Origin of the sequence: Micromonospora trifolii (assembly GCF_022229005.1) — a bacterium.
Classification (GTDB): Bacteria; Actinomycetota; Actinomycetes; order Mycobacteriales; family Micromonosporaceae; genus Micromonospora; species Micromonospora trifolii.
The window spans coordinates 115,037-168,635 of the sequence record NZ_JAKKFD010000023.1 but is presented as its reverse complement, the minus strand read 5'-3'; the positions used below and the strand labels follow the sequence as shown (position 1 = coordinate 168,635).

Genomic DNA, 53,599 nt, shown 5'->3' with positions numbered 1-53,599 from the left:
CACGTTCCGGCACGCCAGCGACAACAGCTCCGCCGACGGCACCCGGTTGCAGATCTGGGACTGCTTCGCCGGCGCCAACCAGCGCTGGACGCTCCCGGCCTGACGTAAGGGTTCAGGAAGGGCCTCTTGTTGACGTACGTACGTCAACAAGAGGCCCTTCCTCAACCGGCCCCGCGCCCGGGTTGCTGCCCCAACGCCAGGGACCCGGTTCGCTGATCGGCGCCGTCGTCGTCCTTGCCCGCCGGCGATTCTGGCAAGTCGCGGCGGGTGCGAAGGGGCGAGAGAAACACGGGCAGGAAGGCCACCGTCAGCACGGCACCACCTACCCAGAGCGCGGCGTGCGCGGTGGCCAACTCGCCGATCAGTCCGGCCACGGCGGCGCCGATCGCGAGTGCGCCGGTGAGCAGGAAGCGGAAGGTGGCGTTCATCCGGCCGAGGAGGGAGTCCGGTGTCATCCGCTGTCGCAGGCTGACGCCGAGTACGTTGTCCATGCCCGTCTTGAACAGGGCAAGCAGCCATCCGGTCCCGGCGAGCCATAACCAGGGGCCCCGGTCGATGAGCGGTACGAGCAGTCCGGCGGGAGCCAGGCACAGGCCGACGAGACCGAGCGCGCGGCCGTAGCCGAGCCGTCCGGCGATGGGGCGAGCGCAGCGGGATCCCAGCAGCAGGCCGGCCCCGCCCACCGCCCAGAACAGGCCCAGCGCGCCGGCCGGGAGGCCGAGTTCCCGGATGAACAGCACCGGAAGCATGGTATTGATGATCTGCGAGCCGAGGTTGGACAGGGTTGCGGTGAGCGCGAGGGCCCGTAGTTCCGGGTTGTTGAAGACGTGCTGCAGCCCTTCGGCGATCTGTGTGCTCAACCGGGTCGCTTGCCCCGTCCCGGCCGACGCCGGGGTACGGCGAATGGCGGTGAGCCGAAGGGCCGAGGCGAGGTAGCCCACGGCCGCGCACGCCACCGCCACGGGCGCGCTGAGTAGCTGGACCAGCGCCCCGCCCGCGCCCCGCCCGGCTATGTTGCCGACCGCTATCAGGCTCACCACGGCGGCGTTCGCCTGGACCAGGCCGTCACGGCCGACGATTCGCGGCAACACGCTCTGCGCGCCGACATCGCTGAAGACGGTGGCGCAGCCGTTCAACAAGACGACCAGGTACAACTGCCAGAGCGTGAGGGCGTCCCACCACCAGGCCAGCGGGATGAGGGCGAACAGCGCGGCTCGGGCCAGGTCAGCGGTGATCAGTACGCGCCGATGGCGCATCCGGTCCACCCAGGCCCCGGCGGGAAGACCGATGAGGAGGAAGGCGGCGGTGCTCAGGGTGGCCAGTGCCCCGACCTGGCCGGGACGGGCGTCGAGGGCAGACACCGCGATGAGCGGGACGGCGACGTACCCGACGTTGGTGCCGAGTTGGCTGAGGCTCGTCGCGGTGAACAGGGCGCGGAAGTCGGAGTTTCGCCACGGGGAGTTGGGTTGCATGATCCGTTCATCCGGTGGTCGGGTTCGCGGCACCGCCGTCATCCGGCAGCAACCTTGCTGGTGGGGGCGGTATGGGTGACGGGTGTCGCGGCATCCTTGCTGACCGATCGCGGCGGCTGCTGTCGCCGGGTCATCGCGACACCGAGGATCACGACGACCATCCCCGCGATGACGCGCAGACCGATGTGCTCGTCGAGCACGATCGCCCCCAGCGCCACTGAGACGACCGGCAGCAGGTACCCGACGGTGGCGGCGCTGGTCGCCCCCTCGTCCGCGATCAGCCGGTAACTGAGGTAGAAGGTGAATCCGGTGCTGAGGATGCCGAGAAGGGCGACCGCGATCACGGCCGTCGGATTGAATTCCGGCGGTGTCATCCCGCCGGCTGGCAAGGCCAGCGCGCTCAGCGCGGTGGCGGTGAGGAGCTGGGCCGCGGCGAGGGCGATCGGGGCGGTGCCCCTCCCGGTGAGCTTTCGGGCCATGTAGGCGAAGGCGATGGCGTAGCTCGCCGCCGCGCCGAGTAGGGCAAGAGTGCCCCAGCTCAGCAGCCCGGCCGCATGCCAGGGGGCAAAGATCAGCAAGGTACCGGCGAAGCCGAGCAACAGCCCGCCCAGGCGGACCGGGCCCAGGCCACGTTCTGCCCCGATCCCGATGCCGATCAGCAGAGACCACAGCGGCGTGGTCGCGTTCAGCACGCCGGCCAGCCCGGAGTCGACGGTCTGCTCGCCGAGGCTGAAGAGGAAGAACGGCAGGGCGTTGCAGAAGAAGGCGGCTACGACGAGATGACACCAGGTCGTCCGGTCCCGGGGCACTCGCTGGCGTGCGGACCAGGCCAGGCCCAGCAGGACCGCCGCGCCGAGCGCGGAGCGCGCGAAGGTGATCTGGAGGGGGGTCAGACCGTTGTTCAGAGCCAGCTTGATCCAGAGAAAGCCGGAGCCCCACAGCAGCGCGAGCACGGCCATCCGTCCCAACGCGCCACGTCCGCCAATGCTCACTTCTTGCCTCCCGGTCGAATCGACATGAACGCTGCCGGAGTGGACTCGACAGGACAAGTGAAAGGTTCTTCAGAGACCGTTAAGCTCAGCTACATGATTGACGTACGCCGCATGCAGGTCCTCCGCGCGGTGGTTGCCACGGGCTCGGTGACCGCAGCGGCGGCGGATCTCGGGTACACCCCGTCCGCGGTCAGCCAGCAGGTGGCGGCGCTCGAAAAGGAGGCCGGGATCGCGCTGTTGGAGCGCGTCGGCCGAGGCGTACGGCCGACGGCTGCCGGACGCCTGCTCACCGAACACGCGGCCATCATCGGCAAGCAACTGGCCGAGGCGGAGACGGCGCTGGCCGATCTGCGGGCCGGGCGTACCGGGCGGCTGGCGATCGGCTACTTTGCCACCGCTGGAGCCACCCTGATGGCACCCGCGCTCGCTCGGCTCCGGCAGGCGTACCCGGGCGTCCGGGTCGACCTCAGGATGACCGACCCCGCCGACCCGCTGCCGGCGGTGACGCAGGGCCGGATCGACCTGGCCATCGTGGTCAGATCCGCGGATCGGCCACCGGAGGGCGTCCACCTGGTCCACCTGCTCGACGACCCCTATCGCGCCGCCCTACCCAAGGGGCACCGGCTCGCCTCGAAGCGGGTCGTCGACCTGATCGATCTGGCTGATGAGCCGTGGGTCGGCAGCGAGTGTCCCGGCCCTTGCCTCGATGTCATCCTCGACGGCTGCGCTGCGGCCGGCTTCCAGCCGAACGTGGTGGCGCGGAGCGAGGATTACGCCACCGCGCAGGGCTTTGTCGCCGCAGGCCTGGGCGTCAGTCTGATTCCGGAGTTAGGGCTGACCAACCGGCACCCCGGCGTCGTGATACGCAAGATCCGCAACCCGGAACCGGTACGGGCGATCCAGGCGGCGGTGCGACAGACATCGCTGGGCCAGCCGGCGCTCGACGGATTGCTCGCCGCACTGCGGCACACGGCAACCGACTGAGGGCCAACCTCGGGGGCGCGACGGGACTGCCCGGGACAGCTACCCAGGCGGAGGGCTCACACCTGGTGCGCGCGGACCAGGGTGAGCATCTCGTCCACCGACCCCGCTGGGTCGGAGACCGGGAACTGCACGGCTCGGACCACCGCCTGCGGGTCGACCAGCAGCGTCAGCCGCTTGAACCGGGTCATCCCACCGGCGCGGAAGACGGGCAGCAGCAGCCCGGCGGCCAACCGGCCGTCCTGGTCGGACAGCAGGGGAAACGGCAGTCCGGCGTACGCGGCGAAGTCGGCGAGCTGGTCGGGCCGTTGAGTGCTGATGCCGTACACCCGCACCCCGGCGGCCTGGAAGTCCGGGTGCCGCTTGGCGTAGGTGGTCGACTCGAGGGTGCAGCCCCGGGCACCGGGGATCTCCGACCAGGCCGGCGGATAGTCCTGCGTTCCCGGCGCGTACGCCCCGGGGAAGAGATAGAGGACGCTCCAGGCGCCCGTCGCGGCCACCGACACCGGCTGACCGTCGGGGCCCGGCAACACGGCCTCGGGCAACCGCCGCCCGATCAGGTCGTGCGCCCGGCGCGCCTCGGCAGACCCGGCGTCGGCCGTCGCGGTCAGCTCACCGTCACCCATCAGATGCCTCGTCCCCCAGTCCTGTAGGGCGATCAGCACCGGCAGCAGCCCTTCGCCCTTGCCGGTAAGCAGGTAGTCGTAGCGCGGCGGGTGTCGTGAGTACGGCCGGCGCTCCAGCACACCGTGCTCGACCAGGGCGGCGAGGCGCTCGGTCAGCGCCCGCCGGCTGACGCCCAGCTCGCGTTGCAGCGCGTCGAAGCGGGTCGTCCCGCCGGCGACGTCCCGCACGATGAGGAACGTCCACCAGTCCCCCAGTACGCCGAGCGCCTGCGCGATGCCGCAGTCCGCATCAGCAAGATCCTCTCGCCGCACCGGCTACCTCCGTCGCTCCCGCTCCGACTATAGTCCGTTCCAGGTTGGAACGCGCCGGCTTGGCGAGCAGGGGACGACGACATGCACGTCGACGAAACGGGCCGGGGGCGGGCATGCCCCGTCGCCTCGGCCCTGATGGTGGTTCGGGGGCAGCCCAGGGGGCGCACCGGTCACCGCCGGTACGCCCACCGCGAGGGGTCGGTGTGTCAGCTCGCGGGCGCCACGTTCATCACGTACTGACCCCCCATGTTTCCGGGCGGCGAGAAGTTGGCCACGATGTAGGTCTCCCACCATTTCGTGCCCTGGCCGGCGACCCGCCCCACGCCCAGCTTCGTGGTGTTCTTCCACACCAGCTGGGTGAAGTGCCCGATGGCCTTCGTGGAGTCGATGGCCTCTCCCGTGGCGAAGTCGTAGTTGCTGATCTCGCTGTACCAGGAGTCGACGGCAGCGGTTCCGGAGCCTGCCGTCGGGCCAGTCGAAGCGCCCGCCCACGACCCGTTCTCACCGGTGCCCGACCGCAGACCCTCGTGGGTGAGATTGTCCTTCTCGGCCATGAAGGACGCCCGCGACTTCGAGTACTCCACGAGCTCCAGGTCGAGGGTGAGCAACGACGATCCGTGCCGCGCCCGCAGTTCGTTGACCTTGCTCAGCACCTCTTGCAGGAACTCGTCGTTGGTTCGATCCGCGAATCCATCCCGCATGATGTGACACCTCTTCTGAAGAAGAACGACGGAATATCTGCCCGTGGTGGGCGGCTCGGCCCTCGACGGCTGGCACAGCGGGTCGGACGGCCATCGACAGCCTTCCATCGGCAAAGACAAAAGAGCCGTCACTGAAGGTGATGGATTAATGACAGAAGCGATAACATAGGCCGTCGCGGGTGAACCGCTGGGGAGATGCTGCAGCGGCCTGGCCGCACCGCCCCAGGTGGTGACCGGGGCACCCTGGCTGGGACGCACCGTCAGCGGCACGCTGTCTCGGACCCGAACGACATCAGCGGCGTGACAGAGAATTCCTCTTCTCTGTCACAACGGCGATTTCACACCCCGCCGCCTACCGGTTCCGTTCGCTGACGACATCGACGGTGCGTCGCCACCTTGCCCAGCTCGTCACGACTTCGGCACACCGGCCGGCAGGTGCTCCGCCTACGTCTTCCGGCCCCGCGCGTCCCCGCGGCCCCCTAGCCTGGGATCGGGACGCCCGCGCGGGCGACCTGACCGGGAGGACCGACGTGGCAGGCAACGAGGCGAATCGGGTGGCAACACGCCGTCGCCGCCAACTGTGGGCCGGGGTCCTCGCACTCGTCGGCCTGGTCCTGCTGATCATCGGCGTCACCGTCGCCGACGGCGTCGCGGCCTGGGTCGAGGTGGTGGTCGCCATCCTGCTGCTGGTGACCAGCTACGTCGTGCAGCACCTGGCCCGACGGGACACCGTCTACCGACCCGACGAGCGACGCTGACACCACCGGCGGCCGGGCGTACGCCAGATCGTCGGACGGTTGTGCCAGGCTGTCCGGCGTGGCACACCGACCCCCGATCCTGCTGATCGACGCAGCCAGCCTCTACTTCCGCGCCTACTTCGGCATTCCGGAGTCCGTCGCCAAGGCCGAGGACGGCACACCGGTCAACGCGGTGCGTGGCTTCCTCGACATGCTCGCCACCCTGATCCGGGTGCGGGGCGCCGACCGGATGATCTGCGCGCTCGACTACGACTGGCGCCCGGCGTGGCGGGTCGACCTGCTGCCGTCGTACAAGGCGCACCGGGTCGCCCCGCAGGGTGGCGAGATCGTCCCGGACACCCTCTCCCCACAGGTGCCGATGATCCTGGAGGTCCTCGCGGCGGTGGGCATCACCGCGGTCGGCGCGACCGGCTACGAGGCGGACGACGTGCTCGGCACCCTCTCGGTGACCCAGCCGGGCCCGGTCGAGGTGGTCTCCGGAGACCGGGACCTGTTCCAACTCGTCGACGACGCCCGACCGGTCCGGCTGCTCTACGTCGGGCGCGGCGTCGCCAAGCTCGACGACTGCGACGACGCCGCCGTGCGGGCCCGCTACGGCGTGCCGGCCGACAGGTACGCCGACTTCGCCGCGCTGCGCGGCGATCCGAGTGACGGGTTGCCCGGGGTGGCCGGCGTCGGCGACAAGACCGCCGCCCGGCTCATCGAGCGGTACGGCAGCATCGCCGGCATCCTGGCCGCGCTCGACGACTCCGACTCGTCCTTCGCACCGGGCCTGCGCGCCAAGCTGGTCGCGGCACGCGACTACCTGGGCGTCGCGCCGACGGTCGTCCGGGTCGCCCTGGACGTGCCCCTGCCGGAGCTGCCCACAGCGCTGCCGAGCGCGCCGGTCGACCCGGACCGGCTGCTCGAGCTCGCCCAACTGTGGAACCTGGCCGGGTCGGCCCGCCGCCTCGTCGACGCCCTCGCCGCCCCCCGTGGCGGCGAGGTTCCGTCGACAGCCCCGCAAGCGGGATAGCCACCCGGCACAACCCGGTTGAGGGACGAGCGGGCGAACGCGGGATCTCGCGCTTGCCCGCTCGATACCGTCCGTGCAGGTGGACCGGACAGGTCCGTCGAGTCGAGCGGTCCCGCAGGAGATCCCGTGCACCTCGCCGCGCCGGAGCCCGGATCGCCACGGGCCAGCGGCCCGCCGGTGCGCGACCCGGAGGCCCCACGCCGGGTCACCCTCCTCGAACTCTTCTTCGACCTGGTGTACGTGGTCGCGCTGGCGCTCATCTCACGGGGAATGGTCGAGCAGCTCGACTGGCACCGAGCCGCCGAGGCACTGATCATGTTGGCCGCCGTCTGGTGGACGTGGACGATCACCACGCTGGTCACCGACCTGTACAACCCGGAACGCACCGAGATCAAGCTGCTGATCAGCGCCGTCATGTTCGGCGCGCTGCTGATGACGACGGCGATCCCGGAGGCGTTCAACGACCGGGGGCTCGTCTTCGCCGGCACCTACGTGGCAATCCACCTGGGGCGTGGACTGTTCCTGATGCCGGCGGTACGCCGCGAACCGCAGACCCAACGTCGGGCCGCCCGCATCTTCATCTGGTTCGCGGTGTCGGCGATCCCGTGGCTCATCGGCGCATTCGTCAGCGGGGACGCCCGGATCGCGTGCTGGGCCATCGCGCTCGCCATCGACTACGTCGGCTTCCGCCTCGCGTACCCGGTGCCCGGGCTCGGGGTGGTGCCCGAGAAGCAGCGCAATGTCACAGCGGAGCATCTCTCCGAGCGCTACCAGCAGTTCTTCATCATCGCGCTCGGCGACGCCATCCTGACGATCGGCACCATGTTCAGCCTGGAGCACAACGAGGCCGAGAACATCGGGGCCTTCGCTGTGGCGTTCCTGACCACGCTTCTGCTCTGGCGGATCTACGTGCACAAGTCCGGCGAGCTGCTGCCCACGGCCATCCAGGCGGCCCGGTCGCCCAGCAAGTTCCTGTTCAGCGCCCCGTACACCCATCTGTTGATGATCGCCGGCGTGGTCACCACGGCGGCCGGCTTCCACCTGGTGCTGCACGAGCCGACCGGGCGGACGCCGCCGGCCTGGCTGGCGGTGATCCTCGGCGGCCCGGCGCTGTTCCTGGCCGGCCGGGCCTCGTTCGAGTACGAGGTGTTCAGCAGGGTGTCCTGGTCCCGACCCGGCGGGGTGCTGGCGCTGCTGACCATCGCCCCCGGCCTGCTGTACCTGCCGCCGGTGTTCGCCTCCCTCGGTGGGCTGCTGGTGCTCATCGGCGTGGCCTACGCGGACTTCCGGCGCAGCCACGGCAAGCCGCCGGAGAAGCCCTCACCGCCGCACTGAGCCACCCCACCACTCAGCGCGGAATCGGGCCGGCCAGCAACCGGCCGGCGTCGGGCACGTACGGCTCGACACCCAGACCGGTGAGCAGTTGATGCACCGTCGCCGTCGCCGCGGTGAGCACCGGGCGACCGAGAAGGGCCTCCACCTGCGGCACCGCCGCCAACGACGGCAACTGCACACAGGCGGAGAGGACCACCGCGTCCACGCCGGTCACATCCAGACGACCGGCCAGCTCGACCAGACGCTCCGCGGGGATGCGCCCGACCGCCACGTTGTCCGGCTCGCAGAGGCTCACCGCGTCGGTCACCTGCACGCCGTACGCGGCGAGGTAGGCGACGACGGTCGCGGTCAACGGCGGCAGGTACGGCGCGATCACTGCCACCCGGCGGGCACCCAACGCCCGCAGCCCGGCGACCAGCGCGCCGGCACTGGTCACCACCGGCATGTCATGCCCGGCGCGACCGGCCGCGCGACCCAACCGCCGCTCGGCCCGCTCGTGCGCGCCGGCGCCCTCGCACATCACCGCCACCAGACAGGCGTACGCGAGCACGTCGCAGCGGGCGTCGGCCAGCTCGGCGGCACACCGCAGGGCGGAGCGGTTCATCCGGGCCAACTCGTCGGCGGTCACCTGACGCAGCCGTACCCGACTGGCGTGGGTGGTGAAACGGACCGTCGGATCGACGGTCTCGCGTCGGCGCAGCATCGCCGGTATCTCGGTCTCCATCGTGGTGTTGGAACTGGGCACCACCAGGCCGATGCGGTAGCCGCTCACACCAGTGCCCCGGCGTACCCCCGGACCTGCAGTCGATCCCGGGCCCCTCCGGCCAGGCGCACCTGAAGGCCGAGCGGCGCGGCGGCGCGGCGGACGTCGTCCAGGTGCAGCGATCCGTGCCGGTCCACGGTGAGCACTGGCGGTTCTTCGAGGTCACCCTCCGGCGCGTGGAACGAGAGCAGGGTGACCGAGGTGGTGAGGTAGCCCGGGTACGCGGCGCGGGCCGCGGCCTCGTCCCGGTGGACCAGCACCACCAGATCGTCGAGGTGGGCGAAGTCCGCGGCGAGGGCGCCCGCCTTCCAGTGCGCCGGTTCCTCCGCCGCGCCGGTGAGATGCCGGGACCGGTTCGCCGAGGTGATGTAGAGGTGATCCGTTCCGGTCTCGGCGAGCGCCCGCTCGAAGAACGCGTTGGACGGGCAGGTCAGCCCCGGTGCGATCACCTGGGTGGTCCGCATCCCCTGGTCGATCTGGGTGAGGTGCTCGGGGAGCCGGTCCGCCGCCGGCCCGCGGAAGCCGAACGGCCCGGCCCCGTAGAGGGCGTCCATCAGCGCCCGCACCCGACCGACCGGCAACCGCGGCGAGATCCGCGTCCAGTCGAACATCCCGGGAATCCGGCCGATCGCTGTGGTGATGCTGCCGACCTGGTGGACCGGTCGGCCCTTGGCCAGGTTGACCCGGTGTACGGTGGCCGCGTCGGGACGCGTCACGATGACGTAGAAGTTGGCGAACGCCGCCGCGACGATCGCGCCGCCAGCAAGCGCGCGGGCCGCGACCGCGACGTCCTCGGGGCGGTCGATGTACAGGGGCGGTGTCGGGGCGTCCATGAGTCCTCCTCGGCGGGGCCGTGAGGCAGTTCTACGTCCACTCACCCTGATGACGGCGAGGTCGGTCGTCGATCCGATAGCCGACAGGCGCTACCCGATGCGGGCGGCGGATGCCCGGGCGGTACACAACGGCGGACGGCATCGGCCGGATGGGGGACCCGGCGGGGGTCGTAGCACGCGACAGTTAGCCGCGCGACCCGATTGGGTACAACGGCTGCACCTCAGATCCACCACATACCTCAGGAGGCAGCGATGCGCGGCACCTCGATTCTCGGAGTCATCGTCGTGATCTGGTTGGTGATCGGCGCCATCGCCGGTGGCCAGCGCGGTTATTACAGCGGCGACGACACCAACTGCGCCGAGGCTGGCACCATCCTGGTCACCATCGTGGCCGGGCCGTTGAACTACATCGGCGCCAACCCGAAGGTCGACTGCAAGCTGCCCGAGCCTTCCAAGTAGACGACAGACGTATCCCGGCCCGTGCCCCGCGGTGGGGCACGGGCCGGCGCGGTTTCGACGAGGTCGCCCAGGGGCACTAGCCCGTCTCCTCCCCCAACCGTCGAACTGTCGACCGGTCGCGGCCCCAGGCGGCCAGCGGCTCGAGGGCGTCGTTGAGGCGGGTGCCGTCCTCGGTCAACGAATACTCGACGCGGGGCGGCACCTCGTCGTAGGAGGCGCGGTGCACGACGCCGTCCGCCTCCATCTCCCGTAGGTGGGAGGCCAGCACCTTCTCGGTGATCCCCGGAAGCAGTCGACGCAGCTCGCCGAAGCGACGCAATGGGTGCTCGTGGAGCGCCCAGAGGATCAGCACCTTCCACTTGCCGCCGATGACCTCCATCGCGGTGTCGATACCGCAGGTGTGGCCGTCCGCGGTGCCCGGCCGGTTCAACGTCGCCATGCCCACCCCTTCGACGTGCTCACCCACCCCTGGGTAACCACGCACTCCGAAGTGCGTACTTGATCGCCTGGGGGTCGATGACCAGCCTAATCGGCATGGAACCGAACACTGTGGAGAAGCCCTCCGTCACGGTGCTGGGACTCGGCGCGATGGGTGCCGCGCTGGCCCGCGCCTGGCTTGCCGCCGGCTACCCGCTCACCGTCTGGAACCGCACCCCGGGCCGCGCCGCGGCGCTCGCGCCCGAAGGCGCACGGGTCGCTGGCAGCGCCGCCCAGGCGGTCGCGGCGAGCACCCTGGTCGTGATCTGCCTGTTGGACGACACCTCGGTCGACGAGGTGCTGGCCGGTGTGGACGTGGCAGGCAGGGACCTGGTCAACCTGACCACCAGCACCCCTGCCCAGGCCCGCGCCCGCGCGGCATGGGCCCGCCGACACGGCGCACGCTATCTGGACGGTGGAATCATGGCCGTCCCGCCGATGGTCGGCGCCCCGGAGGCCGGCGGCTACGTCTTCTACAGCGGCTCGCGAGGGCTGTTCGAACGGCACCAGGAGACGCTGGGCGTCCCGGCCGGCACCACCTACGTCGGCGAGGACGCGGGCTTCGCTGCCCTGCACGACGTGGCTCTCCTCAGCGCCATGTACGGGATGTTCGCCGGGACCGCGCACGCCTTCGCCCTTATCCGTCGGGAGGACATCGACCCGGCGGCGCTCGCCCCACTGCTCGCCGACTGGCTCGTCGCGATGATCCCGGCGGTTCACCAGACCGCCGACCAGCTGTGCAGCGGGGACTACACCACGGGGGTCGTCTCCCCTCTCGCCATGCAGGTGGCCGGCACACCGACCTTTCTGCGCACCGCCGAGCAGCAGGGCGTGAGCCCCGAACTGCTCATCCCCTACTTCGACCTGATGCGCCGCCGCCTGGCCGAGGGCGGTGGCGAGGAGGACCTGGCGGGCGTGGTCGATCTGCTTCTGCGGTGACGAGTTCCGCGGCTGCGGGTGGTCCTTCGTGTCTGACGTCGCGCGCCACACACCGCCTGAGGCATCCTAGGAGGCTGGTTTGCGGGTCGAGGGCGTTTGCCAGCGCCAAGGCCGGGAACGGCCCCTGCCTCCAGTCAGCGAACGGCATCGGGAGCGTGGGCATGCAGATCGGCTACAAGTTGGCCGCGGAGGGATACGGCCCGCAGGAGATCATCCGACAGGCCGTCCTGGCCGAGCGGGCGGGCTTCGACTTCGTCGAGATGAGCGACCACTTCCACCCGTGGCTGGACGCACAGGGACACTCGTCGTTCACCTGGAGCGTGCTCGGCGCCATCGCGGCCAAGACCAGCACGCTGCGCCTGGCCACCGGGGTCACCTGTCCGACCGTCCGCTACCACCCGGCGATCATCGCGCAGGCCGCGGCGACCATGGCGCTGATCTCCGACGGCCGGTTCACCCTCGGGGTGGGCGCCGGCGAACGGCTCAACGAGCACGTGGTCGGGCAGGGCTTCCCCAGCGTGCGGGGCCGACACGAGCGACTGCGCGAGGCGCTGGAGATCATCCGACTGCTCTGGCAGGGCGGCTACCAGTCGTACGAGGGCCGGCACCTGCAACTGGAGGACGCCCGGGTCTTCGATCTGCCGGAAACCCTGCCCGTGATCGCGGTGGCGGCCAGCGGTGAGGTGTCGGCGCGGCTCGCCGCCGAGTTGGGCGACGGCCTGTTCGCCACCGAGCCGGACGCGTCGATCGTCGAGCACTACCGCCGCGCCCAGGGTTCGGGCCCGCGCTACGCCGAGGTGCCCCTGGCCTGGGCCACCGACGAGCAACAGGCGGTGCAGGCGGTGTTGCAGACGAGCCGATGGATGGTCACCGGCTGGAAGGTGATGAGCGAACTGCCGAACCCGGTCAACTTCGACGCGGCCAGCGCGTACGTCGAGGAGAAGCACATCCGGCAGCTCTTCGCCATCGGCCCGGACCCGGAACCGCACGTCGCCAAGGTCCGGTCGTACGTCGAGGCCGGCTTCGACCACATCGTCCTGCAGAACGCCGGCCCCGACCCGGACGGCTTCCTCGACTTCTTCGCCGGCGACCTCTCCGGCCGGCTGCGCGCAGTGGGTTGACGCCGGCGTCCGGTGATGAAGAGCAGGTCAATGCCGTTGCCTTAGCCGGAACGGCCGCTCGTCAGCCGGCATTGCCTCGCCGATCACGGAGTCGTGGCGGGCGACAAAGCGCCTGCAAGTCGCCGAACCAGGCACCACAACTCCACGATCGCCGAGCCCGAACCGGCACTGCTCCGCGATCTTGCACTTACTGCCCCGACACAAGGGGCGTATAAGCCCATATCGACAACGGAAGCTGCAAGATCGGCGCAGCCGGGGGGCAGGACGTCAGGTGACGACGGAGCACCGCCCGCCCGGACGGTCGTCCGGGCGGGCGGTGCACTCAGGATGGATGCGCTCGGGATGAGGCGCGGGTCGAGGCTCAGCGGAAGCAGTGCGCGATCGGCACCTGGCTGCCCTCGCAGTTGGTCGGCTCGTTCTCGACCACCACGCTCTCATCGTCGATCTTGACCTGGGCGTGCATGCCGAAGATGCCGCCGGGCTTCACCGTGGACGCGTTGTGGGTGATCTTGCTGGTGTAGATCGCCACCGAGCCCGCGCTGGCGTAGATGCCGCCGCCCTGGGACGCGGCACCGACTGCCTCGTTACGTGTCACGTCGCTGCCGCGCACCAGCAGGTTCGCCTTCTCGGCGTAGATGCCGGCCCCGAGGCCGTGCGTGGTGTTGCCGTCGATCACGCTGTCGTCGATCGGCGTCAGGCCCTTGACTGTCGAGACGCCGCCGCCATTGAGTGTGGACGTGTTGCCGCGGATGGTCATCGTGCGCATCACCAGCACCGCGTCGGAGTTGGCGGCGCCGCCGCCGACCTGCGCGGTGTTGTTCAGCAACTCGGTGTCGGAGACCTTCGTCCGGGCCGAGAAGCTGGCCAGCCCGCCACCCTGGCCGGCGCTGTTCTGCGTGAAGGAGACACTCTCCACGTCGGCGGCACCGCGGTAGTTGCCCAGCCCGCCGCCGTAGGCGTTGGCGCTGTTGCGGTGGAACTCCGAGCGCTTCAGCGTCAGCACGCCACCGTTGAGCAGGCCCCCGCCCTTGCCCGCGGCGCCGGAGGCGCTGTTGCCGACGAACGTGGAGTCGGTGACCACCATGTTGCCGTCGTTGAAGATGCCGCCGCCGCCCCCCTCGGGAGACAGCGAGGTGCTCTGCGTGACGGTGACCCGTTCCACCACGGCGGTGGCGCCGTGCACCACGTGCACGCTGCCGCCCTCGATGGCAGAGCGGCCGTTGTGCAGTTCCACGTCGCGCAGGGTCAGCTCGCCGCCGTCGCGGACTGTGAAGAAGCGGAACGAGGCGGCCTGGGCGGCCCGGGCGATGGTGGCGCCCGCACCGTCGATCGTGATCGGCTGGTAGATCACCGGCAGGCCAGCGGTGTCGTCGGCCGGGTTGTGCGGCGGCGCTTCGGCGTCGCCGGGGGTCTCCGCCGCGTCGGCGGCCTCCCGGGCGTCGCGGATCCCGCCGTCGTACTGGTCGGTCTCGTGGAACGCCTCGGTGAGGGTGTAGCGGCACTTGGGCGCGAGGCGGAGTTCGCCGCCGCCCTCGGCGTTGGCGGTGACCAGCGCGGCCACCAGCTTCGCGGCGTCGCACGGCACCGACACCACGCCCCGCTTGCCGGTGCCCGGGGTGGCCGGGCGGGCCCGCTCCGCGTCGTCCTGGCCGGGTCGTGGGGCCTGTCGGTCGCCGTCGCGCCGGTCGTCGTCGGCCGCCGGGGTCAGCCGGGCCAGACCGGGGAGGGTGAGGGCGCGGTCGGCGGCGGCGGCCGCTCCGGCCGCTCCCACGACCAGGCTCCCCGCCAGCAAGCCGCTGGCGATAAACCATCGGGACCGCCGTCTGGGTCGGGTCGCGCCGTCTCCCTCTCGGTACGTGGACATCAACGGTGCCTACCTTCCTGCGTGCGTGACGTGACCACGCGCCGATTCGGGCGCGGGGGGCTCGACGTGTTCGCCGGCTACCAAACGCCACGATAGGTCCGCAATACGGACAGGAAGGTGTGAACGTGAATAGTGCCCTCTTTCATCTTCAAAGCTGTCAGACGGGCATCGATGTCACCCGCCGACGTGGATGCCGGGCCGACGCAGCGGGTCCCGTTCGGTCCGACGGATGATCTCCCGCACCACCGGCGGGGTGTCCCCCCGACCCAGGATGAGGTAGCGCGCCAGGTGCGCGATCGGGCTGCCCTCCGACCACTCGAAGTGCGCGTGCGGCCGGACGCCGGTGGCATCCCGCAGGGCCAGCAGGATCGCGGCGATCGCGTTCGGCGCGGCCGGGCTGTTGGCCCGCAGCACCCGGAAACCACCCACCTCGATCCCGTGCACGCGCAGCACCTGACTGAACTCCGACGGATCGACCACATCGATCTCCAGGAACAGCACGTCCGCGGCCCCGGGCACCGGATTCATCCCGCGCTGCGCCCGCTCCTTGAGCGTGTACTCCTTCACCGACCCCTTCTGTCGCTTGTTCGCGATCAGGTGCAGCTGCCCGTCGTGCGCCAGCGACTCCGTGATGAACCGACGGGCCGCCTCGTCGAACTCGATCCGCTCGGCGCGCAGCTCGGTGGTCCGGGTGACCCGGGAGACCAACGAGACCACGATGATGCCGAGGATGAACAGAGCGGAGATCGTGATCCCGTCCGGCTGTTCGATGACGTTCTCCAGCAGCGCGTACAGCAGCACCAGTGTCAGCACTGTGAAGCCGATCGCCGAGCCGCGCCGGTGGTGACGAGCCGCGGAGATCGTCACCGCCACCGCCCCGGAGACCATCATCGCCAGGATCCCGGTGGCGTACGCCCCGGCCTGGGCGTTGACGTCGGCGCGGAAGGCGATGGTGATGGCGACGCTGACGACGGTGTAGACGATCACCACGGGGCGTACGGCCCGCGCCCACTCCGGTGCCATGCCGTACGACGGCAGGTAGCGCGGCACGATGTTGATCAGCCCGGCCATCGCCGAGGCGCCGGCGAACCAGAGGATGAGCACGCTGCTCACGTCGTAGACGCTGCCGAACACCTCCCCCAGGTAGGTGTGCGCCAGGAACGCCAGCGCCCGCCCGTTCGCGCCGCCGCCCGGCCGGAACTCCTCCGCCGGGATGAGCGCCGTGGTCACGAAGGTCGTCGAGATCAGGTACACCGACATGATCAGCGCGGCGGTGGTGAGCAGCCGACGCGTGTTGCGGATCCGGGCGGCGAGCCGGGCCTGCTTGTCCGGGCCGTCGGCCGAGACCAGGGGCATCATGCTGACCCCGGTCTCGAAACCGGACAGCCCCAGCACCAGCAGCGGGAACGCCAGGACGGCGGTGAGCAGCACGTGGCCCGGCCCGCCACCGGTCGAGGTCACCGCGGCCGTCCAGCTCGACACGATGCCCGGGTCCTCGACGATCCGGGTCACCGCGACCACGACGATCACCGCGTTGAGCACCAGGAAGACAGCTACCAGCGGGATGGCCACCACCACCGCCTCGCGGAACCCGAGCAGGAACACCCCGCCGAGGATGAGCAGCAGCACCACCGTCACCACGACCGGCACCAGGGACCCGTGCAGGACGTCGGGCAGGTACGGGTTCTCCAACAGGTGCACTGTGGCGTCAGCCGAGGAGAGGGTGATCGTGATGATCCAGGAGGTGGCCACGAAGCCGAGCAGCACGAGGACGAAGATCTTGCCCCGCCAGAACGGCAACAACCGCTCCAACATCGCCACCGAGCCCTGACCGTGTGGGCTCTCCTGGGCCACCCGCCGGTACATCGGCAGCATGCCGAACAGGGTGAGCACGACGATCAACAGGGTCGCCAGCGGGGAGAGCGCTCCGGCCGCCACCGCAGCGATGCCCGGCAGGTACGACAGCGTGGAGAAGTAGTCAACGCCGGTCAGGCACATCACCTGCCACCAGGCGTGCCGACGGCTCTGCCCCTCGGTCGCCTCGGGGCCGGGCGGTTGCACCTGGTGCTGGAAGAGCCACCGGCGCAGCGGGCTGGCCGGCGGCGCCGAGCGGGCCGGCGTGGCCACGCGTTCTGGCACCACGACGCCCTGCCGGCCGCCCCGGTGTGGGCGGGCCGGATCGCGGGCCGCCCGCAGCGCCGGGTCCGGCCCGCTCGGCGCGTGGCGGCGCCCGCTCCAGCGTCGTGGTTTCGCCCGGTCCTCGTCACCCATCGTCAGTCCCACCCTCACAGGTCCTGATCCGACGGTAGGCGGTGCCCGGGCGCCCGATCGGCGGAACCGGGCACCTGTTCGGCCTGCTCAGGACCGGTCCGGGACGGCGAGCAGCCGGGCCAGCGCGGGTGGGTCGGCGACGGTCACCGTGGCCGCCGGGTGCCGGGGCCGCCCCCCGGGCACCAGCGCCGGCACGGGTACGCCGAAGCGCAGACAGATCCCGCCGGCCGCACTGCTGCCGAAGGTCGCACCGCCGTCGGCCAGCGACAGGTGCGGGCCGATCGCCCGCCACCAGCGATACGGACCGCTCACCTCGACGGCTGTGACATTGTCCCGGTCGGTCCGCAGCTGCCACGGCCCGTACCGGATGGTCAGGTCCCGTTCGCCGACGGCGACCCAGGCCGTCGCCGGGCGGACCCCCAGCAAAGCCAGCACCGGGCGGAACACCGGATCGAATCGGAACGGAAAGCGTGCCGCGACGCCGGTCATCGGGCGCCGGGCCGAGCGGTGGGTCGCGACACGGGGCCACCCGGCCGAAGGGGGCCGGGCCGCGCGGGTCGGGGGCGGGCGGCGGGCCGACGCCGGGCCAGGACGGTCATGGCGCGGGCGTACCCGATCCGAGCCCGCCGACACCCCCGGATCCGCACGCCGTTCGACGTGACCCCCGTTCGGCGCTCCCCCACCGTCGGCCGACACCCCCCCGGGCCGGCCGACGGTGGCAGACGGTCGACACCCCCCGGGCCGACCGGCTGTCCCCTGCGTGACCGGCCCGACCTCGGGCTGCCACGCGGGGTGGAACTGGTGGGACGCGCCCCCGCGCTCCGCCGCCCCCCACGGGGCGGAGCGCGGGGGCCCCCCGTCCCGGCTACTGCAGGAACGCCCCGAGGGGCGATAGCAGCAACCGGCCGAGCGCCGCGGCGTTGTCGTCCAACCGTCTGCGCTCACACTCGCGGGCGTCCGGGTCGTGCCGGCACCGCCAGATCTTCTGCGCGTTGCGCCAGGCGACATCGCGGGTGTACTCGACCAGTTCCCCCTGGTACCAGTCGTCGATGTCGCCGTTGAGCATGTCGATGAGCAGCTGCCACCGCTCCAGGTAGCCCCGGCGCAGGCCGGGGATCTTGTCCGCGAAGATGTTGTTGATCTCGAGGTAGTCGTGGTGCTGGTCGCTGCCGTCGACCGGCTCCGACTCCAGGTGGTCGAACGTGGTCACCAGGGCGAACGGCAGGTCGAAGTTGATGTGCGCGTTCACCCCGGCCGCCGCCGACGGCAGCGGCCGGGCATCCGGCCCCTGCATCCGCTCGAAGAGGCACGACCACGCCTTCGGGGTGCCGGGGCTGGAGTCGGTCCACAGCCGCATCGCGTCGAAGTACCGGGCGGCGAACTCGACGTCGAGCCGGGAGAGAAAGACCGGGTCGACGAAGCGGTCGTCGTACAGCCCGTCCAGCACGCTGCTGGTGATGGTCAGGTAGAGCTTGTTGAAGTCAGCGAGGGGACAACTCTCTTCCAACGGTGGCAGCCGGACCAGCATGTCCTGGAGCTTGGTCAGGTGATCGACCACGGCCGGCACGTCCGCGGGATGATCGGCGAGCAGGTCGACGATGTCCCGGTGCACGGGCCCCCAGACCGGTTCGATCATTTCTCCTCCATCGTGGTCGGCGGCATCCCCCGTGCCGTCGTCGACGCGGCCCAGCCTCTCAGCCGACACCGGCCCGCCGGATCAGTAGAACGACGTATCCCGGCGCGCACACGCGCCGGGATACGTACTTCAGTGGTCGGGTCGGTCAGGCCCGCTGGTTGCGCAACTGGATCGCGCTGGCCTGCACGCGGGTACGGACCTGGAGCTTGTCGAAGATGTGCGACACGTGCACCCCGATGGTCCGCTCGCTGATGAACAGCCGCTGCCCGATCTCCCTGTTGGTCAACCCCTCGGCGACCAGGGCGAGCACTTCCCGCTCCCGGGCGGTGAGCGCCGCCAATTCGTCGTCGGACGCCTCGACCGGAACGCTGCGCGTGCCGGTGGTGCTGTCGTGCTCGTCCAGCGACACCCGGGCCCGCCCGGCGAGCTCGCGGATCTCCGAGGTCAACGGCACCGCGCCCAACCCCTGCGCCACCCGGTACGCCTCCCGCAGGAGCTTGCCGGCGGTGGCCACCCGGCTGCGCCGGGCCAGCAGAGCCTCGGCCTGCCGCAGCCGCGAGTAGGCCGCCGGGTAGGGGTGATTGCGTCGATCCCACTCGGCGGCCGACGTGGCCCACAGCTCCGGGTCGCTGCCGTCGAGGCGGCTCACCTCGGCGGCGCACAGCGCCAGGAAGCCCTCCACCACCGAGCGCACCGGCCGAGCGGCACCGGCGCTCTTGCGCGCCACCCGCTCGGCCACGTCGCGCAGCCGGCGCACCGCCGTCGGGTCCACCTCCACAGTACGGCTGGCGTGCGCCTCCGCCTCGGCGCGCAGGCCGTGCCAGACCAGCGCGGAGAGGATCATCACGTCGTCGGAACGGCTCTCGGTGAGGCCGCGCTGCACCGCCTGCCGCGCCACGTCGTGCCGGCCCTCCCACATGGCCAGCCCGGAGCGCAGGGTGAGCAATGGAATGACGTGTCGCGCCCCGCCGCCGGCGAGCAGGGTCGCCACCGCGTCGAGGTCCCGACCGGCGGCCTCGATGTCGCCGTAGCCCACCGACAGCCGGCACCGGGCCAACAGCAGCTCCACGGCGTCCGCACCGGACGGTCGGTGCCGCAGGGCCGCCGCCACCACCTTCTCCGCCTCGGCCCACTGACCGACCCGGAACAGCCCGTTGATGGCGATGGCCAGCAGCCGGGTGCCCCAGGTGCGGCCCAGCCCCAGCTCGGCCACCCGCTCGGCGCCCCGCCGGGCCACCACGACGCCCTCTTCGAGGACGTTGAGCGGCCCGGTCAGCAGCTCCGCCAGGTGCAGGTACGCGCAGGCCACGTCCTCGGGCTGACCGGCACGCTCGGCGGTGTCGAGGGCGTCGCGCATGACCGCCAGACCGGCGTCCGGGTCCTCCAGGCAGGCGTCGCTGAAGCCCAATGCCGAACTGGCCAGCACCACCTCGGTGGCGGAGCCCGCGACGTTCTCGGCCAACGCCAGCGCCTCGCGGGCCCGCTCGCCGGCGTCGGCGTAGCGGCCCAGGTGCAGCAGCAGCTCGGCCAGGCGGGCGGCGGCGCTCGCCCGGTCCCGAGGGGAGCAGTCCCCCGCCTTCAACGCCCGCTGGTATTCCTCCTCGGCCAGCGCGGAGCGGCCGGCGGCGGCCAGGTAACGGGCCCGGCGGATGTGCAGCGCGCAGCTCGGCTCGCCACCCCGCAGCGTGGCCAACTCCTCCAGCAGGGCCAACGCGCGGGCGTGTTCCCCACAGTGGTGGGCCGCCTCGGCGGCGTTCTCGAGCAACTCGACCCGGTCCACAGTCAGCGGGCCCAGCTCGGCGGCCAACTGCAACGCCGCCGACCAGTGCCGGTGCGCCTCGGCGTAACCGTGCAGCCGCTCGGCCTCCTGGGCGGCGGCCACCGCCGCCGGCAGGGCGCGCGCCGGCTCGCCGGCCAGCCGCCAGTGGTGCGCCAGACGGGCCTGGTGCAGCTCACCCGGCGCCGTGGTCAGCGCCTCGGCGTAGCGGCGGTGCAGCCCGGAGCGCTCGGCCGGCAGCAACTCGTGCGCCAGCACCTCGGCCACGAGGCGGTGCCGCAGTCGGTAGCCCTCGTCGGCGCCGACCAGCAGCCGGTGCGCCACCGCTGCCCGGGCCGCGGCGATCAGCTCGTCCTCCGGCATCCGCAGCACCTCGGCCAGCAACCAGTGCTGCACCGGCTCGACACCGGCGGCCACCGCGTGCACCACGGCGTGCGCGTGCTGGGGCAGCGCGTCGACCCGGTCGAGGAAGATCTCCCGCAGCGTCTCGGACAGGCCGTCGCGGCCGTCGCGCAGGTCCCGGGCCAGCTCCTCGATGACGAACGGGTTGCCGCCGCTGCGCTGCCACACCTGCTCGGCCGCGTCGGCGGCCAGCGGTCGGCCGACCACCGCGGCGGCGAGGGTCTCGGTGTCGACCCGACCCAGCGGCGCCAGGTCGAGCACCCGCACCGTGCGGAGCCGACGCAACTCGGTGAGCACCCGGCGCAGCGGGTGGGCGCCCTGCAACGACTCGGCACGCACCGCCGCCAGCACCGACAGCTGAAGATCACCCAGACCGGCGAGCAGGTAGAGCAGGAGCTGCCGGGTGCTGCGGTCGACCCACTGGAGGTCGTCGAGGATCAGCACCAGCGGGCGACCCTCGGCGATCAGGTGCAGGCCCCGGGAGACCCGCTCCAGCAACGCGCCGGCGCCGTCCGGGCCGGCGGTCTCGTCGGCGAACATCTGCAACAGCCCTCGCACCGCCGAGGAGGTGCGGGCGGGCGAGGCGGACACCTCGGCGTCGAACCGGCGCAACGCCTGCAGCAGCGGGTGCAGCGGGGAGGCGTCACCGATGTCCAGGCAGCTGCCGGTGAGCACCACGGCGCCGCGCTCCCGCAGGCGGTTGCCGATCTCGCCCAACAGCCGGGTCTTTCCCACTCCGCTCTCGCCGGTCAGGAAGACCGCTGCGGTCTGCCCGTGCGCGGCGTCACCAAGCAACGCGGACCGAACCGTCTGCACCAGCTCGGCCCGGCCCACGAGCGGTGCGGTGTCCACATCGCTGGCCATGCCACGCAGCCTAATCACAGGGCCCCACACCGTTCTACGGCCGCCTACCGCTTGTGGTACTCCTCGCGTCGACTTTGCGACTAAAGGTTGCAGGTGGCCGACATACGTCGTTCGGCAGATCCCCTGTCGGCCCAGGAATGCCAATCTCCGGAGGTGATCAGGCAACAGCGGGGAGAAAGGCCGGTGCGATACCCATGACCACCAGCATCATCGTCGACGCGCAACGGACCGTCACCCCGCTCTGGCCGGTACCCCAGGAGCGGCGCATCGTCACCGTCCTCTTCGCCGACATCGTCGGCTCCACGGCCCTGGTGGACCGGCTCGACCCGGAGGACGTCCGAGCGTTGCAGCGGGCCTACTTCGACACCGTCGCCGGTGTGCTGCACCGCTGGCAGGGGGTGGTGGAGAAGTACATCGGCGACGCCGTGATGGCACTCTTCGGCGCTCGGCACTCCGACGGCTTCGACGCGTACCGGGCGGTGCGCGCCGGGCTGGAGATCCAGGCCGCGCTGGACCGACGGCCCATGGTCGACGGCATCAGGCTGCGCGTCCGGGTCGGTGTCGCCACCGGCGAGGTGGTGGTCGACCTGGGCGACGTCGTCACCGGCGGGCACGGTGTGGCCAGCGGCGCGGTGATCACCGCCGCGGCGCGCCTGCAGGAGTACGCAGCGCCCGGTGCCGTCGCACTCTGCGCGGCCACCGCCCGTGCCACCGCCGGCCTGATCACCCAACGTCAGCTGACGCCGGTGCCGGTCGCCGGCCGGGTGCCGCCGGTGCCGGTCTGGCACGCCGTCGGTCCGGTACGCCCCGGCGCCGACCGGCACGACGGCCCGTTGATCGGTCGACGCCGCGAACTGGCCACCATCCGCGACCAGTTGAGCGCGGCCATCCGGGACCGGACGCCGCGCTGGATCTCCCTGGTCGGCCCCACCGGCAGTGGCCGCAGCCGGCTGCTGCATGAGCTGACCCGCGGGCTGACCACGGTGGACGGCTTGTCGGTCCGCTGGTGTGTGGCGGCCTGCCAGCCGTACCCCGATCAGGTGTTGGCGCCGGTCGCGCACCTGCTCCGCGGCCTCGCCGGGATCCGGCACAGCGACGGCCCGGCGGCGGTCCACGACCGGCTCGTCGCCGCCCTGACGCCGCTGTTCCCGCCGACCAGGGTGGCCACCGCGGTCCCGGCGCTCCAGCGGATGCTGACCACCCCGGACGGCTCGGCCGCCCTCGCCGGGGCGGCGATCTTCCGGGAGGTCCTGCTGCGGCTGGCCGCCCACCGGCCGCTGATCGTGGCCGTCGACGACCTGGACCGGGCCGCGCCCGCGGTGAGCCGGTTCCTGCACGCGCTCTTCGGCGCGGCGACGGAACGCGGACTGCCGCTGGCCCTGCTCACTGTGCACCAACCGCAGTGGGCCGACACCCGGCCCGGCCCGGCCCGACAGATGACTATCGGACCACTGGCCACTGTGCAGTCCGGACGGCTGCTGCGCCACCTGCTCACCCGGGCCGGACAGCCGGTGGCACTGGTCGACCGGCTGCTGCCGCTGGTGGGAGGCCGGCCCGGGCACGCCACGGCGTACGTCACGTCACTGGTGGACGGCGCCGATCCGGCGGCGCTCGCGCTGCCCGAGGCGGTGCGCCGGGCCGTCGGAGCGGAGCTGGACCACCTCGACGGTGAGCGGCGGGCGGTACTGATGGCCGCCGGCACCCTCGGTGGTCTGATCTCCGGCCCGACAGTGGACCGGGCACTCGGCTGGACGCCCGGCCGGTCCGCATCCGCGCTCCGCAGGCTGGTCGCCGCCGGGCTGCTGCTCCCCCACCACGCCGCCGGGTACGCGTTCGCCGCGCCCGCGCTGCGCCAGGTCGCCGCCGAGCGGTTGCCCCGCGCCCTGCGGGCCGTCTTCCAACGTCGGGCCGTCAGCGTCGCGCACCTCGACACCGTGCACCGGGACGCCAACCCGCCCGACCCCGCTGTCAACGGCTCGGCGGCGAGGAACGCCGAGATCGTGCGCCTCGACACCGTTGGTGCTCGGACCGGCCGCCTCGACGCCGTCTTCGCGGCGCTGGCCTCGGCGGGGCCGGGCGGTGTCACCGGTCCGACCGGGCTGAGGCGAGCCAACCCCACCCCGACGATGGCCACCCGTCCCGGCGCCGAGCGCACGGCCGGCCCCCACCGGCTCCGAGCCGTCGCTTCGGTGGGCGACGTACCGCCGACGCCAGCCACAGCGGCGTCCGTGTCTGCGCGCGGTGGAGGTGGTAGCTCGCCCCGGGACGTCGGACGGCCCGCCGTGCCGGTCCGCCTCACGCCGGCGAGTCCGGCCGGGCACTGGACACTCGCCGACGCCGGCAGTCCACCGGGCGTGGTGCGGGCAATACCCCGCCCGCCGTTGATCCGCCCCCTGGACGGCCTGCCCGCCTCCGCCTGACTGCGGGGCATCGGAGGGGGTCAGGACGGGTCAGGACTGTCGCCCGCCGAACTGCCAGTTGTGCACCTCGATGTCGGCGTACCGGTCCACCGTCAGGACGGCGCGCGCCGCCTCCGGGTTCGGTGCCCGGAGCAGCGCGGCGGTGCCGAGCCAGGTGACGCCGTCGTCGGCCAGCAGGGGCCCGTACGCGATCAGCTCGTCCGGGTCGGGTGGCACGGCCAGGTCGACGGCCTGCCCGGCGCCGAGGCCGAGCACCAGATAACGGTTGCCGCCGGTCCGGCCGCCCGGGAAGTCCCACATGGTGCGGCCCAGCGTGTTGTGCCATCGGCGCAGCATCACGTCCCGGTACACGCCGGCCTGGTAGTTCGGCTCCTCGAAGGCGAATGCCCGCGCGGCGGCCGGGTCGGGCAGGTCGACGATGTGCACGCTGCCGGTGGGTGTGTCGCCGACGACTGTCGGGCCACGGGCGATCATCTCCGCCGCGTACCGATCCATGTAGGACCAGTGCTCGGGCAACAGCTCGTCGCGCAACGCCATCGAGCCGGGCCGGTCACTGTGGTAACAGAGAAACTCCACGCCTCATTCTCGCCGGGTGCCCCTCATCGAAGGCGGCCGGGCCGCTACCGCACCGACGCCGAGGCCAGCAGCGCCGCTGTGGGCAGCGCGAGCAGGCCGTCCGGGCCACGGTAGCGGGCGGTCAGCTCGTCGTACGCGGCACGAATGCGGGTGATCATGGCAGCCGGCTGGGTCTCCATCACCAGACCCGGCTTGCTGATGCCGTTGGCAGGGCCGCTCCACCAGGCATCCGGGTCGGTGCGGTGGGCCCAGGTGATCGGAGCGCAGCGCACGTCGGTGAGCCCGGCCTGGTCAAGGAGGCCCGTCAACCCATCGGGGGTACGCGGGAAGTCCCGATCGGCGTGCACCGTCGGGGCGGCGACGGCGCGACGGTCGACGCCAGCGGCGTCGAAGACCTCGCCCCAGAGGCTCTGCGCCTCGGGCGGGGGGTGCGGCCACACGGTGACCGCGACCCGACCAGCGGACCGGACGACCCGTCGCAGCTCGGTGATCGCGGCCAGCGGATCGCCCACGTGATTGATCACGAAGTTCGCCACGGCCCGCGTCGAACGACGGCCCCGCGCGGTGGTGAGCCGCCGTCCACGCCTGCCGTGAGCCGGCCAGTGGGAGCGGCTGAGCCGCTCACCAGCGGTGACTAGGATTGGTCCGTCATGCTGCTACGGGTGCTCGGGCCGCTTGAGGTCGAGGTCGACACAGGCGGGCCGGTCGACCTCGGCGGCCCCCGCCAACGCGCCGTGCTCGCGCTGCTGCTCGCGGCCCGCGGCGAGGTCGTCTCCGTCGGGCAGATGATCGAGGATCTGTGGCGGGGGGACGCGCCGCCGCGGGCGATCGCCTCCCTCCAGGCGTACGTCTCGCATCTGCGCCGCCTCCTGGAGCCGACCCGCGAGCGCCGTGCGCCGGCCCGGGTCCTGGTGACCGCGCCACCGGGCTACGCGCTGCGGCTGCCCTCTGATGCCGTCGACGCCGGTCGGTTCGAGACGCTGCTCGCCCAGGCGCGTACGGTCGGCCCCGCCGACCCGGGCCGGGCCCGTCAGTTGCTCAGCGGCGGCCTCGAACTGTGGCGCGGTCGGGCGTACGCCGAATTCGCCGCTGAGCCGTGGGCGCAGCCGGAGGTGCTGCGGCTGGAGGAACTGCGGCTCGGCGCCCGGGAGCTGCTGCTCGACGTGACGGTGCGCTGCGGCGACGCGGCCGAGGCGGTGCCGGAGGCTGAACTGTTGACCCGGCAGGCGCCGCTGCGGGAGGAGAGTTGGCGGCTGCTGGCGCTGGCGTTGTGGCGTACCGGTCGGCAGGGTGACGCGCTCGCCGCGCTGCGCCGGGCGCGGGCGACCCTGGCGGACCAGCTCGGACTGGACCCGGGCCCGGCGCTGGTCGAGGTGGAGTCCGCCATCCTGGGCCAGCGACTCGACCTGCTGCCACGGGCGCCGGCGACAGCGGTACGCGCCCGGCGGCAGGTGTCGGAGGAGGTCTTCGTCGGCCGGGAGACGGAGCTGGCGGCGCTCCGGCAGGCAGCCGCCGACGCGGTGGCGAGCGGGCCGCGCGTCGCGCTGCTCAGCGGTGAGGCCGGGGCCGGCAAGACGAGCCTGCTCGCCCGGTTCCGGGACGAGCTCACCGCCCACGGCTGGCTGGTCGCGGTCGGCCGCTGCCCGGAGGTCGAGGGTGCCCCGCCGGCCTGGGCCTGGGTGGAGGCGCTGCGGCAACTCGCCGAGCAGGCATCCCCGGGTGACGTCGCACCGGCGCTCGCCCCGCTGCTCGGCGGGGGCGGGGGCGACGGCGAGCCCGGCGGCGACGTCACCGCCGGCCGGTTCCGGCTGCACCGTGCCGTCGGCGCCTGGTTGGAGGCCGCCGCAGCCGGCAGACCGGTCACCGTGATCCTCGACGACCTGCACGCCGCGGACGCCGAGACGTTGCTGCTGTTGCAGAGCGTCACCGAGATGACCACCGGCACCGTCCTGTTCGTCGCGGCGCTGCGGCCCGCCGACAACACCGAGCGGCTCGCCGACACGATGGCCGTCCTGGCCCGCCGGTCACCCCACCGGATCCCGTTGGGCGGTCTGAGCACGTCCGAGGTTGAACGGCTGCTCGGCGCGCTGGCCCGGACCACCGTCGACTCGGACACGGTCGCCGCGTTGGCCGAGCGGACCGGCGGCAACCCGTTCTACGTCCGGGAGTCGGCGCGACTGCTCGCCGCCGAGGGCACGCTCGTGGCCACCTCCGAGGTGCCCGAGGGCGTACGCGACGTGCTGCGCCGACGACTCTCGCGCCTCCCGTCGACGACCGTCTCGGTGCTGCGTCTCGCCGCGGCCGTGGGGCGGGAGGCCGAGGTGCGAACGCTCGTCGACGCCGCCGGCACCGACGAGGGCACCGTCCTGCGGGCGCTGGAGGCCGGGCTGACCGCCGGGCTGCTCACCGAACCGGCGCCCGGGCGGGTGCGGTTCGTGCACGGCCTGGTCTGCGACACCATCTACACCGACCTGCCGCAGCTGCGCCGCACCCGCCTGCACGCGCGGATCGCCGCCGCCACCCGCCGGTTGCGGCCCGACGACTACCCCACCCTGGCCCACCAGTACGCCCGTGCCGCGTCGGCCGACACCGCGCCACTCGCCGTCGACTACGCCATCCGGGCCGCCGAGCTGGCCGAGCGGCGGTACGCGTACGACGCCGCGATCGAGCTGCTCAGCAACGCCGTCGAGGCCGCCGCCACGGTCGCCGGGGACCGCGACGCGCTCCGGGTCGACCTGCTCGGGCGGTTGCTGCGCGCCCAGGCGCGGGCCGGCGCGGTGGCCGCCGCCCGCCAGACCCGCGCTCGGGCGGTCGACGTTGCCGCGGCGTCCGGCCGCGACGACCTGCTGGTCGCGGCGTTCACCGCGTGGACCGTCCCCACCCCGTGGCTGACCCATGAGTACGGCGTGGTGGACCACCGGGTCGTCGAGCTGCTCACCCGGCTGCTGCGCGCCGACGACCTGGACCCGGTCGCCCGCTGCCGGCTGCTGGAGGCGCTGGCCACCGAGTTGGACGGCGAGTCCGACCCGCGAGGCGTGGCGGCCGGACGGGAGGCGCTGTCCCTCTCGCAGCGGCTGAGCGACCCCGAGCTGCGCGCCCTCGGGCTGGCCGCGCGGCTGCGCACCATGAGCTACGAGCGGGAGGCGCCGGAGCGCCGGACCTTCGCCCTCAAGCTGCGCGACCTCGCCGACGAGCACGGGCTGGTGACCTACCGTTCGGTCGCCGAGCAGGCGCTGGGCCACTGCGCTGCCGCGCTCAACGAGCCGGACGAACTGCGCCTCAGTGTCGCCCGGCAGGGGCGGCTGGCCGAGACGTACCAGCTGAACGAGGCGCAGACGATCAACCTGTGCTCGCTGGGTGCCCTCGCGCACATCGCCGGCGACTTCACCGCCGCCCGCCGGCACTACGACCAGGTCGAGGTGCAGATGCGACGGCAGGGTTCACTGCACGCCGAGGCGTTCCACTACTTCTCCACCGGCACCCTGCTGATCAGCCAGGGGCGGTTCGGTGAGCACCTGGAGGCGACCCGGCGGATACGGGGGTCGTTGGGCCCGATCGTGGACGACCTGCTGGCGCTGGCGCTGATCGGAAGCGGACGCCTGGACGAGGCACGGGCGACGCCGGTCGGGCGGCACACCTACCGCCCGGACTACTTCGAGTCGGCGCTGCTCAGCGTACGTGGGATGGTCGTCGTGGCGCTGGGTCGACGGGACCTGGCCCAACCCGTGATCGACGCGCTGCTTCCGGTCCGCGACCAACTGGCCGGTTTCTCCACCACAGCGGCCGTGGTGCGGCCGGTCGCGCTGACCCTCGGTGAGCTGTTCCGGCTGGTGGGCCGCACCGAGAAGGCGACCCGGCACTTCGCCCTCGCCGCGCGGGTGGCCCGCCGGTGGGAGTCGCCGCACTGGCTGGCCGAGGCGACGGCGGCGATGGCCCGCTGACCGTCCCGGTTGGCGGATTCCAAGCCGGTTCCAAGTGGTACCGAGCATGATCAACAGATCTGTGCCAGTTGATCCCTCGGAAAGGTCACCGTGAACCAGAACCACCGCGAAGCCATGGCCGACGTACGCGACATGTACATGGCGCACTCGGCGCTCCGTCGCGAGTTCAGCCTGCTGCCGCAGCTCGTCCGCGACGTCACCCCGGGCGACGCCACGCGCGCGGAGGTCGTCGGCGCCCACGCCGAGATGCTCTGCCACATCCTGCACCTGCACCACGAGGGCGAGGACCTGCTGCTCTGGCCCCTGCTGCTGGAGCGCGGAGGCGCGGAGGCAGAGGCGATCGTCCCCACCATGGAGGCGCAGCACCACGCCATCGAGGACGCCCACGCGGCGGCGGTCGCCCTCCTCCCCCAGTGGCGCCGTACCGCACGCGGCGGTGAGCAGCTCGCGGACACCCTGGAGCAGCTGCGCGCCGCGCTGATCGAGCACATGGCCCTGGAGGAGAGCGAGATCCTGCCGCTGGCGCAACGGCACGTCACCGCCCGGGAGTGGATGCAGCTCGGCGAGCACGGCATGAGCAAGTCCCCGAAGAAGCAGCTGCCATTGGCCTTCGGTCTGGCCATGTACGAGGGCGACCCGGAGGTGGTCAAGGCGGTGCTGGCGCACGCCCCGCTGCCGGCGCGACTGCTCATGCCGATCATCGCGCCCCGGCTGTACGCCAGCCACGCCAAGCGGGTGCACGGCACCGCCACGCCCCCACGCATCGGTGCCAGCGCCCGCTGAGCAAGGTCGGCGGCTCGCCCGACGCGGCTGGGTCGGCTTCGCGACCAGACCCCGCCCCGCCCCGCCCCGCCCCGCCCTGAACATGATCGACGCGGCGACCCTGCCGGCCGGGATCCCGGCCGGCTGGGTCGCCGGTAGTATTAGCCCACTCTGCCGCCTCCGGATACCGACGCCGGAGGCGCCAAGCGCGCCACGGGCGGGAGCGGCGAGACATCCGCAGAGGCGTGGAATGCCGAGATGGCGAGCGCGGCGAAGCGCCGGGAGGCGCTGACCTGAGCAGTCGGCGAGGTCACGTGGATACCGCTGTTGGCCATGAGCACGAGGATGACGTCGTCGAGGACGAAGTCGGCGCGAAGGCGACCCGCTTCCTTCGCACGGCGGGCCAGGTCGTCGATCGCTCTGAGCGCGTATTCACGGCGCGCCTCGAAATCAACTGCATGGGGAAAGGTCGACATAAGAGCTGCGGTAAAGCCTCGGTCGCGTGCGTGCAGTTCACACATCTTCTCGATCACGAGACAGAAACCGTGCCATGGATCCGGATCGGCCAGGCCCTCGTCGACAACGCCGCGACACGCGTACATCTGTTCTGCGAATGCCTCGGTGACCAGCATCTCCTTGGTCGGGAATCGGCGGTACAGGGTGGCGGGTGCAACCCCGGCGCGCCGTGCGACCTCCCGCATCGGCACGTCCAGGCCGTCAACGGCGAAGACGGCGCGAGCGGCCTCGAGGATGCGCTCGCGGTTGTCCAGGGCGTCGGAGCGAAGAGCGTGAGGCAAACGATCGGTCACGGCTCTCACTTTAGCGAGGCGGGCAGCGGCCCACGTTAGCGTCCCTGCGCATGAGGGCTTTGCAATTTTCGAAGTACGGTCCCGCGAGTGTCCTTGTAGTGTCGGAGACACCGGAACCGCACGCCGGACCCGGCCAGATACGGGTGACGGTTCGGGCGTCGGGTGTCAATCCGGCCGACACCTACGTTCGCGCCGGCCGATTCCAGGAATGGATTCCGCTCCGCCTGCCGCACGTGCCCGGTGTCGACGCTGCCGGTGTGGTGGATGAAATCGGTGACGGGGTGACCACGGCTCGAATAGGCGATGAGGTTTTCGGTATCACGGACTACGCCCAGATGGGCGGAGCGAACGCCGAATACGCCGTCCTGGCCGCGTGGGCACCGAAGCCGGCCGCCCTGACCTGGGAGCAGGCCGGCGGCGCGGCGGGCAACATCGAGACGGCCACCCGAGTGCTCGACCGGTTGGGCGTCACGGACGGCACCACGTTGTTGATCGAGGGCGCGGCCGGCGGGGTCGGTACGACAGCGATCCAGCTCGCTGTCGCTCGCGGTGCGGCCGTCATCGGCACGGCCCGCGACAGCAACCATGAATTCCTCGCCTCGCTCGGAGCGATCCCGACCACCTACGGCCCCAGGCTGGCCGAGCGTGTCCACACTCTGTCGCCCGGCGGGGTGGATGTCGTACTCGACTGTGCCGGCTCTGGTTCACTGCCAGACCTGGTCGGCCTGGTCGCGAGCCCGGACAGGGTGGTGAGCATCGCCGACATCAACGCCGCGGCCTACGGCGTGCACCTGTCGCGCGGCTCTGGCCCCGGCGCGGACACACCGGCCCTCGAAGGAATCGCCGCCGTCGGCGAACTCGCCGAACGGAGTCGTTTCACAGTGCCGGTCGCGGCTGTGTTCTCTCTGCAAGAGGCGGCCGCCGCGCACCAGCTGAGTGAGTCCCGCCATGCGCGAGGCAAGATCGTGCTGAAGCCGTAGGGTGCCAGACCCAGCCTCTGTCCACCTGACCCGAGCACGCGCGGTCCGCGGGACGGGTGCTCAGCGGGCGGCCAGGAAGGCCAGCACGCGCGGCCAGACTCCGGCGGTGGCGTCCGGGGAGTGCTCGGCCAGGTCCGGGTCGGTGAACAGGTGGCCCACGCCGGGATAGCGGAAGACCGTCAGGTCGGCGCCGGCGTCGGTCAGCGCCTGCTGCCACTCGTCGACCTCGTCCTGCGCGTCGTACGGATCGGGGTCGGCGAGGTGCAGCTGCACCGGCAACCCGGGTCGGACCGCGTCCGGGGCGCCGCCGGTGCCGTGCAGCAGGAGCAGACCGGCCGCGTCGGGGCGCTCGGCCAGCAGCGCCCCGGCCACCCCGGCGCCCATCGAGAAGCCGGCGAGGACCGTCTCCGGTGGCAGGTCACGCAGCGCGTCGCGGGCCCGGTCCAGCACCACCTCCTGGCCGATCTTGTCGAGCAGCGCGAAGCCCTCCTCAACGGTGTCGGTGGCCGGGACGCCGTACAGGTCGGGGGTGCTGACCTGATGCCCGGCGGCGCGCAACCGGTCGGCGGCGGTGCGCACGGCGGGCCGCAGCCCGTACACGGAGTGGAACAGCACGACGTGTCGCATCCGGTCATCCTGCCGCAGTCGACCGTCCGTCCGGTGGGGCCACGCGGGGTGGGAGCATGATCATGGTCGAGTCATCGGGGCCAGCCAGGATGCGTCATTCCATCTGTTCGCGGCTATGCCGATTCGCCTGCCCACGGGGGCGGCATGGCCTCGCGGGGTGAGGGCTAGCTCTACGGGGACGGAACGTCCGGCAGCAGGTCGTCGTCGTCGCGTCCGGTCTGGGGTAGCCCAGCCACAGCGGCGATGGCGTTGACGGCCTCGTCCAGTCCGGTGGTCTCGGGGAGGACGAGTTCGTCGGGCCAGCCCAGGACGTCATGGGCGGCGTACCAGCCGCTCATGTGCTCGGCGGTGAACTCACCGGCCTGCGGGCGGGTGAGGTGCCGGCGCAGGGTCTCGGCCAGGGACACGTCGAGATAGCAGAACAGCGACCGCCCGCGGTGACCGTCCCGCAGGGAGGTCAACATGCCGCGGTAGCGGCCAGCGTGCATGATGCCGTCCAACACCACGTGGTAGCCGTGGTCCAGCGCGAACCGGACGGTCTGCGCGATCAGCGCAGGCGCGATGCCGCCGGGCAGGTCCCGCTCGCGCAGCAGGATGCGGCGCAGGTAGTCCTGCTCGACCAGGGCGCAGCCCCGGCCGTGCCGGCGTCGTAGCTCGCGGGCGATGCTGCTCTTGCCCGAGCCGGAGTTGCCCCGAACGCAGACGAGGATCGTGTCCGGGCTACCGGTGGGGTCAGCGAACACCACGCCTCCTCGGCGTCAATCGTTGCGCACTGTGAGATTGAGGGCGGCGACGGTCAGCTGGGTGAGGTCAGGAAGTTGGCCCTCGTCGAGGGTGACGCCGCGCAGGTTGTCCAGCGGCGTCTTGAGTCCCTGGAGCCGGCTGCCCCGCAGGTCGGTGCCGTCGAGGTGGCAGGAGTCCAATTCCAGGCCGGCGAGGTCACAGGACCGCAGCGCGATGCGAGGTAGTCGGCAGGAGGACCACGCGCCGTTGGTGAGAGTGCAGTCAGTGAAGGCGACCGAGCCGGCGGCGGTGACGCGGTGGAAGGTGGCGTAGTCGAAGCGGCAGCGGTCGAACAGGACGTCCTTGAGGCGCACGTCGGTGAGTCTGGTGCCGGTGAACCGGGAGCCGGTAATGGCGCAACGTTCGACGATCATGCCGGTCAGAGTCGCGCCGGAGAAGTCGGTACGGGTTATCTCGCAGCCGTAGAGGCTTCCGGCTCCCCAGGTGCTCTCGCTCAGGTCCACGCCGGTGATCAGGCTGCTGCGGATGCGGGGGTCCTCCAGGTGCGAGCCGTGCCACGCTGCGCCGTTGACGAGGGCCTCGGTGAGGCCGCCGGCCAGGTCCGTCGTGGTGTCGAGGTCGTCCGGTTCGAGGTCCGGCAGCAGGACCTTCATGTCCCCGATCGTGGTGGTGCGCATGTGTCCTCAACCTCCGTGGGCGCGGGGTAGGCACGCCACCCCTGCGGTCCGTCGTCACGACGTGACCCGCGGATCAAGAGTCAGACCAGTGCCGCCAGCCGCGCGACCAGGTCCGGCGGTGGCGGCATCGCGGCGATCTCGCGGCTGACCTGCACGGCGGCGGTACGCAGGCGCTCGTCGGTGAGCAGCTGGGTCAGCGCCCGCGCGGTGATGTCCCGGGGGCGCAGCGCCAGGCCGGCGCCCCGGCGGGCCACCAGCTCGGCGTTGTGCCGCCGGTCCCCCGGGCCCGTGGTGGCCAGCTGGGGCAGACCGGCGGCGAGGGCGCCGAAGGCGCTGCCCGCACCACCGTGGTGCACCAGCGCCGCGCTCGTCGGCAACGCCTCGTCGAGCGGGATCCAGTCGACCACCCGCACGTTGGCGGGCAACGAGCGGGCCGACCGCTCGTCGGGGCGGACCAGCACGATCTCGGCGTCCACCTCGGCGGCGGCGGTCACCACGGCGGGCATCGGCCCCCGGTCGCCGGGGCCGGTCAGGGTGCTGCGGGTGACCAGGATCCGGGGGCGCTCACCCGGCTCGCGCAGCCAGGCCGGCAGCTCGCCGCCGCCGACATAGGACGTGTAGCGCATCGGCCAGCCGCCCTGGGTGGCAACGCTGGGCGGGGCCACGGCGAGGGCGGCGGCCGGCGCGGGCAGCTCGGTGAGGCCGTGACGGCGCAGCGCGGCGCCGAGTCGGGCGACGGTGGCGCGGACCAGGTCCCGCCCGTCGAAGAGGGCGTTCTCCTGGCGTACGGCCGGCACGTCGAGGCGTGCGGCGGCCACCGCACCGGCGACCGCGAACGGTTCGTACAGCACCAGATCCGGCCGCCACTGGGTGGCCAGCGCGACCACCGGATCGGTGAGCTGGTCGTTGAGCGCGCCGAACAGCAGGCCGGCGCCCCGGGTGCCGGCGGTGCCGGCCATCTCCGCCCGCGCGATCAGCGGATGGCGGGGAAAGACCCGCAGCGCGATCCGGCCGAACTCGAAGCCCGGCGCGATGTCGTGCACCGGCAGACCGGCGTCGGCGGCGGCGAGAGCACCACCGCCGGTGGCCACCAGCACGTCGTGGCCGGCGTCGCGGAGCGCGACCGCGAGCGGCACCAGCGGGAAGACGTGCCCGACGAGCGGAGCGGAGACCACCAGCACGCGCATGGGCAGGATCCTATGTCGACAACTGCCACACCTGCCGGCCCGCCAGCGGTCGAGTCGTTCCGTGACCTCGTCGTCGAGCCGTATCTAGGGGGCCCGGTACGTCGGGCAGCGGTCAGGCGGACGGTCGCTGGTCGACGATGCGGCGCATCTTGCCCATCGACCGTTCCACGGTGTCGGGGGCGAGGACGTCGACCGCCACGCTCACGCCGATGGTGTTCTTCACCAGTTGAACCAGCGTGCTGCCGGCCCGCTCGGCGGCGTCCACGTCGATGTCGGCCCGCCGCTCCACCCGTACCGTCAGGGTGTCCAGCCGGTCGTGCCGATCGAGGACGCACTGGAAGTGCGGCGAGAGCTGCGGGGTGCGCAGGATCAGCTCCTCGATCTGGGTGGGGAAGATGTTCACCCCCCGCAGGATCATCATGTCGTCGGTCCGGCCGGTGATCTTCTCGATCCGGCGCATCGGCCTTGCGGTGCCGGGCAGCAGCCGGGTCAGGTCGCGGGTGCGATAACGCACGACCGGCATCGCCTCCTTGGTCAGGGAGGTCAACACCAGCTCACCCCGCTCACCGTCGGGCAGCACCGCCCCGGTGACCGGATCGATGATCTCCGGGTAGAAGTGGTCCTCCCAGAGGTGCAGCCCGTCCTTGGTCTCGACGCACTCGGTCGCGACGCCGGGGCCCATCACCTCGGAGAGCCCGTAGATGTCGACGGCGTGGATGTCCAGCTGCTGCTCGATCTCGCGGCGCATGTCCTCGGTCCACGGCTCGGCGCCGAAGATGCCCACCTGCAGTGAGGTGGCGCGCGGGTCGACGCCCTGGCGGCGCATCTCGTCGACGATGGCCAGCAGGTAGCTGGGCGTGACCATGATGACCTCGGGCTCGAAGTCGCGGATCAGCATGACCTGACGCTCGGTCATGCCCCCGGAGACGGGGATGACAGTGCAGCCCAGCTCCTCGGCCCCGTAGTGCGCGCCCAGGCCGCCGGTGAAGAGCCCGTAGCCGTACGCGACGTGCACCCGGTCGCCGGGACGGCCGCCGGAGGCGCGGATCGAGCGGGCCATCAGCCGCGTCCAGGTGCGCAGGTCGTCGCGGGTGTAGCCGACAACTGTCGGCCGGCCGGTGGTGCCGGAGGAGGCGTGCAGGCGGGCGACCCGCTCCCGGGGTACGGCGAACATGCCGAACGGGTAGTTCTCCCGCAGCTCCGCCTTCCCGGTGAACGGGAAGCGCGCCAGGTCGTCGAGATCCCGGCAGTCGTCGGGGTGCACGCCGGCCGCGTCGAACGCCCGGCGGTAGTGCGGCACGTTGTCGTACGCGTGCCGCAACGACCAGCGCAGTCGGTCACGTTGCAGGGCGCGCAGCTCGTCGATGCCGGCGCGCTCGATCGGCTCCAGCTCCTCCGGACGAGGGGTGCGGTCCTGCATCGGCTGCCTCCTTGGCGCGGCGGTCCCGGTGGGGCTGCGGGTACCGTACGCCCGCTGTCGCCGGGGCCGGCGGGGCGGTCAGCGGGTGGCCGGCAGCCGGTGCAGGGCGTCGACCAGCGGCGCCAGCTCGGGGGTGGCCTCCGCCTGGGCGAGCGCGTCGGTGAGCACCCGGTCGTGGGTGGGTCGGGTCTGCGCGAGCAGCTCGGAGCCGGCCGGGGTCAGCTCGGTGTAGATGCCGCGCCGGTCGTCGGCGCAGAGGATGCGGGTGAGCAGCCCCCGCTGTTCGAGGCGGGTGACCAGCCGGGTGGTGGCGCTGCCGGAGAGCGCGGCGGCGCGGGCGAGCTGGCTCATCCGCATGTGCCAGCCGTCCTGCCGGGAGAGCGCGTCGAGCACCGTGTATTCGACGACGGAGAGGTCGTGGTCGGCCTGCAGGGCCCGCTCCAGGGATGTCTCGATCAGCCCGTGCAGGGCGGCGAGGGTGCGCCAGCCCTGCGCGCGGATCTCGACCGCGTCGTCGGCGATGCCCATGCCGGCCTCCTGGGTGTGATCTGAACGGACCCCAGACTACCACGCTTGCGCCGATATAAAGCGCGTGCAAGTATTTCGTTGCCGGCGCGTGTAGTTGCACGCGCCGCATATCTGACCTCTCCGGATGGGAAGACCATGTCCGTACGCCACAAGTCCCTGCCGCCCGGCCTGATCGCGCTGGCCATCGGCGCCTTCGGCATCGGGCTCACCGAATTCGTGATCATGGGGCTGTTGCCCGAGGTGGCCGCCGACTTCGCGGTCAGCGAACCGGTGGCCGGCTGGCTGATCTCCGGCTACGCGCTCAGCGTTGCCGTCGGCGGGGTCGCCCTCACCGCGGCGGTCACCCGCCTGCCGCGCAAACCCGTGCTGCTCGGCCTGATGGTGCTCTTCATCATCGGCAACCTGCTCTCCGCCGTCGCCGGCGACTACACAGTGATGATGGCCGGCCGGATCGTCGCCGCGCTCTGCCATGGCGCGTTCTTCGGCATCGGCGCCGTGGTCGCCGCCGGCCTTGTCGCACCGGCCCGCCGGGCGGGCGCCATCGCCATGATGTTCGCCGGCCTGACCATCGCCAACGTGCTCGGCGTGCCGTTCGGCACCTTCCTCGGGCAGCACTTCGGCTGGCGGTCGACGTTCTGGGCGATCACCGCCATCGGGGTCGTCGCTCTGATCGGGCTGGCCCTGCTGATTCCGGCGGGCGACACCGCCAACGCCGACCGCCCGGCCGGTGGGCTGCGCGGCGAGTTGCGCGCCTTCACCAGCCCGCAGGTCTGGCTCTCCCTGGTGATCACCGTCCTGGGCTTCGGCGGGATGTTCGGCGCGTTCACCTACATCGCCTACACGTTGACCGAGGTCAGCGGCTTCGCCACCAGCACCGTGCCGTGGCTGCTCGTCCTCTTCGGCGTGGGGCTCTTCGCGGGCAACCTGCTCGGCGGCCGGGCGGCGGACAGGTCACTGTCGCGCACGCTGGTCACCGTCCTGGCGGTGCTCACAGTGGTGCTCGTCGGCTTCGCGCTGACCGCCACGAACCCGGTGCTGACCATCGTCGCGCTGGTGCTGATGGGTGGCTTCGGCTTCGCCACGGTGCCGCCCCTGCAAATGCGGATCATGCGGTACGCCCATCAGGCGCCGACCCTGGCGTCCGGGGCGAACATCGCCGCGTTCAACCTCGGCAACGCGTTGGGCGCGTGGATCGGCGGGGTGACCATCGCCGCCGGACTCGGCTACACCTCGCCGATCTGGGCCGGCGCCGCACTGACCCTCATCGGTCTGGGCGTACTCCTCGCAGCGCTGCGGTTGGCGCGCCGCGACGAGCCGGCCCAGGCCGACGCGAGCCTGGTGGACGCCCCTGTCTGACCTCGCCGGGAGGAGGACGCCGGGCCGGGCGGATGCCCGACCCGGCGTCGCTCTGATCATCGCTCTGCCATCTTCTCGCAATTGCAAAAGATGTGCAACAAGGTCTGGACAGCGCGCCCCTGCCGTAACTAGCCTGATCGCTATGAGTCCTTACATTGTGGATCCCTGGGCCTGGCAGGAGAGCTGGGACCGCCAGCAGGAGGCCTACCTCCCAGACCGGGAGCAGCGCTTCACCGCCATGCTCGACACCGTCGACGCGGTCCTCGACGGCCGGCCGCCGCGCGTGCTCGACCTGGCCGGCGGCACCGGCACCATCTCGCTGCGAACGCTGGCGCGCTTCCCCGCCGCCGAGACCACACTGGTCGACCTCGACCCGGCGCTGCTCGCCATCGCCGACGCCTCGCTGGCCGACCGGGCCACCATCATCACGGCCGACCTCGGCACCCCCGAGTGGCGCTCCACGCTGCCGCACCAGGAGTACGACGCAGTGCTCACCGCCACCGCCCTGCACTGGCTGCCGGCCGACCGGCTCGGGCAGCTCTACGCCGAGCTGCGCGACGTGCTGCGGCCGGGCGGCGTCTTCGTCAACGCCGATCACATGCCCGACGACACAGTGCCGGAGCTGACCAAGCGGCTGATGGACCGGGCACGGGACCGGCGCAACGCCCGGTACGCCGCCGGCTCGATGCTGTCCTGGTCGGACTGGTGGGAGCGGGCCGGCGCCGACCCGGCGCTCGCCCCGCTGGTCGCCCAGCGACACGCCATCTACCCGACCGGGCACAGCCCCGAGTGGGTCCCCCCGGTCTCCTGGCACCTGGCCGCGCTCACCGCGGCCGGCTTCAGCGAGGTCGGCACGGTCTGGCGAGGCGGCCCGGACGCCGCCGTCGCGGCGGTGCGCTGACGCCGCTGTCGCCGGCAGTGTGCTGACGCCGCTGTCGCCGGCACTACGCTGAGGAGTCGTGCCAGAGCCGTTCGAGCCGCGTACCGATCCCGACGTCGACCTGGGCGTCCCCGCCGACCGCAGCGAGCTGACTACGCGCCCCGCGACGGTCCTCGCCGCGATCGCGGCCGGCGGGGTGCTCGGCGCGCTGGCCCGAGCCGGCCTGCAACACGCCGTTCCGCACCCACCCACCGGCTTCGGTTGGGCCACGTTCACCATCAACACGTCCGGGTGCCTGCTGATCGGCGTACTGATGGCGGTGCTCGGGCACCTCGACGGTGGACCCCCGCTGGCTCGCCCGTTCCTCGGGGTGGGGGTGCTCGGCGGGTTCACCACCTTCTCCACCTACGCGGTCGACGTTCAGCAGGCGATCGTCGCGGGCACACCGGGCACCGCGCTGGCGTACCTCGCCGCGACGCTGCTCGGGGCGCTCGTCGCGGTCGCCCTGGGCGACGCCGTCACCGCCGGGCTGCTGCGCCGGGCGGCCCGATGACCGTCCTGCTCATCGCCCTCGGCGCGGCCGTCGGCGCGCCGTTGCGCTACCTCACCGACCGGGCCGTGCAGTCCCGGCGCGGCTCGGCGTTCCCCTGGGGCACGTTGCTCGTCAACGTCGTCGGGTCGCTGCTGCTCGGCGTCCTGGTCGGGTGGCCGGCCGGCCCGGCGGTCAGCGCGTTGCTCGGCACCGGGTTCTGCGGTGCGCTGACCACCTACTCCACCTTCAGCTACGAGACGCTGCGGCTGAGCACTGGCGGTCATCGGCTCCTCGCGCTGGCCAACGTGCTCGGCAGCGTGGCCGCCGGGCTCGCCGCCGCCACCGCCGGCTACGCGGTGGCCCGCACCCTGATCGGCTGACCGGGCACCATCCGCGCCATGCCCGATTCCATCCCCGCCAACACCCTGACCAGGGCCGACTCACAACACACCGAGGGTATATCCGCGAGGTATACCCTGGGTGTAGTCTGCTGGCATGAGCGTGCCACTGACCCTTCTCGGCCTCCTCGAACGCGAACCCAGCCACGGTTACGACCTGAAGCGCGACTACGACGCCTTCTTCGGCCGGGGCAAGCCACTGCCGTTCGGCCAGGTCTACTCCACCCTCAGCCGACTGGCCCGCGACGGCAAGGTGGTGATCAGCGACGTCGCCCCCGGCTCCGGCCCCGACCGCAAGCGCTACATCATCACCGACGTCGGCGCGACCGAGGTCGAGCAGTGGCTGACCCAGCCGGTCGACCCGGAGCCGCACCTGCAGACGGTGCTCTTCGCCAAGGTCGTGCTCGCGCTGATGCTGGACCGCCCGGCCGCCGAGTACCTCGACACCCAGCGCAGCGCGCACCTGCACCGGATGCGGGAGCTGACCGAGATCAAGCGCGCCGGCAGCCTGGTCGACGCGCTGCTGGCCGACCACGGCCTCTACCACCTGGAGGCGGACCTCCGATGGATCGAGATGACCGGCGCCCGACTGGACGCCCTGCGGAAAGAGGTGCGGCCGTGAGCGCCGTGATCGAAGCGCGTGACGTGGAGTTCTCCTTCGGTCAGACCCCCGCCCTGCGCGGCGCCAGCGTCGCAGTGGAGGCCGGCGAGATCGTCGCCGTCATGGGCCCGAGCGGCTCGGGCAAGTCCACACTGTTGCACTGCCTGGCCGGCATCCTGGTGCCCGACTCCGGCGAGATCCTCTTCGACGGGGCCCGGGTGCACGCCATGGCCGAGACCGAACGCAGCAGCCTGCGTCGGGACCGGTTCGGTTTCGTGTTCCAGTTCGGTCAACTCGTCCCCGAGCTGACAGCTGTGGAGAACGTCGCGCTGCCGCTGCTGCTCAGCGGCGTACACCGCAAGCAGGCGCTTCCCAGGGCGCAAGCCTGGTTCGCGCGCCTCGGGCTGGACGGCCTGGAGCAGCGGCGCTCGGGTGAGCTCTCCGGTGGGCAGGCGCAACGGGTGGCCCTGGCTCGCGGCCTGGTCGCCGAGCCGCAGGTGCTCTTCGCCGACGAGCCGACCGGCGCGCTCGACTCGCTCACCGGTGAGGAGGTGATGGACCTGCTGGTCGGCGCCGCCCGCGAGCAGGGCACCACAGTCATCCTGGTGACCCATGAGCCGAGGATCGCGGCGTACGCCGACCGCGAGGTCATGGTCCGCGACGGGCGTGTCAACGCGCCGGATCGGATCGCCTCGTGATCCGCTTCGGGCTCCGCCTCGCCGTGGCCGGTGGCCGTGAGGCACTCACCCGCCTGATCGTCATCGCCGCCGCCGTCGCGGTCGGCAGCGGGCTGCTGCTGACCACCCTCGCCGGGGTCAACGCGGTGAACGCCCAGCTCACCCGGTACGCGTCGATCTATCCCAACGCCTCGACGGGCGGCGACGCCGATCCCCTGTGGTGGTCGACGCGCGAGGACTACTTCCACGGCAAGCAGATCATCCGGATCGACGTCGCCGCGACCGGTCCGGACGCGCCCACCCCGACCGGTGTCCCGAGCACGCCAGGGCCCGGGGAGTACTACGCCTCGCCGGCGTTTCGGAAGCTGCTGGCCGCCCACCCGGCCGAACAACTGGGTGACCGCTACCCGGGGCGCGACGTCGGCACCGTCGGTCCGGCCGGATTGACCTCACCGGACGCCCTGCTCGTCATCCGGGGCGGCACCCCCGACGAGGTGGCCAAGGTGCCCCTCGCCATGCAGCTCACCACCGTCGGTGACACTCCCGCGCTGCCCGAGACGACGATGAACCTCATCCTGAGCGTGATCGCCGGTGGGTTGCTGTTCCCGGTGCTGATCTTCATTGGCACCGCCACCCGGCTCAGCGCCGCCCGCCGGGAGCAGCGCTTCGCCGCGATGCGTCTGGTCGGCGCCACACCGAGGCAGATCTCGCTGGTCGCGGCCGTGGAGGCGGCCGTCGCGGCCGCCGCCGGCACCGCTGTCGGCTTCGCACTGTTCTACGCGTTGCGCGGTTCGATGGCGGGCATCCCGTTCACCGGCATGCCGTTCTTCCCCAGCGACATGTCCCTGGGCGTGCTGGACATCCTGCTGGTGGCGCTCGGCGTTCCGGCTGGTGCGGCGGTGGCGGCCCAGGTCTCGCTTCGCCGGGTACGGATCTCGCCGCTGGGCGTCACCCGGCGGGTCACCCCTCGGGCGCCGCGCGCGTACCGGCTGATCCCGATCCTGCTCGGCGTCGCGGTGCTGTTCTTCGCCATCGGCTTCCGGCCTCCGACGTCCGACGGCCAGGCCGCGGTCTTCCTGCCCGCCCTGCTGCTCATCATGGCCGGCCTGGTCCTCGCCGGCCCGTGGTTGACGATGGTCGGCGCCCGGATCCTGGCCCGGTACGCCAACCGCCCAGCCACGCTCATCGCCGCGCGACGCCTCGCCGACAACCCGAAGGCCGGCTTCCGGGCGATCAGCGGCATCATGCTCGCGCTCTTCGTCACGAGCGTGTCCGTCGGCGTGATCACCACCATCGTCGCCGAGCGCGGTCCGGCACCGGTCGGGTCTGCCGAGGCGGGACAGGTGTCTCTCTACCTTCCCGAGGATGCGCCGGCGGTGCCTGACACGCTCTTCACCGAGCTGCGCTCGCTCACCGGTGTGTCGTCCGCGGCCGCGGTTCGCGAGAACCCGGACTGGATGACCGCCAGCGAGCCCGGCCTGATCGCGTGCACCGACATTCCGAACGCGTACGGCCGGTGTGCCGAGGGCACCACAGTCGCAGAGGTGGCGACGGGCCTCGTCCCCTTCCGGGAATCGGCGTCGTCTGCCAGGATCTGGCCCTCCGCCTCGGTTTCGGTCGGCGATCTCCAACAGCTGCCGGTGATGTCGATCATCGTCGACACGGACGGATCCGCAGCCACCGTCGAACGCACACGCACCGTCCTCGAGGCCGCCTTCCCGGCCTCCCGGGTGGCACCGAACGTGCCCGGGGACTTCGAGTCGGAGTTCGCGAACACGCTGCGCGGCTGGGAGCAGCTGGCCAACGTCGTCATCATCGCCAGCCTCGCGCTCGGTGGGTGCAGCCTCGCGGTCAGCGTCATCGGCGGTCTCACCGAACGCCGACGTCCGTTCAGCCTGCTGCGCCTCAGCGGCGCCCCGGTGCGGGTCCTGCGGCGGGTGGTGGCGTTGGAGAGCGCCGTGCCGATGCTCGCCGTCGCCGCCGTCGCCATCGGTATGGGCCTCCTCGCCGCCCACCTGTTCCTCCGGGCGCAGATGGACTACACCCTCGTCGCGCCGCAGCCGGGCTTCTACGTGATCGTCGTGGTCGGGTTGGCAGCCTGCCTCGGCGTCATCGCCTCCACCCTGCCGCTGCTGGAACGCATCACCGGGCCGGAGACCGGCCGCAGCGAGTAGTCGTCATCCCGTCGGCCCGGTGGTGGTGAGGGCCACCACCGGGCCGAGGACGAAGACGGCGGGTGGGCCGACGCCCTCCCGGGCGGCGACAGCGCCGATCTCGTCCAGCCGGGCGGGCACCGACCGCTGGTCCGGGAGCCCGGCGTCCTGCACGGCCAGCACCGGGGTCTGCGGGGCGCGACCGTGCTCGATCAGCACGGTTGCGATCTTGGCGATGGTGTCGACGGCCATCAGCAGCACGACGGTGCCCCGGGCCCGGGCCAGCGCCGCCCAGTCGACGAGCGAGTCGGGGTGCCCGGGCGGCAGGTGCCCCGACACGACTGTGACGTCGTGTGCCACGCCCCGGTGCGTGACCGGCACGCCGGCGAGGGCCGGTGCGGCGAGCGCGCTGCTCACCCCGGGGACCACGGTGACCGGCACGCCGGCCGCCACGCACGCCTGCACCTCCTCGTGGCCGCGCCCGAAGACGTACGGGTCACCACCCTTGAGCCGGACCACCCGGCGACCGGCACGCGCGTGCGACACCAGTGCCTCGTTGATCGCCTCCTGGGCCATCGACGGGCCACGGGGCATCTTGGCGGCGTCGACCACCAGCACGTCGGGGCGCAGCCCGGCGAGCAGCCCCTGCGGGGCGAGGCGGTCGACCACCACGACGTCCGCCGCGTCGAGCAGCGCCTTTGCGCGTACCGTGATCAGGTCGTCGGGCCCCGGACCGCCGCCGACCACGGCGACCGAACCGTGGTCGTGGTCGTGGTGTGCGTGCCCGTGGTGGTCGTGCCCGTCATGGTGATGGTGGTGGCCAACCGGGTCGTCGGGGTGGTCGTGCGGGCGTTGCGGGCGACCCACCTTGTCCGCGAAGCCGGGCATCAACACCCGGTACGCGCAGGTGTCGCAGTTCATCCGGATGTCCCCGCCCAGCGCCTCGGCGTACCGCTCCAGGACGAGGTCGGCGAGGGCGTCACAGTCGCCGATCACCTCGGCCACGCGGACGTCCAGCTCGGGGTGGGCGGCGGCGAACTCCGCCGACTGGGCGACGATCCGGTCCGGCAGCACCCCGGCGAACAGGAAGTACGGCGCCACCACGATCCGCCGCGCGCCGAGGCGGCGCAGCCGCTCCAGCACGGCCGGCACCGACGGCTGCGCCAGGGAGATGAACCCCGGCTCCACACCCGCGTAGCCACGCCCCTCCCAGAGCAGCCGGGCGACCTTGGCGACCTCGGCGTTGGCGTCCGGGTCGGTGGACCCCCGCCCGATCAACGCCACCCACGTGTCGGCCCGGTCGGCGCCGGCCAGCTCCGTGTCGGCCCGGTCGGCACCAGCCAGCCCCGTGTCGGCCCGGTCGGCACCGGCCAGTGCGGCGTCGATGCGCTGTTCGAGGGCTTCGTGCAGCAGCGGGTGGGGGCCGAGCGGGCGGCCGTAGCGGTAGCTGAGCCCGCTGTGGCGCTGCTGTTCCCGGGCCATCGCGGCGGGGATGTCGCCCTTGCCGTGCCCGGCGCCGGTGAGCACCAGCGGCAGCGCCACCAGCGCCCGGTGCCCGCGGGCGACGAGCGCGCCGACCGCGTCGGTCAGCGGTGGACGGGACAGCTCGATGAAGCCGCCCTCGACGTCACCGACGTCGCCGCGACGACGGACCCGCTCGACGAGAGCGGCGAACTGGTCGACCCCGGCCGCGCTGCGCGTGCCGTGCCCGACGATGACCAACCCGGTCATGACTTCTCCTCGACGTAGAGCAGGGCGTTGAGGGCAGCGGCGGCGACCGCCGAGCCACCCTTCTCCCCCACGTTGGACACGGCGGGCAGGCCGCTGGCCCGCAGCGCCGCCTTCGACTCGGCGGCACCGACGAAGCCGACCGGCAGGCCGACGACGAGCGCGGGCGCGGCGTCCACTGTGAGCAGTTCGACGAGCGCGGTGGGCGCGCAGCCGACCACCCACACCGCGCCCGGACCGACCCGCTCCACTGCGATCCGGACGGCCGCCGCCGAGCGGGTGATGCCGGCCGAGCGGCCCAGGGCTGCTGCGGCCGGCTCGGCGACCGGGCAGACCAGTTCCAGGCCGGCCCGGGTGATGCCGGCCGCGACCATCGCCACGTCGGTGACCACTGACGCCCCGGCGCGCAGGGCCGCCAGCCCCGACTCCAGGGCGGCCTCGTCGCAGACCAGCTCATCGACGTACGCGAGGTCGGCGCTGGCGTGCACCACCCGCTCGGTCACCGCGCGGCTCAGCGGTGGCAGGTGCGACAGGTCGACGCGCTCGCGCAGAATGCGGTACGACTCGGCCTCGATGGGGTGCACCACCCGGCTCATCGGGCTCCTTCAACGGGGTCGGGCTCGACGACGCGGATCGCGTCGACCGGGCAGATCTCCAGGCACTCCAGGCAGCCGGTGCACCGGTCGGCGCGGACCGTGAGGCCACCGGCGACCGGTCGGATCGCGTGCGTGGGGCAGGTGAGCAGGCAGGCGCCGCAGCCCTGGCAGGCGTCGATCGTCACGAACGCCACCGGTACCCCCGGGGTGTGACCATCCGGCCGGCGACCAGGCGCGTGTCGCTGCTGCCGACGACCACGACGCTGTACATGTCGACGATGGCCGGGTCGAGCGTGGCCAGGGTTGCGAGGTGCACCTGTTCGCCGGGGCGGCTGGCGTTGCGGACCACGCCCACCGGGGTGTCCGGTGGCCGGTGCGCGGCGAGGATGCCGAGCGCCTTGCCGAGCTGCCAGTCGCGGGCCCGGCTGCGCGGGTTGTAGAAGAGCGTCACGAAGTCACCCTCGGCGGCGGCGGTCACCCGCCGCTCGATGACCTCCCACGGGGTGTGCAGATCGGACAGGCTCACGTAGGCGTGGTCGTGGCCGAGCGGCGCGCCGAGCAGCGCCCCGGCGGCGAGGGCGGCGGTGACACCGGGCACGCCCACCACGTCGATGCGCTCGTCGGCGTACTCCAGGGCGGGGCTGGCCATCGCGTACACCCCGGCGTCGCCGGAGCCGATCAGCGCGACCGCCCGGCCGGCGGCGGCCTCGGCGACGGCGGCGCGCGCCCGCGCCTCCTCCGCGCCCAGCCCGCTGGAGAGCACCCGGGTGCCGGGGCGGAGCACGTCGCGGACCTGCTCCAGGTACTGGTCGAGGCCGACCACCACTGCGGCACGACGTAGCTCGGCCACCGCGCGGGGGGTGCGCAGGTCGGCGGCGCCCGGCCCGAGGCCGACGACGGCCAGCCGGCCGCGTGGCGCGTGCCGGGCCACCGCGACGGTGGCCATCGCCGTCGCGGTCTTCCCCACCAGCAGCGCCGCGTCGTCGGCCCGACCGTCCGGCCCGAGCAGGGCCGCGGCCTCCGCCACGCTCGGCGTGCCGACCGCGGCGCGGACCACCTCGCTGGGGTGCGGCACGTCGACCGCCGCCAGCCGCGTCGCCGGCCAGGTCACCAGGGGTACGCCGAGCGCGTCGGCGGTGCTGCGGATGCCCGCCTCGTCGGCCTTGATGTCGGCGGTGGCCAGGCAGCGCAGGCTCGCCGGGTCGAGGCCTGCCTCGGCCAGCACCCGGTGCAGCAGCTCCGCCACCTCGGCGGCGGGTACGCCGCGGCTCGCGCCCACGCCGGCGACCAGCGACGGCGGCCGCAGCACTGCCGTCCGCTCGTCGGGTGACACCACCCGGTCGGTGACCAACAACCGGTACCCGACGGAGGTCGGGTCCTCGTCGGCGGCGCGCACGTTCGGGGGCAGGGCGGGCAGCGGCCAGTCGGCGTCGGCGATCAGCTGGACCGGCTCACCGTCCAGGATGGCCCGGGACACCGCGGCGACAGCGCCCTGAACGGGCCAGCCGAGCGTGTCAAGCCCCGGCAGGTCGACAGCGTCGGTGGCGGTGGTGATCACCGGTCGGGCGTCCAGCAGGGCGCCGACCTGCTCGGCGAGGGCGTTGCCCCCGCCGGCGTGCCCGCCGAGCAGCGCCACGGCGTGGCGGGCCGCCTCGTCGACGACCACCACCGCCGGGTCGGTGCGCTTGTCGTCGAGCAGCGGCGCGACGATCCGCACCACCGCCCCGGCGGCCAGGAACGCGATCACCGCGTCACAGCCAGCCCAGGCGGTCCGCAGCGCGTGGGCGACGGTCTCCCCCTCGACCAGCCGGGCGTGCGGCCAGGCGGCGGTCAGGGTGTCGGCGTGCCGGCGGCCGGCGGCGGTGGCCGCCACCAGGCCGATCCGGGCGGGCGGGTTCTGGTCGGTCACTGGCGCTCCCCGGTGAGGACGACCACCGGGTTGGTGGCCGCGAGGCGGATCGACCCGCCGGGCAGGTCGGCGAGGCGGGCGGCGGAGAGCTGGCTGCCCTCGACCGTGTAGCCGGCGGCGCGCAGCAGACCCACGGCCGGCGCGACCCGGTCCAGTGCGGCCAGGGTGAGCACCACCCGCTCGGGTTGGCGGGCCACCACGGCGGTGAGGACGTCGACACCGCCACCGCCGAGGAACACCGCATCGGGCTCGGGGAGGTCGGCCAGCGCTGCCGGGGCACGTCCGGTAACCAGCCGGACGTGCACGGCGTGCGCGGCGGCGTTGGCCCGGATGGTGGCACCGGCCTCGGGGTCCTGTTCGACGGCGAGCACCGCCGCGCCGAGCAGCGCGCACTCGATGCCGACCGAGCCGCTGCCCGCCCCGACGTCCCAGATCAGCCGGCCCAGTCGGGGGCGCAGTCGGGCGACGACGAGGGCGCGCACCTCCGACTTCGTGATCATGGAGTCGCGGTGGGCGTACCGGTTCTCCGGCAGCGCCCAGCCGCCGGCCGGCGCGGCGGCGGGCTGGTTGTCGGCGCGCATCCCAGCCGTGCCCTGATCGGGCACGGTGCCGGCGGGCGCGGGGTCGGCGGGTACGGGGTCGGCGAGGCTGAGCAGGACGTGCGGATCGGCCCAGGTCTCGGCGGCGGCCTGCTCGGGGGTGACCGCGCGGATCCGTTCGGCGGCGGTGCCCAGGTGCTCGGCGACCAGCAGGCGGCGGGACCAGCCGACCAGGCCGGCGCCCAGCTCGGCCGCGCCGGCGCCGGGCGCGGTGAGCACAGCGACCAGTGGCAGCGCCCGGCAGGCGTTCACTGCGGCTCGGGGGTCGCGCCCGTGCGCGGTGACCACTGCGGCGCCGTCCCAGGGCAGCCCGGCACTGGCGAACGCGGCGGCCACACTGGACACCGCCGGCACCACCCGCAGCGGCAGCCCGGCCGCGCGCAGCCGCCGGACGATGCCGAACAGGCCGGGGTCGCCGCTGGCCAGCACCACGGCCGGCACCCCGGCGTCGACGGCCTCGGCGAGGCGGCGCAGAGCGGGGGCGAGCGGCCCGAGGGTGATGGTGTCCGCGTCGGCCGGTACGGGCACCACGGCCAGGTGCCGTGCGGCCCCGACCACCAGCCCGGCGGTGGCCAGCACCGGTGCGAGCGCGGGGTGCGGCGGTGCGCCCGCCGCGTCCAGGCCGACCACTGTCACGGCGGTCACCGGGGCCACCGGCCGGACGAGGCGACGACGTGTGCTCCGGCGAAGTCGACCATCGCCACGTCCACTGTGACCGTCGGCCCGGCGAAGCGCCGCAGCACCTGGCGGACCCGCTGGCAGAGCAGGTCGCCGGCCGGGGCGAGCAGCCCGGCTGCCTCCCACAGCTCGTACGCGTGGCGCCCGGTGTTCGCCTCGGTCACGGCGGCGACGAGCGACGGGTCGCCGCCGGCCTCGGCGGTCACGGCGCCGAGCAGGGAGAGGTCCACAGTGGAGCGGGTGTAGTGGGTCATCAGGATTCCGGCCGCGAGTTTGGCGAGCTTGCCGGCCATGCCGACGAAGACCACACCGGTCATCGCGTCACCCACGGCGGCGGTCACCGCGGCCCCGGTGAAGTCGCCGACCTCGACGAAGCAGACCTCGGGCAGGTCGGGCAGGAGCGCGCGGGCGGCCCGCTCGGTACGCCCGCCGGTGCAGAGCACCACTGTCGGTTCACCCTGGGCGGCCATCACGTGCACGGCCTGCACGACGCTGGCCCGCCACGACGCGGTGGAGAACGGGCGGACGATCCCGGTGGTGCCGAGGATCGAGATGCCGCCGAGGATGCCGAGCCGACGGTTGGTGGTCTTGCGGGCCATGATCTCGCCCCGCGGCACGCTGATCACCACCCGGACTCCGACCTCGCTGAGGTCGACCACCTCGGCCACCGCCTCGCCGATCATCCGGCGGGGGGTGTCGTTGATCGCCGGGCCGCCGACCGCGAGCCCGAGGCCGGGTTTGGTGACAGTGCCGACGCCGGCACCGCCGGCCAGCCGCAGGCCGGGGGCGTCGGTCCAGTTCACTGTGGCGGTCAGCTCGGCGCCGTGGGTGACATCCGGGTCGTCCCCGGCGTCCTTGACCACCACCGCTTCGGCGCGGACCGGTGGGGTGCCGGTCACCTCGCAGCGCTCGACCGGGAAGCGCACCCGGCGTCCGGCGGGCAGGCCGATCTCCACCTCCTGCTGGGTGGTGCCGGTGACCAGTGCGGTGACAGCGGCCTTGGCCGCCGCCGTCGCGCACGCGCCGGTGGTCCAGCCGGTGCGCAGCGCTGTGGGCCGGACCTTCGCGGTACGCGGCAGGTCCGGCTCGCGCAGCGGCGGCTCGGCGTACGTCATGGTGTGTGCCCCGGTGTGGCTGTCCCCCCGGTGCGGGCGCTGGCCTGGCGGCGCAGCTCGGCGCGGGCGGCCGGCTCGGCCCGCCGGAAGGTGTGGAAGTGCCCGGGGTGGTAGAGGTGCGAGCGGGTGCCCTCGGCGGCGAGGGCCGGCCCGACCAGGAAGAGGGTGTGCTTCCACAGCTTGTGCTGCTTGACAGTCTCCTCCAGGGTGCCGACAGTGCAGCGCACCACCAGTTCGTCGGGCCAGGTCGCCTGGTACGCCACCACGGCCGGGGTGTCCTCCGGGTAGCCGCCGGCCAGCAGTTCGGCCTGCACCTGCCCGGAGCGGGCGGCGGAGAGGAACAGCGCCATCGTGGTGCCGTGCCGGGCGAAGTCGCGGACCCGCTCGCCGGGCGGCATCGGGGTCTTGCCGCCTTCGAGGCGGGTGAGGATGACCGACTGGGCCACCTCGGGCACTGTCAGCTCCCGTCCGACGATCGCCGCGACGGCGGTGAACGAGGACACCCCGGGCACGATCTCGACGGCCAGGTCGAGTGCCCGGCACACGTCCAGTTGCTCCTGCACCGCGCCCCACAGCGCCGGGTCTCCGGAGTGGATCCGGGCCACTGTCAACCCCTGCTCGGCGGCACGCTGGTAGAGCGGCAGCACACCCTCGATGGGCAGTTGCGACGAGTCGACGATCTCCGCGCCGGGGCGGGCGTGGTCGAGGACGTCGGCGTGCACCAGGCTGGCCGCCCAGATCACGATGTCCGCCTCGGCGATGACCCGGGCGGCCCGCAGTGTCAGCAGGTCCGCCGCACCCGGGCCGGCTCCGACGAACCACACAGTGCCGTCGCTGGTCACAGCTTTCCTCCTCGGTGCTCGCGGCGGGCCGGAACCAGCAGCGTCGACAGGTACGGCAGTTCGTGCTCGGTGTCGTCGACCGGCCCGATGCGTTCACCGGGCAGCCCCAGGCTGCGCCCGAGCACGGCGTCGGCGAGGCGGCCCTGCCGGCGCAGTTCGGCGAGCAACTCCGGGTGCCGCCGCCATCCCTTGTAGGCCACGACGGTGCCCGGCCCGGCGAGGGCGTCGGCGAAGAGCGCCAGGCCCGCGGTGGCCGGCAGCAGGGTGAGCGGTTCGCGTCCCTCACAGAGCGGGGTGCCGCTGCGGGCCGCCAGCTCCTGCATGGCGGTGACGCCGGGCACTGTCGCCACCCGCACCGCCGGGCGCAGCGCACGGACACTCTGGGCCAGGTAACCGAAGGTGGAGTAGACGTTGGGGTCGCCGATGGTGGCGAACGCGAGAGACCGCGCGCCCGCGTCGATCGCCTCGACCACCACGCGGGCGGCGTCGTCCCAGGCGGCCGCCCGGCGCGCGGTGACCCCGCCCCGGTCGTCCAGCGCGAACGGCAGCCGGCGCAGCCGGTCCGCCGCGACGTACTCCCGGACTGTCGCCTCGGCCCGCCCGTCCGCGCCCGCCGGCGTCGGACCGGCGGTCGCTGTGGGCGCGATCCGGTCCGCCATCACGGGTACGAAGACCAGGTCGGCCTCGCGCAGCAGCCGCACCGCCTTGACGGTGAGCAGTTCCGGGTCGCCCGGGCCGACGCCCACCCCGGTGAGCGTGGCGTCGGCGCTCATCGGCACGCCTCGACCAGTCGACGGGCCGCGTCCGGGTGACCGGCCCAGTGGGTGTGCAGGTAGGACGCATGCACCCGGCCGGCGACGAAGCCGTGCTCGGTGTCGTTCCAGCGCCACGCCGGAGCGTCGCCGTGGCCCGGGTCGGTGGTGGTGCGGTGGAACTCGTGGCCGCGTACCGGCTCGCCGGCGCGCGCCACCGGCGAGTCGGTGACGGCCAGAGCCTCCCGGTAGCCGAGGGTGAGCCGGTCGGTCATCCGGGCCGTCAGGTCCAGTCGGCCGCACATCGGCACCCCGTCCAGGGACCGCCCGAGGTAGAGCAGCCCGGCGCACTCGGCCACGATCGGCCCGTCGAAGTCGGCCAGCTCGGCGCGGAGCGCTGTGTTGTCGGCCAACGTCTGGGCGTACGCCTCGGGGAAGCCGCCACCGATCACCACCGCCCGGGTGCCGGTGGGCAGTGCCGGGTCGCGTAGCGGGTCGACGGTGACGACGTCCGCGCCGGCCGCGGCGAGCAGCTCGGCGGTCTCCGCGTACGAGAAGGTGAAAGCCGGACCACCGGCGAGGGCGACCCGTGGCCGCTCGACGCCGGCCGGCCCGCCGACGGCGGCGACCGGGTCCCACGCCGGGACGGTCAGCGGTGGGGCGCTCCGGGCCAGGTCGAGCACGGCGTCGAGGTCCACGGTGGCCTCGACCAGCTCGGCGAGCGCGGTGACGATAGCGACGGATTCGGGTGCCCGCTCGGCGACCGGCACCAACCCGAGGTGCCGGGCCGGCGCGGCCACCTCGGCGGCGCGGGTCACCGCCCCGAGCACCGGTACGTCCACCTCGGCGAGGGCGTCGCGCAGCAGCGTCTCGTGTCGGGGCGAGCCGACCCGGTTGAGGATCACCCCGCCGATCCGTACCGCCGGATCGAACGCGGCCATGCCGAGGGTGAGCGCGGCGGCCGACCGGCCCTGCGCTGTGGTGTCCAACACCAGCAGCACCGGTGCCTCGATCAGCCGGGCGACGTGCGCTGTGGAGGCGTAGTCGCGGCGGCCCACAGCGCCGTCGTGCAGGCCCATGACACCCTCGACCACGGCGATGTCGGCGGGCGTCGGGACGCACGCGCCGTGGCGCAGCAGGGCGGCGATCCGGTCGGCCCCGACCAGGAACGGGTCGAGGTTGCGCCCGGGTCGCCCGGCGGCGAGGGCGTGGTAGCCGGGGTCGATGTAGTCGGGGCCGACCTTGTGCGGGCTGACCGTCAGGCCCCGTCGGCGCAGCGCGGCGAGCAGCCCGGTGGCCACTGTCGTCTTGCCGTGACCGCTGGCCGGCGCGGCGACGACCACCCGGGGCAGTGCCCAGTGCGCGCTCACCACTCGATGCCCTTCTGGCCCTTCTGGCCGGCGTCCATCGGGTGCTTGACCTTGGTCAGCTCGGCGACCAGGTCGGCGGCGGCGACCAGGCGCGGGTCGGCGTCCCGGCCGGTGATCACGACGTGTTGGAAGCCGGGGCGGTCGGCCAGTGTGGCGACCACCTCGTCGACGTCCACCCACCCCCACTTCATCGGGTAGGTGAACTCGTCCAGCACGTACAGCCCGTAGCGCTCGGCGGCCAGGTCGCGCTGGATCTGCCGCCAGCCCTCCAGGGCGTCGGCGGCGTGGTCGGCGTCGCCGCCGCGCTGGATCCAGGACCAGCCCTCGCCCATCTTGTGCCAGGCCACCGGCGCGCCCTGGCCGGTGCGCTCGTGCACCTCGCCGAGCGCCCGGAAGGCGTTCTCCTCCCCCACCCGCCACTTGGCGCTCTTGACGAACTGGAACACCCCGACCGGCAGACCGGCGGTCCAGGCCCGCAACGCCAGCCCGAAGGCCGCCGTCGACTTCCCCTTCATCTGTCCGGTATGGACGATCAACAGTGGCCGGTGCCGCCGCTGCCGGGTCGTCAACCCGTCAAGAGGCACCGAAGTCGGCTGTCCCTGCGGCATCAGCCCGTCCCCCGTCCCGCGGGCACTCCCGCGCCCGCCTCTTCCGCGATCTTGCGGTTTCTGTCGGTCATTTGCGTGCTTCGCCCCGTTATGCCGCGACAGGAAGTGCAAGATCGCGGGAGTGGGGGTGGGTGAGGGCTTCCAGGGGGGTTCGGGGCGCATTGAGCTGAGTGGCCAGGCGGGTCGCCAGGTTGAGGCGGACGGGGCCGGACTCGCAGTCGACGACCACGCAGTTGGCACCCGTCGCCACCAGCACCGCTGCCGCTGCTGCCGCCCTGTCCAGCGGACGGTGACCGGCGGTGGCTCTCCCGTCGGTGACGATGAGGACCAGTGGGCGGCGCTTCGGGTCGCGCAGGCGCTCCACCCGCAACAGGTCAGCGGCGGCGAGCAGCCCCTCGGCCAACGGCGTGCGCCCGCCGGTGGGCAGCTCGGCCAGCCGGGTCGAGGCGGCCAGCACCGACGAGGTCGCCGGGAGCAGGGTCCGGGCGCCGCCACCCCGGAACGCGATCACCGCGACCTTGTCCCGCCGCTGGTAC

49 protein-coding genes and 1 pseudogene (1 of these 50 only partly in view) are annotated in these 53,599 nt (G+C 72.7%); 18 read left to right on the top strand and 32 right to left on the bottom strand.

Annotated elements, in window-relative coordinates:
- Positions 1–161: 161 nt before the first annotated feature.
- On the bottom strand, positions 162–1,472 hold the full coding sequence (locus tag NIE79_RS16400) for an MFS transporter (protein ID WP_238679424.1): 1,311 nt from the start codon (positions 1,470–1,472) through the stop codon (positions 162–164).
- 38 nt (positions 1,473–1,510) lie between these two features.
- Positions 1,511–2,521 carry a DMT family transporter gene (locus NIE79_RS16395; RefSeq protein ID WP_238679423.1) on the bottom strand — a complete coding sequence of 337 codons (1,011 nt, stop codon included), beginning with the start codon at positions 2,519–2,521 and terminating at the stop codon, positions 1,511–1,513.
- Positions 2,522–2,557: 36 nt separating this feature from the next.
- On the opposite strand from NIE79_RS16395, the gene NIE79_RS16390 reads away from it, so the two are divergent.
- Complete coding sequence (locus NIE79_RS16390; protein ID WP_238679422.1) at positions 2,558–3,448, top strand: LysR family transcriptional regulator; 891 nt, start codon at positions 2,558–2,560, stop codon at positions 3,446–3,448.
- 56 nt (positions 3,449–3,504) lie between these two features.
- Here NIE79_RS16390 and NIE79_RS16385 read toward each other — a convergent pair whose 3' ends face one another.
- Both NIE79_RS16385 and NIE79_RS16380 read right to left on the bottom strand, forming a co-directional pair.
- Positions 3,505–4,383 carry a winged helix-turn-helix transcriptional regulator gene (locus tag NIE79_RS16385; RefSeq protein WP_238679421.1) on the bottom strand — a complete coding sequence of 293 codons (879 nt, stop codon included), beginning with the start codon at positions 4,381–4,383 and terminating at the stop codon, positions 3,505–3,507.
- Between the two features lie 206 nt (positions 4,384–4,589).
- Positions 4,590–5,084 carry a CAP family protein gene (locus tag NIE79_RS16380; protein ID WP_238679420.1) on the bottom strand — a complete coding sequence of 165 codons (495 nt, stop codon included), beginning with the start codon at positions 5,082–5,084 and terminating at the stop codon, positions 4,590–4,592.
- Positions 5,085–5,638: 554 nt separating this feature from the next.
- On the opposite strand from NIE79_RS16380, the gene NIE79_RS16375 reads away from it, so the two are divergent.
- The 3 genes from NIE79_RS16375 to NIE79_RS16365 all read left to right on the top strand — a co-directional run bounded on the left by NIE79_RS16375 (position 5,639) and on the right by NIE79_RS16365 (position 8,192).
- Positions 5,639–5,842 carry a hypothetical protein gene (locus tag NIE79_RS16375; protein ID WP_238679419.1) on the top strand — a complete coding sequence of 68 codons (204 nt, stop codon included), beginning with the start codon at positions 5,639–5,641 and terminating at the stop codon, positions 5,840–5,842.
- 58 nt (positions 5,843–5,900) lie between these two features.
- Positions 5,901–6,857, top strand: coding sequence for a 5'-3' exonuclease (locus NIE79_RS16370; protein ID WP_238679418.1), 957 nt, complete (start codon positions 5,901–5,903; stop codon positions 6,855–6,857).
- A gap of 126 nt (positions 6,858–6,983) precedes the next feature.
- Positions 6,984–8,192 carry a low temperature requirement protein A gene (locus tag NIE79_RS16365; RefSeq protein WP_238679417.1) on the top strand — a complete coding sequence of 403 codons (1,209 nt, stop codon included), beginning with the start codon at positions 6,984–6,986 and terminating at the stop codon, positions 8,190–8,192.
- A 13-nt stretch (positions 8,193–8,205) separates the two neighbouring features.
- On the opposite strand, the gene NIE79_RS16360 is transcribed toward NIE79_RS16365, so the two are convergent.
- Together NIE79_RS16360 and NIE79_RS16355 are read right to left on the bottom strand one after the other, a co-directional pair.
- Entirely contained in the window at positions 8,206–8,964 is a 759-nt protein-coding gene (locus NIE79_RS16360) for a maleate cis-trans isomerase family protein (RefSeq protein ID WP_238679416.1), read from the bottom strand.
- Complete coding sequence (locus NIE79_RS16355; protein WP_238679415.1) at positions 8,961–9,788, bottom strand: hypothetical protein; 828 nt, start codon at positions 9,786–9,788, stop codon at positions 8,961–8,963. The genes NIE79_RS16360 and NIE79_RS16355 overlap by 4 nt, the downstream gene beginning before the upstream one ends.
- 252 nt (positions 9,789–10,040) lie before the next feature.
- Between NIE79_RS16355 and NIE79_RS16350 the strand changes: the two genes are divergently transcribed.
- The gene (locus NIE79_RS16350) at positions 10,041–10,247 is read left to right on the top strand and encodes a hypothetical protein (RefSeq protein WP_007460667.1); all 207 of its coding nucleotides are present in this window, start codon (positions 10,041–10,043) and stop codon (positions 10,245–10,247) included.
- Positions 10,248–10,323: 76 nt separating this feature from the next.
- Here the strand turns inward: NIE79_RS16350 and NIE79_RS16345 are convergent, their stop codons facing one another.
- A complete protein-coding gene (locus NIE79_RS16345; protein ID WP_238679414.1) occupies positions 10,324–10,686 on the bottom strand; it encodes a winged helix-turn-helix transcriptional regulator in 363 nt (120 codons plus the stop codon).
- A gap of 95 nt (positions 10,687–10,781) precedes the next feature.
- Between NIE79_RS16345 and NIE79_RS16340 the strand changes: the two genes are divergently transcribed.
- Together NIE79_RS16340 and NIE79_RS16335 are read left to right on the top strand one after the other, a co-directional pair.
- Positions 10,782–11,663, top strand: coding sequence for an NAD(P)-dependent oxidoreductase (locus NIE79_RS16340; RefSeq protein ID WP_238679413.1), 882 nt, complete (start codon positions 10,782–10,784; stop codon positions 11,661–11,663).
- 161 nt (positions 11,664–11,824) lie between these two features.
- Positions 11,825–12,784, top strand: a complete 960-nt coding sequence (locus NIE79_RS16335) for a TIGR03557 family F420-dependent LLM class oxidoreductase (RefSeq protein WP_238679412.1) — start codon at positions 11,825–11,827, stop codon at positions 12,782–12,784.
- Between the two features lie 361 nt (positions 12,785–13,145).
- Here NIE79_RS16335 and NIE79_RS16330 read toward each other — a convergent pair whose 3' ends face one another.
- The 5 genes from NIE79_RS16330 to NIE79_RS16310 all read right to left on the bottom strand — a co-directional run bounded on the left by NIE79_RS16330 (position 13,146) and on the right by NIE79_RS16310 (position 21,598).
- Positions 13,146–14,648, bottom strand: coding sequence for a right-handed parallel beta-helix repeat-containing protein (locus tag NIE79_RS16330; protein ID WP_238679411.1), 1,503 nt, complete (start codon positions 14,646–14,648; stop codon positions 13,146–13,148).
- Between the two features lie 174 nt (positions 14,649–14,822).
- Complete coding sequence (locus tag NIE79_RS16325; RefSeq protein WP_238679410.1) at positions 14,823–16,919, bottom strand: APC family permease; 2,097 nt, start codon at positions 16,917–16,919, stop codon at positions 14,823–14,825.
- Between the two features lie 87 nt (positions 16,920–17,006).
- Complete coding sequence (locus NIE79_RS16320; protein WP_238679409.1) at positions 17,007–17,354, bottom strand: hypothetical protein; 348 nt, start codon at positions 17,352–17,354, stop codon at positions 17,007–17,009.
- Between the two features lie 430 nt (positions 17,355–17,784).
- Complete coding sequence (locus NIE79_RS16315) at positions 17,785–18,555, bottom strand: DUF5995 family protein (protein WP_238679408.1); 771 nt, start codon at positions 18,553–18,555, stop codon at positions 17,785–17,787.
- A gap of 145 nt (positions 18,556–18,700) precedes the next feature.
- Complete coding sequence (locus NIE79_RS16310) at positions 18,701–21,598, bottom strand: helix-turn-helix transcriptional regulator (RefSeq protein ID WP_238679407.1); 2,898 nt, start codon at positions 21,596–21,598, stop codon at positions 18,701–18,703.
- Positions 21,599–21,792: 194 nt separating this feature from the next.
- Between NIE79_RS16310 and NIE79_RS16305 the strand changes: the two genes are divergently transcribed.
- A complete protein-coding gene (locus NIE79_RS16305) occupies positions 21,793–24,018 on the top strand; it encodes an adenylate/guanylate cyclase domain-containing protein (protein WP_238679406.1) in 2,226 nt (741 codons plus the stop codon).
- A gap of 30 nt (positions 24,019–24,048) precedes the next feature.
- Here the strand turns inward: NIE79_RS16305 and NIE79_RS16300 are convergent, their stop codons facing one another.
- Together NIE79_RS16300 and NIE79_RS16295 are read right to left on the bottom strand one after the other, a co-directional pair.
- Entirely contained in the window at positions 24,049–24,594 is a 546-nt protein-coding gene (locus NIE79_RS16300) for a YciI family protein (RefSeq protein WP_238679405.1), read from the bottom strand.
- Between the two features lie 44 nt (positions 24,595–24,638).
- Positions 24,639–25,118: a methyltransferase domain-containing protein gene (locus NIE79_RS16295; RefSeq protein WP_238679404.1), complete on the bottom strand. Its 480-nt coding sequence runs from the start codon at positions 25,116–25,118 to the stop codon at positions 24,639–24,641.
- 126 nt (positions 25,119–25,244) lie between these two features.
- Here NIE79_RS16295 and NIE79_RS16290 point away from each other — a divergent pair, with 126 nt between their 5' ends.
- Together NIE79_RS16290 and NIE79_RS16285 are read left to right on the top strand one after the other, a co-directional pair.
- Positions 25,245–28,535, top strand: coding sequence for an ATP-binding protein (locus NIE79_RS16290; RefSeq protein WP_238679403.1), 3,291 nt, complete (start codon positions 25,245–25,247; stop codon positions 28,533–28,535).
- 114 nt (positions 28,536–28,649) lie between these two features.
- The gene (locus NIE79_RS16285; RefSeq protein WP_238679402.1) at positions 28,650–29,318 is read left to right on the top strand and encodes a hemerythrin domain-containing protein; all 669 of its coding nucleotides are present in this window, start codon (positions 28,650–28,652) and stop codon (positions 29,316–29,318) included.
- A gap of 140 nt (positions 29,319–29,458) precedes the next feature.
- On the opposite strand, the gene NIE79_RS16280 is transcribed toward NIE79_RS16285, so the two are convergent.
- Positions 29,459–30,106: a TetR/AcrR family transcriptional regulator gene (locus NIE79_RS16280; RefSeq protein WP_238679401.1), complete on the bottom strand. Its 648-nt coding sequence runs from the start codon at positions 30,104–30,106 to the stop codon at positions 29,459–29,461.
- Between the two features lie 50 nt (positions 30,107–30,156).
- On the opposite strand from NIE79_RS16280, the gene NIE79_RS16270 reads away from it, so the two are divergent.
- Positions 30,157–31,086, top strand: a complete 930-nt coding sequence (locus NIE79_RS16270) for an NADP-dependent oxidoreductase (protein WP_372471576.1) — start codon at positions 30,157–30,159, stop codon at positions 31,084–31,086.
- 60 nt (positions 31,087–31,146) lie between these two features.
- Here the strand turns inward: NIE79_RS16270 and NIE79_RS16265 are convergent, their stop codons facing one another.
- The 6 genes from NIE79_RS16265 to NIE79_RS16240 all read right to left on the bottom strand — a co-directional run bounded on the left by NIE79_RS16265 (position 31,147) and on the right by NIE79_RS16240 (position 36,269).
- Complete coding sequence (locus tag NIE79_RS16265) at positions 31,147–31,713, bottom strand: dienelactone hydrolase family protein (protein WP_238679400.1); 567 nt, start codon at positions 31,711–31,713, stop codon at positions 31,147–31,149.
- A gap of 170 nt (positions 31,714–31,883) precedes the next feature.
- Positions 31,884–32,456 (bottom strand): kinase, encoded by a 573-nt coding sequence (locus NIE79_RS16260; protein ID WP_238679399.1) that lies wholly within the window; start codon positions 32,454–32,456, stop codon positions 31,884–31,886.
- Between the two features lie 15 nt (positions 32,457–32,471).
- Entirely contained in the window at positions 32,472–33,134 is a 663-nt protein-coding gene (locus tag NIE79_RS16255; protein WP_238679398.1) for a pentapeptide repeat-containing protein, read from the bottom strand.
- An 80-nt stretch (positions 33,135–33,214) separates the two neighbouring features.
- Entirely contained in the window at positions 33,215–34,321 is a 1,107-nt protein-coding gene (locus NIE79_RS16250; protein ID WP_238679397.1) for a nucleotide disphospho-sugar-binding domain-containing protein, read from the bottom strand.
- Between the two features lie 112 nt (positions 34,322–34,433).
- Positions 34,434–35,741 carry a phenylacetate--CoA ligase PaaK gene (gene paaK / locus NIE79_RS16245; RefSeq protein WP_238679396.1) on the bottom strand — a complete coding sequence of 436 codons (1,308 nt, stop codon included), beginning with the start codon at positions 35,739–35,741 and terminating at the stop codon, positions 34,434–34,436.
- A gap of 78 nt (positions 35,742–35,819) precedes the next feature.
- On the bottom strand, positions 35,820–36,269 hold the full coding sequence (locus NIE79_RS16240; protein WP_238679395.1) for a MarR family winged helix-turn-helix transcriptional regulator: 450 nt from the start codon (positions 36,267–36,269) through the stop codon (positions 35,820–35,822).
- A gap of 135 nt (positions 36,270–36,404) precedes the next feature.
- On the opposite strand from NIE79_RS16240, the gene NIE79_RS16235 reads away from it, so the two are divergent.
- The 7 genes from NIE79_RS16235 (at position 36,405) to NIE79_RS16205 (ending at position 42,887) form a co-directional block, all read left to right on the top strand.
- Complete coding sequence (locus NIE79_RS16235) at positions 36,405–37,625, top strand: MFS transporter (protein WP_238679394.1); 1,221 nt, start codon at positions 36,405–36,407, stop codon at positions 37,623–37,625.
- A 142-nt stretch (positions 37,626–37,767) separates the two neighbouring features.
- On the top strand, positions 37,768–38,526 hold the full coding sequence (locus NIE79_RS16230) for a class I SAM-dependent methyltransferase (RefSeq protein WP_238679393.1): 759 nt from the start codon (positions 37,768–37,770) through the stop codon (positions 38,524–38,526).
- Between the two features lie 58 nt (positions 38,527–38,584).
- Entirely contained in the window at positions 38,585–39,058 is a 474-nt protein-coding gene (locus NIE79_RS16225) for a fluoride efflux transporter FluC (RefSeq protein WP_238679392.1), read from the top strand.
- Positions 39,055–39,417: a fluoride efflux transporter CrcB gene (gene crcB, locus NIE79_RS16220; RefSeq protein WP_238679391.1), complete on the top strand. Its 363-nt coding sequence runs from the start codon at positions 39,055–39,057 to the stop codon at positions 39,415–39,417. The genes NIE79_RS16225 and crcB overlap by 4 nt, the downstream gene beginning before the upstream one ends.
- A 115-nt stretch (positions 39,418–39,532) precedes the next feature.
- Positions 39,533–40,057, top strand: coding sequence for a PadR family transcriptional regulator (locus NIE79_RS16215; RefSeq protein WP_091398392.1), 525 nt, complete (start codon positions 39,533–39,535; stop codon positions 40,055–40,057).
- Positions 40,054–40,734 (top strand): ABC transporter ATP-binding protein, encoded by a 681-nt coding sequence (locus tag NIE79_RS16210; protein WP_238679390.1) that lies wholly within the window; start codon positions 40,054–40,056, stop codon positions 40,732–40,734. The genes NIE79_RS16215 and NIE79_RS16210 overlap by 4 nt, the downstream gene beginning before the upstream one ends.
- The gene (locus NIE79_RS16205) at positions 40,731–42,887 is read left to right on the top strand and encodes an ABC transporter permease (protein WP_238679389.1); all 2,157 of its coding nucleotides are present in this window, start codon (positions 40,731–40,733) and stop codon (positions 42,885–42,887) included. The genes NIE79_RS16210 and NIE79_RS16205 overlap by 4 nt, the downstream gene beginning before the upstream one ends.
- A gap of 3 nt (positions 42,888–42,890) precedes the next feature.
- Here the strand turns inward: NIE79_RS16205 and cobA are convergent, their stop codons facing one another.
- The 11 genes and pseudogenes from cobA to NIE79_RS16150 form a co-directional block, all read right to left on the bottom strand.
- Positions 42,891–44,597, bottom strand: coding sequence for a uroporphyrinogen-III C-methyltransferase (cobA, locus tag NIE79_RS16200; protein ID WP_238679388.1), 1,707 nt, complete (start codon positions 44,595–44,597; stop codon positions 42,891–42,893).
- Complete coding sequence (locus NIE79_RS16195) at positions 44,594–45,190, bottom strand: precorrin-8X methylmutase (protein WP_238679387.1); 597 nt, start codon at positions 45,188–45,190, stop codon at positions 44,594–44,596. Before NIE79_RS16195 ends, cobA begins: the two co-directional genes overlap by 4 nt.
- The gene (locus NIE79_RS16190; protein WP_238679386.1) at positions 45,187–45,384 is read right to left on the bottom strand and encodes a DUF362 domain-containing protein; all 198 of its coding nucleotides are present in this window, start codon (positions 45,382–45,384) and stop codon (positions 45,187–45,189) included. Before NIE79_RS16190 ends, NIE79_RS16195 begins: the two co-directional genes overlap by 4 nt.
- Positions 45,372–47,099, bottom strand: coding sequence for a precorrin-3B C(17)-methyltransferase (cobJ, locus tag NIE79_RS16185; RefSeq protein ID WP_238679385.1), 1,728 nt, complete (start codon positions 47,097–47,099; stop codon positions 45,372–45,374). Before cobJ ends, NIE79_RS16190 begins: the two co-directional genes overlap by 13 nt.
- Positions 47,096–48,460, bottom strand: coding sequence for a precorrin-6y C5,15-methyltransferase (decarboxylating) subunit CbiE (cbiE, locus tag NIE79_RS16180; RefSeq protein WP_372471582.1), 1,365 nt, complete (start codon positions 48,458–48,460; stop codon positions 47,096–47,098). The genes cobJ and cbiE overlap by 4 nt, the downstream gene beginning before the upstream one ends.
- Positions 48,421–49,491, bottom strand: a pseudogene (locus NIE79_RS16175) (cobalt-precorrin-5B (C(1))-methyltransferase); the annotation flags it as partial. The pseudogene NIE79_RS16175 and the gene cbiE, both read right to left, overlap by 40 nt.
- Entirely contained in the window at positions 49,488–50,333 is an 846-nt protein-coding gene (gene cobM, locus NIE79_RS16170; RefSeq protein ID WP_238679383.1) for a precorrin-4 C(11)-methyltransferase, read from the bottom strand. The pseudogene NIE79_RS16175 and the gene cobM, both read right to left, overlap by 4 nt.
- Positions 50,330–51,106 carry a precorrin-2 C(20)-methyltransferase gene (gene cobI / locus NIE79_RS16165; RefSeq protein ID WP_238679382.1) on the bottom strand — a complete coding sequence of 259 codons (777 nt, stop codon included), beginning with the start codon at positions 51,104–51,106 and terminating at the stop codon, positions 50,330–50,332. Before cobI ends, cobM begins: the two co-directional genes overlap by 4 nt.
- Positions 51,103–52,458 carry a cobyrinic acid a,c-diamide synthase CobB gene (locus NIE79_RS16160; RefSeq protein ID WP_238679381.1) on the bottom strand — a complete coding sequence of 452 codons (1,356 nt, stop codon included), beginning with the start codon at positions 52,456–52,458 and terminating at the stop codon, positions 51,103–51,105. Before NIE79_RS16160 ends, cobI begins: the two co-directional genes overlap by 4 nt.
- Entirely contained in the window at positions 52,452–53,063 is a 612-nt protein-coding gene (gene cobO / locus NIE79_RS16155; protein WP_238679380.1) for a cob(I)yrinic acid a,c-diamide adenosyltransferase, read from the bottom strand. The genes NIE79_RS16160 and cobO overlap by 7 nt, the downstream gene beginning before the upstream one ends.
- An 88-nt stretch (positions 53,064–53,151) precedes the next feature.
- Positions 53,152–53,599: the 3' portion of a magnesium chelatase subunit D family protein gene (locus NIE79_RS16150; protein ID WP_308193184.1), read on the bottom strand. Its footprint extends 1,781 nt past the window's final position; the window shows 448 of its 2,229 coding nt (coding positions 1,782–2,229); the start codon falls outside the window, past its right edge; it ends in the stop codon at positions 53,152–53,154.

Coding starts and splice junctions, on each gene's coding strand:
- NIE79_RS16400 (WP_238679424.1), bottom strand. CDS start 1,472: ATGCAACCCAACTCCCCGTGGCGAAACTCCGACTTCCGCGCCCTGTTC.
- NIE79_RS16390 (WP_238679422.1), top strand. CDS start 2,558: ATGATTGACGTACGCCGCATGCAGGTCCTCCGCGCGGTGGTTGCCACG.
- NIE79_RS16380 (WP_238679420.1), bottom strand. CDS start 5,084: ATGCGGGATGGATTCGCGGATCGAACCAACGACGAGTTCCTGCAAGAG.
- NIE79_RS16355 (WP_238679415.1), bottom strand. CDS start 9,788: ATGGACGCCCCGACACCGCCCCTGTACATCGACCGCCCCGAGGACGTC.
- NIE79_RS16350 (WP_007460667.1), top strand. CDS start 10,041: ATGCGCGGCACCTCGATTCTCGGAGTCATCGTCGTGATCTGGTTGGTG.
- NIE79_RS16345 (WP_238679414.1), bottom strand. CDS start 10,686: ATGGCGACGTTGAACCGGCCGGGCACCGCGGACGGCCACACCTGCGGT.
- NIE79_RS16340 (WP_238679413.1), top strand. CDS start 10,782: ATGGAACCGAACACTGTGGAGAAGCCCTCCGTCACGGTGCTGGGACTC.
- NIE79_RS16335 (WP_238679412.1), top strand. CDS start 11,825: ATGCAGATCGGCTACAAGTTGGCCGCGGAGGGATACGGCCCGCAGGAG.
- NIE79_RS16330 (WP_238679411.1), bottom strand. CDS start 14,648: ATGTCCACGTACCGAGAGGGAGACGGCGCGACCCGACCCAGACGGCGG.
- NIE79_RS16325 (WP_238679410.1), bottom strand. CDS start 16,919: ATGGGTGACGAGGACCGGGCGAAACCACGACGCTGGAGCGGGCGCCGC.
- NIE79_RS16315 (WP_238679408.1), bottom strand. CDS start 18,555: ATGATCGAACCGGTCTGGGGGCCCGTGCACCGGGACATCGTCGACCTG.
- NIE79_RS16310 (WP_238679407.1), bottom strand. CDS start 21,598: ATGGCCAGCGATGTGGACACCGCACCGCTCGTGGGCCGGGCCGAGCTG.
- NIE79_RS16305 (WP_238679406.1), top strand. CDS start 21,793: ATGACCACCAGCATCATCGTCGACGCGCAACGGACCGTCACCCCGCTC.
- NIE79_RS16290 (WP_238679403.1), top strand. CDS start 25,245: ATGCTGCTACGGGTGCTCGGGCCGCTTGAGGTCGAGGTCGACACAGGC.
- NIE79_RS16285 (WP_238679402.1), top strand. CDS start 28,650: ATGGCCGACGTACGCGACATGTACATGGCGCACTCGGCGCTCCGTCGC.
- NIE79_RS16270 (WP_372471576.1), top strand. CDS start 30,157: ATGAGGGCTTTGCAATTTTCGAAGTACGGTCCCGCGAGTGTCCTTGTA.
- NIE79_RS16265 (WP_238679400.1), bottom strand. CDS start 31,713: ATGCGACACGTCGTGCTGTTCCACTCCGTGTACGGGCTGCGGCCCGCC.
- NIE79_RS16255 (WP_238679398.1), bottom strand. CDS start 33,134: ATGCGCACCACCACGATCGGGGACATGAAGGTCCTGCTGCCGGACCTC.
- NIE79_RS16250 (WP_238679397.1), bottom strand. CDS start 34,321: ATGCGCGTGCTGGTGGTCTCCGCTCCGCTCGTCGGGCACGTCTTCCCG.
- paaK (WP_238679396.1), bottom strand. CDS start 35,741: ATGCAGGACCGCACCCCTCGTCCGGAGGAGCTGGAGCCGATCGAGCGC.
- NIE79_RS16240 (WP_238679395.1), bottom strand. CDS start 36,269: ATGGGCATCGCCGACGACGCGGTCGAGATCCGCGCGCAGGGCTGGCGC.
- NIE79_RS16235 (WP_238679394.1), top strand. CDS start 36,405: ATGTCCGTACGCCACAAGTCCCTGCCGCCCGGCCTGATCGCGCTGGCC.
- NIE79_RS16230 (WP_238679393.1), top strand. CDS start 37,768: ATGAGTCCTTACATTGTGGATCCCTGGGCCTGGCAGGAGAGCTGGGAC.
- crcB (WP_238679391.1), top strand. CDS start 39,055: ATGACCGTCCTGCTCATCGCCCTCGGCGCGGCCGTCGGCGCGCCGTTG.
- NIE79_RS16215 (WP_091398392.1), top strand. CDS start 39,533: ATGAGCGTGCCACTGACCCTTCTCGGCCTCCTCGAACGCGAACCCAGC.
- cobA (WP_238679388.1), bottom strand. CDS start 44,597: ATGACCGGGTTGGTCATCGTCGGGCACGGCACGCGCAGCGCGGCCGGG.
- NIE79_RS16195 (WP_238679387.1), bottom strand. CDS start 45,190: ATGAGCCGGGTGGTGCACCCCATCGAGGCCGAGTCGTACCGCATTCTG.
- cobI (WP_238679382.1), bottom strand. CDS start 51,106: ATGAGCGCCGACGCCACGCTCACCGGGGTGGGCGTCGGCCCGGGCGAC.
- cobO (WP_238679380.1), bottom strand. CDS start 53,063: ATGCCGCAGGGACAGCCGACTTCGGTGCCTCTTGACGGGTTGACGACC.